We start from the raw sequence: 55,140 nt of genomic DNA, 5'->3' as shown, positions 1-55,140 counted from the left end.
CTCGTTCAGGTGCCCGAGGGCACCTGGCCGCTTATCACGCTGGTGGTGGTGATGGGGCCTATTTCATTCTGGGGCAACGTCGTGCCCCGCGCCTTTGAGCGCATCGGCGGCACCATTTTAGGCGCCGCGCTTGGGCTGGTGGCCCTCCGGCTTGAACTGTTTTCGTTGCCGCTGATGCTTATCTGGTGCGCGCTGGCGATGTTTCTGTGCGGCTACCTGACCCTTGGCAAACGCCCCTACCAGGCGCTGCTGATAGGCATTACCCTTTCTGTGGTGGTGGGTTCGCCGAGCGGCGATATGGAAGTGGCGCTATGGCGAAGCGGCGATGTGATTTTCGGCTCACTGCTGGCGATGCTTTTTACAAGCGTACTGCCGCAGCGCGCCTTTATCCACTGGCGCATCCAGATGGCGAAGCTGATAGGCGACTTTAACCGCATTTACCAGGCGGGTTTTTCGCCTAATCTGGTGGAGCGGCCGCGGCTCGACAAACCGTTGCAGAAAGTGCTTAGCGACGTGGTGAAGATGCGCGCGCTTATCACGCCCGCCAGCAAAGAGACGCATATTCAAAAAGCGATTTACGAGGCCATCCAGACCACCAGCCGCAATATGGTCTGCACGCTTGAGATGCAAATCAACGCCTACTGGGCCTCGCGCGAAAGCCATTTCCTGATGATTAACGCCCGCACGCTGCGCGACGTGCAGTTGATGACGCAGCGCACCTTTGAGGCCTTGTCGCAGGCGCTGCACGAAGGCAACCCTTCGCCCGCGCTGGCCAATAACGAAAAGCTGGCGGAAATTGTGCAGGAGCTGCGTACGCTGATGCGCGACGAACAGTACGGCGAGCTGGTGGAAACTTCCATTCACGGCTATGTCTGGTTGAGCATGGAGCTGGCGCGCCAGCTTGAGCGGCTCTCGCAGCTTATCTGCCGGGCGTTGCGCAAATAAGAATCAGACAACGCGGGCGCGCAGGCAGGTTGTTTCGATTCAGCCGCGTTTAAGGTTATGATACCGGCAGGGTATTTATCCGGCGTAAGCCATTGTCATCCGCAGCCCTGAAAGGCTATGTTTAACCAGGTCGCGGTTGTTTAACGAATCCGAGTCTCAAAATTAGCAGGGGTGTAAAAATGGAAAACAGCAAACCTTCATTCCAGGACGTGCTTGAGTTTGTCCGCTTGTTCCGTCGTAAAAACAAACTTCAGCGCGAAATTCAGGACGTTGAGAAAAAGATCCGTGACAACCAGAAGCGCGTGCTGCTGCTCGACAACCTGAGCGACTACATCAAGCCTGGCATGAGCGTAGAGGCCATTCAGGGCATCATCGCCAGCATGAAAAGCGACTATGAAGACCGCGTGGATGATTACATCATCAAGAATGCGGAAATCTCCAAAGAGCGCCGTGAGATCTCCAAAAAGCTTAAAGCGATGGGCGAACTGAAAGCCCACGAGCCGAAAGGCGAATAAGCGATAAACCGCCTCCGGGCGGTTTTTTTACGCCCGCATCCCGCAAAAGGGCGTTCAGGCGGTGCGCGTTCGTTGCGCTTCCCGCTGCCCGAAACAGGCTGCCCCGTGCCTGTGCTAAAATTTATCCTGTCCTCGCCAAAAGCCGACTCCTGGTTTTCTGACGTTAACAAAAACATACCGTAGCATGATGGCTTTAACAGACGGCGCGGGTAATGACTTAACTCATCCCCCGGATACAGGAAAACCTATGGCCAGAGTGTTGTTGCTTGCCGCTTTGCTGATGGTCGCCGCCATGCGCGCCGGGCTCGCTGTCACCTGGTTGCTGCCGTCGGAGGGCAGCCGTCTGGTCGGCAATACGTTTAGCGTGGTGGTGCCGCAGGGCAATACCGAGCCGTTAGAATCTTTCGCCGCGACTTACAGCCAGGGGCTGAGCAATATGCTGGAAGCGAATCCAGGCGTCGATCCTTTCCTGCCCGCCGCAGGCACGACACTGGTCATTCCGCAGCAGCTGATCCTGCCTGATACAAAGCGGGAAGGGATTGTCATTAACGTGGCGGAGATGCGGCTTTACTACTATCCGCCCGACACCAATACGGTGGAAGTGCTGCCCATCGGCATCGGCCAGGCGGGCCGTGAGACGCCGCGAAACTGGGTGACACGCGTGGAGCGCAAGCAGGAGGCGCCCGCCTGGGTGCCAACGGCCAATACCCGACGTGAGTATGAAAGCCGCGGTGAGACGCTGCCAGCGATGGTGCCGCCAGGCCCGGAAAACCCCATGGGCCGCTATGCGATTTATATTGGCAGGCTGTATGCCATCCACGGCACGAATGCGCGTTTTGGCATTGGCCTGCGGGTGAGTCAGGGCTGCATTCGTCTGCGTGACGCCGATATTAAATACCTGTTTGATAATGTGCCGGTTGGCACTCGCGTACAGATTATCGACCAGCCGGTGAAGTTCACCACCGAGCCTGACGGCTCGCGCTGGCTGGAAGTGCATGAACCGTTGTCGCGTAACCGGGTGGAGTTTGAATCGAACAAGCGTGTACCGCTGTCGGTGCAGCCGGTATTGCGAAAAGCGATGCAGGAGGGAAGCGTGAACGCGGCGGCGGTAACCGAAGCGATGGAGCGAAGATCGGGAATGCCGGTGCAGATTGGCTTTGCCTCTGCCGGGACAAACGGGCTATAAAAAAAGCCCGCAGTTTAGCGGGCTTTCGAATTTGGCTCCTCTGACTGGACTCGAACCAGTGACATACGGATTAACAGTCCGCCGTTCTACCGACTGAACTACAGAGGAATTGTGGAGGCTAATCTTAGCGTCGCCGCGGAATTTGTCAAACACGATTTCATCGCGTCGCGTTCAGTTGCTCTAAAACCACACAGCGCCCCCTGTTTTTTAGCAATTTACCGGAAAAACTTTGCAGTTGTTTACGAACTAACCCATTATTTGAAATGGGGTTTCAACTTTAAGTGAAGGTTATCTTGAGCTTAGCGACCAGGTTGAACCAGGCGGTGAAAGGCACCCCCTGGTATGTCAGAAGAAAAAGTTATCGGGTACTGTTCTGGCGCGAAATCACGCCGCTCGCCGTACCTATTTTTCTGGAAAATACCTGCGTACTGCTGATGGGCGTGCTGAGCACTTTCCTCGTCAGCTGGCTTGGCAAAGAGGCGATGGCGGGCGTGGGGCTGGCGGACAGCTTCAACATGGTCGTGCTCTCGTTCTTTGCTGCGGTTGACCTCGGCACTACGGTAGTGGTCGCCTTCAGCCTCGGCAAGCGCGACCGACGACGCGCCCGCGCCGCCGCCCGGCAGTCGCTGGTGCTAATGACCATTGTGTCGATACTACTCGCGGCGCTGATTCATCTTTCCGGCAAATACATCATCGATTTCGTGGCGGGCGAGGCCACGCAGCAGGTGAAAGAGCTGGCGCTGACCTACCTTGAACTCACTGCCTGGAGCTACCCTGCCGCCGCCATTGCCCTTATCGGCAGCGGCGCGCTGCGCGGCGCCGGCAATACCAAAATTCCGCTGCTCATTAATGGCGGGATGAATATCCTGAATATCGTCATCAGCAGCTTTCTCATCTACGGGCTTTTCTCCTGGGATGGGATGGGGTTTGTCGGCGCGGGGCTGGGGCTGACCATTTCGCGCTATATCGGCGCCATCGGCATTATTTATGTGCTGATGATTGGCTTTAACCCTGCGCTGCGCATTACGCTGAAAAGCTACTTTTCGCCGCTGAAGCTCAATATTCTCTGGGAAGTGCTGGGCATTGGCCTGCCTGCCAGTATTGAATCGGTGCTGTTTAACGGCGGCAAGCTGCTGACGCAGATGTTTGTGGCTGGCATGGGCACCGATGTAATTGCAGGGAACTTCATCGCGTTTTCCATCGCTTCGCTCATCAACCTGCCGGGCAACGCGCTCGGCTCCGCCTCCACCATCATCACCGGCAAGCGGCTGGGGAAAGGGCAGATAGGCCAGGCCGAGCGGCAACTGCGCCACGTCTTCTGGCTTTCCACCATTATGCTGACCGCCATCGCCTGGCTTAGCGCTCCGTTCGCCGGGCTGCTCGCGTCGTTTTACACCCATGAGGAAGATGTAAAAGAGGTGGTGAAGGTGCTTATCTGGCTGAACGCCGCCTTCATGCCCATCTGGGCGGCCTCCTGGGTGCTGCCCGCCGGGCTGAAGGGCGCGCGCGACGCCCGTTTCGCCATGTGGGTTTCGATGCTCGGCATGTGGGGCTGTCGCGTTATCGCGGGCTATGTGCTGGGGATAATGCTCGGCTGGGGCGTGGTCGGCGTCTGGCTCGGTATGTTCCTCGACTGGGCGGTGCGCGGCGCGCTCTTCTACTGGCGCATGGCCAGCGGCAAATGGCTGCAAAAGTACCCGCGCGTGCGCTCGGAAACCGCCTCCAGGGTTGAAAGCAAAGCTACTGAAGCAGGTTAAGCAGCGCAAACAGGATTAGCAGCGCGCCGCCGCCTGTGTTAATAGCTCGCTTAAGCGCTCGCGTATTGATTTTGCGCGCGGAGGTTATCAGCAGCAGGCTGAGCGCGATAAGCCACAGGGCCATGACTGCCACATGCACCGAGGCGAGGGCTAAGTAATGGCCCACCTCGCCCTGACGGCCAGCAAACTGCGACACCACAGTCAGGTAAAAGAGAATCGCCTTCGGGTTAAGCACGTTGGCAAGCCAGGCATCCTTTAGCGTGATTACCTTCTCGTTTTTACTGAAAGCCAGCTCCTGTGCGCCCAGGCCGCTGCGGATAAGCTGTGCGCCCAGCCAGAGCAGGTAGAACGTACCCGCTATTTTCAGCAGGCCGAACAGGGCGGGGGAGGCCACCAGCAGCGAAGTCACGCCAAGGCCAATCAGCAGCGCATGGGTGTAAATGCCAAGCGCCGTTCCCGTTAACGTGACCAGAAGCCCTTTGCGGCCCTGCGCCAGCGCGCTGTTCATCGCAAGCGTAAAGCTCGCCCCCGGCGAGAGCGCCACCGGCAGCAGCGCCGGAATAAAACCCACGATGTCGATATCCATTCAGGTAACCGCAACCCGCTGTTTTTTCAGCAGCGCGCTCAGTTCGGCATCCAGTTCCCCGTCCACTACCAGCGTGCTGGCAAGCGAGAGCGGGCCGATGGCGAAGGCGGAGGCGGAATTGAGTTTTTCCTGCGAGGCCATGACGACTGTTTCCGCCGCGCGCGCGGACAGCGCCCGCTTAACGGAGGCCTCTTCATAATCGCCCGTCGTGAAGCCCGCGTTTTTGTGTACGCCGGTCACCCCCATAAAAAAGAGATCGGCATTGATGCGGTTAATGGATTCCAGCATCGAAGCGCCCACGGTAACAACGGAATGCTTGTAAAGCCTGCCGCCGATAAGAATAACGTCGACCCGGGGAAAATCGACCAGCCCGACCGCGATGCCGGGACTGTGGGTCACTGCCGTAAAAGGGAGATCGGCGGGCAGCTGTTTGATCATCTCTGTGGTTGTGGTGCCGCCGTCGATAATCACCACCTGGCCTGGCTGAATCAGCGCGGCGGCTTTGCGTGAAACTGCACGCTTTGAATCTATTTGCACGTTTTTTCTTGTTTCGAACGGGGCGAGGGCGGCGGAAACCGGCAGCGCGCCGCCGTGCACCCGCTGCAATAAGCCTTCTGCCGCTAACTCTCGTAGATCCCGACGTATGGAGTCTTCCGAAACGCCGAAGCGCTGGCTTAATTCCCCGGAAAGCACCTGCTTCTCGGCGGCTAAAATATCCAGAATACGTTTTTTTCGCTGGCTGGCGAGCATGCGTTTTTGTTCCTGTTTGTGCTTGACTATGCACGATTATCCATGCCAGAGTCTTTTTTGTCACGACGGGAGGGTAAAAAATGCTTCTGGAATCGCAAAAAGTGCGCAACGTTCATGAAACGTTGCTCTCGGATAACTGGTACACGCTGAAAAAATATCGCTTCGAACTGCTGCGCCGCGACGGCAACTGGCAGCAGCAGGAGCGCGAAGCCTACGACCGCGGCAACGGCGCGGCGATCCTGCTTTACAACAAAGCCAAAAAAACGGTGGTGTTGACCCGCCAGTTTCGCTTCCCCGTTTATCTTAACGATCGCCACGGCATGCTGATTGAAGCCGCCGCCGGCCTGCTCGACAACCTTTCACCGCAAGAGCGCATCAAAGCGGAAGCGCAGGAAGAGACTGGCTTTCGCGTTAGCCATGTTGAAAAAGTCTTTGAGGCTTATATGAGTCCGGGGTCAGTCACGGAAAAACTCTATTTTTTCATTGCCGAATACTCGGAGCGGGACCGCAGCAGCAACGGCGGCGGGGTGGCAGAAGAAGGGGAAGATATCGAAGTGCTGGAATGGCCCTTCGCCCGCGCCCTGGAAGCCATCAGAACCGGGGAAATTGAAGATGGGAAAACTATCATGCTGCTCCAGCATCTTGCCTTAAACGCCATCTTTGAGGAGAGGTTATGAAAAGCATGCAGATCCTGATTGCCGGCCCGGTAAGAAGCGGCACAAACGATCGCCCTGAACTTATCGACGCCAACCTGAAGCGGATGCAACAGGCCGCCCTGGAAGTCTGGCGGAAAGGTCACGTGCCGGTTATCGGCGAGTGGCTGGCCTTACCGCTGGCACAGGCCGCGGGTTCAACACGCATTGGCGATGAAATCAGCGAAGCGTATTTATACCCGGTGGCGCACCGGCTCATTGGCCACTGCGACGCGATTTTGCGGCTGGAAGGCGCTTCCCGCGGCGCCGATAACGACGTGCGCATCGGCCAGTCGCTGGGGCTTACTCTCTACACAAACCTCGACCAGGTGCCGCAGAGCGGTGTTTAGCAATAAGCGTTTGATACACAAAGCGAAGCCTGCGTTCGGCGGGCTTTTTTAATCGGGCGAACGCCTTGCTCGGTCAATTAATTTGACGCTGTATGTTAAACAAATGGCATTTATTCGTATCAGGGAACGCGTAAAGTAGACCTCACTCAAGGCAGACCCTCAGGCGCATTCCATTACGTAGTGTGAGAAACGCGCCGCCTGCCGATTATTTCCCTGAAGATAAGGTAAAAGGTCATGAAAAAGATCGGATTTTTGTCATTTGGTCACTGGACGCCTTCGCCGCAGTCCGGAACGCGTACGGCCGCTGACGCGTTGTTGCAATCCATCGATCTGGCCGTCGCGGCTGAAGAGCTGGGCGCGGACGGCGCTTATTTCAGGGTTCACCATTTTGCCCGTCAGCTCGCGTCGCCTTTCCCGCTGCTGGCGGCGATTGGCGCTAAGACCCGCAATATTGAAATCGGTACCGGCGTTATCGATATGCGCTATGAAAACCCGCTCTACATGGCGGAGAGCGCAAGCGCTGCGGATTTAATCTCCGGCGGACGGTTGCAGCTTGGCATCAGCCGCGGTTCGCCGGAGCAGGTGATCGACGGCTGGCGCTACTTTGGCTATCAGCCTGCGGAAGGGGAAAACGAGTCTGATATGGCGCGCCGCCACACGGAGGTGCTGCTGGATGTGCTGCGCGGCGAAGGGTTTGCGAAACCCAACCCGCAGCCGATGTTCCCGAACCCGCCGGGACTTTTGCGCCCGGAACCTTACTCGGAAGGCCTGCGTGAGCGCATCTGGTGGGGCGCGGGCTCGAATGCGACGGCGGTATGGGCAGCAAAACTCGGCATGAACCTGCAAAGCTCCACCCTGAAAGATGATGAAACCGGCGAGCCGTTCCACATTCAGCAGGCGAAGCAGATTCGCGCTTACCGTGAAGCCTGGGCGCAGGCGGGGCATACCCGAACGCCGCGCGTCTCCGTCAGCCGCAGCATTTTCGCCCTGATGGATGGCCGCGACCGCGCTTATTTCGGCGCCAGCCGTGACGAAAGCGACAAGGTTGGCTACCTGGATGAAAAAACCCGCGCTATCTTCGGGCGCAGCTACGCCGCTGAGCCAGATAAGTTAATCGAACAGTTGAAGCAGGACGAAGCGATAGCCGAAGCCGATACGCTGTTGCTGACCGTGCCGAACCAGCTGGGCGTGGACTACAACGTACACGTGATTGAGTCCATTCTTAAGCACGTCGCTCCGGCGATGGGCTGGCGTGAATAGCCTGATAAGGCCAGTCTGAAGTAAAAAAGCCCCGCATTGTAGAAGATGCGGGGCTTTTGATTTTGGGTGAGTCAGGGCGGGGCTACCGCAAGCAGATACGCCTGCCTTTATTTCTTCTTATTAAGCATCGACTTTAAATCGGCAAAGGGGTTATAGGTTGCCGCAGCCACATCTTTTTGCGCGTCTTCGCCCGCCACAACGGTTGTGCCGTACTGGTCCGCTTCCGTGTACTTCGAGTGTTCGTGGTCATGGCAATAAAGACACAATAACTCCCAGTTACTGCCATCTTCCGGGTTATTGGTATGGTCATGATCAATATGGTGGACCGTTAATTCACGCAGGTTAGAGTAAACAAATTCACGCGAGCAGCGCCCACATACCCACGGGTAGAGTTTTAAAGCTTTCTCACGGTAGCCGCTTTCCAGCCGTGAGTAGTTTTTTGGGATCAGAGCCATGCCGATGTTACCTGTTACAAGGAGATAATTTACATGTGGTTTGAGCAGGCTAGCCTGCCTGGCAGGACACTGCAAGCGTCATTCACCATCCGCCCCGCGCTCTGTAAAGAGAGGGCTTCTTTTAAGATTAGCTCTCTCCTGGGCTCCTCAGTTGCTGGAATACGTTTATTTTACTCACTCGCTGCTCGCGCCTCTGTTTTCTTCACGCCGTGTCGCCACGCGCCAGCATGCGCGCTTAAAAATCATTGAGCGAAGCGCAGCCTCAGGCAGACGAGTGCTTCCGTGTTGCGCCTGTTGGCGGCCAAAGTTGATAAACGCCTCAAAAATACCCTTAAAATTATCATGGCTTAACCCACCTACCATAATTAGTAGGGTTGAGCCAACAGAGGAAAATACTATGAAGGGGTTATCAGAGGTAAATATCGACGAGTTCAAAAAGCAGTTCACGGGGCAGGTGATTCTTCCTGAAGATGCAGGTTATGACGAGGTGCGCCAGATCTGGAACGCCATGATCGACCGTAAACCTGCGTTGATTGTCCGCTGCACGACGCCTGAGGATATCGTCCAGGCCATCGAATTTGGGCGCACGCAAAATCTCCTCATTTCCATCCGCGGGGGTGGGCATAACATCGCGGGCAATGCCGTGTGCGACGATGGCCTGATGATCGACCTGTCGTTGATGAAGGGCGTGGAAGTGGACCCGAACACCCGCAGGGCCAGCGTGGAGCCAGGCTGCACCCTTGCCGACTTCGATGCGGCGGCGCAGGCCTGGGGCCTTGCCACGCCCCTCGGCATCAATTCGACCACCGGCGTAGCTGGCCTGACGCTTGGCGGCGGGTTCGGCTGGCTGAGCCGCAAGTATGGCATGACGATAGACAATTTACTCTCCGTGGAGGTTATTACGGCAGATGGCAGGCAACTGCACGCCAGCGAAACAGAAAACGCCGATCTCTTTTGGGGAGTGCGGGGCGGCGGCGGCAACTTCGGTGTGATTACTCGCTTCGAATTCCAGCTTCATCCCGTCGGGCCGAACGTACTGAGTGGGCTCATCGTCTTTCCGTTTGAGCAGGCGAAGTCCGTTATCTCACAGTTCGCCCGTTTCACCGAGACGATGCCGGAAGCGCTCAATGTCTGGATGGTGACGCGCAAAGCGCCTCCGCTGCCTTTCCTGCCAGAAAACGTTCACGGGAAAGAGATGGTTGCGCTCGCGCTGTGCTATGCGGGCGACCCACAAGAAGGCGAGAAGCTCATCGAGCCGCTGCGCGGGTTCGGCACTGTGCTTGGCGAACACATCGGCGTACAGCCCTATACGGCCTGGCAGCAGGCGTTCGATCCGCTCTTAACAAAAGGGGCGCGCAACTACTGGAAGTCGCATAACTTCTCGCAAATCAGCGAAGGCGTTATCGATGCCATCGTTGAATATGCGGCCAGATTGCCGTCGCCGCATTGTGAGATATTTATCGGCACAATTGGCGGCAAGACGACCAGCGTACCGCCCGAGGCCATGGCTTACTCAAGCCGGGACGCCAGATATGTGATGAATGTGCACGGGCGTTGGGAGACCGCCGCCGAGGATGAGCGCTGTATCGCCTGGGCGCGTGAATTCTTCGCTAAATCACAGCCATTTGCCAGCGGCGGTGCCTACATCAACTTCCTCACCCACGACGAGACCGACCGCATCGTCTTCGCTTACGGTACGACCTGGAAGCGGCTGGTGGAGCTTAAAAATAAATACGACCCGATGAACCTCTTCCGGATGAATCAGAACATCAAGCCGGCATGAGACCAGGGATGCGCCTGACGACAGGGTCTGCACGCACACCGCAGATGCTCAACGTCAGGCGCAATCACGGCGCGCTTTATTGATATCACTCGGCATTTGTACAGGGCGAAGAGGGCGCTTGCGCCGCCGCCTGTAAACGCCAGGCTAGCGCGTTTACGGTTTTTTACTCCTCTACTTTATCGCTCCTTGAGCATCCAGACGTAAACTAAAGACGTAGTCTGCGCGGACATTGTGCTTTACACTGCGCGCTGCAAAAACTGAGTAGATAACGATTAAGCAGGCGATAATGGCGATGAACGGAACAATCACAACCTGGTTCAAAGAAAAAGGGTTTGGGTTTATCAAAGATGAAAACGGCGATAACCGTTATTTTCATGTAATTAAGGTCGCCAATCCGGAACTGATTAAAAAAGATGCCGCGGTGACATTCGAACCCACCACCAATAATAAAGGGTTGTCAGCTTATGCGGTGAAAGTCGTACCGGAGAGCAAATACATTTATATCGCGGGCGAGCGCCTGAAGCTCACGTCTATCAAATCTTACGTGGTTTTCAGCGAAGAGGTGCCTGTCAGCACGCGCATCGATAAAGAAAATGCGGTGCTCTCTGTCGGAACGTTAATGAGCAGCATCAGGCCGAAATCCGCCGCTAAGCCTGGTGAAATGCGCTCGCTGAAAAAGCTGGCTATCACTACTTTCCAGGGAACCACATTAATCTTTTCGGAAGATGAGATTGATGTGGATGCCACGGTGAAACTGCTTAAAGTTTGATATGACTTGCGCCGGGTTCCGGACAGATTATACGCCGAAAGGCTACCGCACCCGGGCCTCGCTGCCTGAATACAACCTCACCCATGACTGGCGGGTTATAGAAACGAAGATGACAAAACTTACCTTACAAGAGCAGATGCTAAAGGCTGGCTTAGTGACCAGCAAAAAAATGGCTAAAGTGCAAAGAACGGCGAAAAAATCACGGGTTCAGGCCCGTGAGGCGAGAGAAGCCGTGGAAGAGAATAAAAAAGCGCAGCTTGAGCGCGATAAGCAGCTAAGCGAACAGCAAAAACAGGCGGCTTTATCAAAAGAGTATAAAGCTCAGGTTAAGCAACTCATTGAAATGAACAGAATTACCATTTCAAAAGGCAACATCGATTTTAACTTCACCGATAATAACGTCATCAAAAAAGTTGTTGTGGATAAGCCCACCCAGACGCAGCTGATAAACGGCCGTCTCGCCATTGCGCGTTTAGTGGTTGATGGCAAGGGAGAGTGTGAGTACGCCATTATCCCGGCGAGCGTCGCCGATAAAATCGCGCAGCGAGATGCGAGCAGCATTGTCGTCAATCACGTGCTGAGCCAGGAAGCGCAGGATGAGGACGACCCGTATGCTGATTTCAAAGTCCCTGATGATTTGATGTGGTAATGAGCCGGTATTGCGTGGAGAGACTACGGCGTTGGGTGCTTGCTGATGCCAGCGGGAACGCTTTCTTGAGCGCTCGGCTTGCACGGATGACAGAAATCAGCAGGGAAGCATGATATTTCCATGCCTGCCGCGGCAGGCGATAACCTACTACAGACGTTAACCCAGGGGGCTGCTTATGAGCGCTGAAATACCACTTAAATATTATGATATCGCGGATGAGTACTCGACAGAATGCGCGGAGCCGGTAAAGGAGTCAGAACGCGAACCCCTGGCGCGCTATTTCCAGCTGCTGATCACCCGGTTAATGAACAACGAGGAAATTAGCGAAGAGGCGCAGCGAGAGATGGCCAGTGAAGCCGGTATTGACGAAGAACGTATCGATGAGATAGCGACGTTTCTGAATCAGTGGGGCAACGAGTAACGCCATTTTCAAAGGGCGCAAAGCAAGCAGGGTTGCGTCCTTTTATCTGTTTAGCGCTCTGAACCAGCAAAGCAAAAAGCCCGCTTAAGTTTCCTTAAGCGGGCTTTTTTGAATGTGGCTCCTCTGACTGGACTCGAACCAGTGACATACGGATTAACAGTCCGCCGTTCTACCGACTGAACTACAGAGGAATCGTGTGAACGGGGCGCATAGTAACGAGATGCCCCTGGGTTGTCAAAAGCTCTTTTAAAAAAACGCGCCGTTTGCCGATTAATTCCGCAAGCTGCGCTTTTTTTGACACTTTTCTGGGCTGAAAGGCCGCATAGCGGGCGCGCCAGTCAAAAGAAAACGCCGCCGCGAAGGGGATACGCGGCGGCGTTTTTTCAGCAGGGGGATCAGCGGAACGGCGGTTCGTTGAAGGTGCGCAGCTTACGGGAGTGTAAGCGCTCGCCCTCGGCGCGCAACAGGTCGATAGCGCGAATGCCAATCTGCAAATGCTCTGAAATGGCCCCTTCATAAAAGCGGTTCGCCTGACCGGGCAGCTTAATCTCTCCGTGCAGCGGCTTGTCGGAAACGCACAGCAGCGTGCCGTAAGGGACGCGGAATCGATAACCCTGGGCGGCGATGGTAGCGCTCTCCATATCAATCGCCACCGCGCGGCTTAAGTTGAAGCGCAGCGCGGAGGCGGAGTAGCGCAGCTCCCAGTTGCGATCGTCGGTGGTGACAACGGTGCCCGTACGCAGCCGTTGCTTAACTTCTTCGCCCGGCATGTCGCTCACCAGTTTGGTGGCGTCATACAGCGCGCGCTGCACTTCCGCGATACTCGGGATAGGGATATCCGGCGGCAGTACGGCATCCAGCACGTGGTCGTCGCGCAAATATGCGTGCGCCAGCACATAGTCGCCAATCGCCTGGCTTTCACGCAGCCCGCCGCAATGACCAATCATCAACCAGACATCCGGACGCAGCACGGCGAGATGATCGCAGATGGTTTTCGCGTTCGACGGCCCGACGCCGATATTGATAAGCGTAATGCCCTGACCGTCAGCGGTAATCAGATGCCAGGCGGGCATCTGGTGCTTTTTCCAGGCGAGATCGGAAATGACCTCTTCCGGCCCTTCGGTATCCGCGGTGATCCAGACGCCGCCCGCACAAGAGAGCGCCACGTAAGGGCTTTCCGGATCGAGGATCTGGCTGCAACCCCAGCGCACAAACTCATCCACGTAACGCGTGTAGTTAGTGAACAGCACGAACGGCTGGAAATGCTCGGCGGGCGTGCCGGTGTAGTGCCGCAGGCGCGCCAGCGAAAAATCCACGCGGCGGGCGTCGAAATGCGAGAGCGGGTAAAACTCGGTCGGATGGAAGATGCCGTCGGCGGTCTCATCGCCAATCTGCGCAAGCTCAGTGGTCGGGAAATGGCGGGCGAGACCGGCGCTCATCGAGCGGTCCAGCGTCAGCGTGGAGCCGTCTATTACATAAGGGTAGGGGATCTCATGCTGAGAAGGCGAAACCTCGATCGTCGCGCCGTAATCTTCGTACAGCAGCGTCAGCTGTTCCGCCAGATAAGGCCGAAACAGCGAAGGGCGGGTGATGGTGGTGGTATAGCAGCCCGGGTGAGTAAAGCGGGCGTAGGCGCGAGTTTTCTTCGGGTTGCGGGCGTTGCCGTCCCAGCTTACCCGCAACTGCGGGTAGACGAATAACCCTTGCGAACGGCGAGCCTCTTGCGGCGTTTCGCCGTTTTCAATAAAGGCGGCGATGGCTTCGCGCAGGGCGTTAACCGCTGCGTCGTACATGGCGTCGAGTTTATCAAGCGCTTGTTCTGGCGTCAGGTGAGTTCCGGCTTCGTTATGCATATTTTCTCCTTATCCCGCACGACAGGCGGGTGTTAGCCATGCCGTTAGTATGTCACAGGATAAGGAAAGCGCAGTGAAGGAAAGATGAAACGCGGAAAAGCAAAAAGCCCGCTTAAGTTTCCTTAAGCGGGCTTCTCTGAATTTGGCTCCTCTGACTGGACTCGAACCAGTGACATACGGATTAACAGTCCGCCGTTCTACCGACTGAACTACAGAGGAATCGTGTGAACGGGGCGCATACTAACGGCGCAGGCCGGGATTGTCAAAGGGCGAATTGACGTTAACGATTCGTTTGCCGACAAATTAGCCATCCCGCGCGCAGACCCTTCATAAAACCCCCTCTCGCACCGTTCTGGTGCAACCGTCGTTCGAAACGGGGCATCACAAAAACGCTGTTTCAATAATGGTTCAAGGCGTTGTGATTGGTTTCTCTTATTATCCAGCCGTTTAGCGTCTCTGGTCGGAGCAATCTGAAAACTGGCAAGCATATTGCAACGCATCCTGCGACTATCTTGCTGGCTTTACTACCGGCGTTCCGTACAGGAGGCAAAATGAACTTAAGACGACTGAAGTATTTCGTAAAAATCGTCGACATCGGGAGCCTGACGCAGGCCGCTGAAGTGTTGCACATTGCGCAACCCGCCCTTAGCCAACAGGTGGCAACCCTGGAAGGGGAGATGAATCAACAGCTGTTGATTCGCACCAAGCGGGGCGTAACGCCGACGGAAGCCGGAAAAATACTCTATGCTCATGCGCGCACCATTTTACGCCAGTGCGAGCAGGCGCAGCTGGCGGTGAACAATGTCGGCCAGACGCTGAGCGGCCATGTCTCTATCGGCCTTGCGCCGGGAACGGCGGCCTCTTCTATTACCATGCCGCTGCTGCAGGCCGTGCGCGCGGAACTGCCGGACGTGCTGGTCTATCTGCATGAAAACAGCGGGTCGGTGTTAAACGAGAAAGTGCTCAACGGCCAGCTCGACATGGCGGTGCTCTATGACCGTTCGGCGACCGCCGGGCTCACCAGTCAGCCGCTGCTGAAAGAAGATCTTTACCTGGTCGGCACCCGCGACTGCCCGGGCCAGAGCATCGATCTCGCCGCCGTTGCGGAAATGAACCTGTTTCTCCCTCGCGATTACAGCGCGGTGCGCAAGCGCGTGGATGAGGCTTTCTCGCTGCGTCGCCTGACGGCCAAAATCATCGGCGAAATTGAGTCTATCGCTACGCTGACGGCGGCTATCGCCAGCGGCATGGGGGTAACGGTATTACCGGAATCAGCGGCGCGATCCCTTGCGGGTTCCGCGAACGGCTGGATGGCCCGCATTACGGCGCCGTCCATGAACCTGCCGCTGTCGCTAAATCTCTCCTCAACGCTGCCGCTTTCCCCGCAAGCGCAGGCGGTGAAAGAAATTTTGCTGTCGCTGGTGACGCGTCCGGCGCTCGAAAGCCGTGAGTTGATGCTGGTGGGCTAGCTTATATTCCATCCAGGAATATATTGCTGGTTTTTATTATTTGTTCTGTCCATCGGGTGACTTTAACAATAGCGTCATGTTGAATGTCTCCCGGGGGCGATGTGAATTTCCAGCAGCTTAAAATTATCCGCGAAGCGGCAAGGCGGGATTACAACCTGACCGACGTCGCTAATATGCTCTACACCTCTCAGTCTGGCGTCAGCCGTCATATTCGCGAGCTGGAGGAGGAACTGGGCATTGAGATTTTCATCCGCCGCGGCAAGCGCCTGCTTGGCATGACGGAGCCGGGCAAAGCGTTGCTGGTTATCGCCGAGCGTATTCTCGATGAAGCCAGCAATGTGCGCCGTCTTGCCGACCTTTTCACCAACGACGCCTCCGGCGTGCTGACTATCGCCACCACGCATACCCAGGCGCGTTACAGCCTGCCTTCGGTTATTAAAGAATTTCGCGCGCTTTTTCCTGAGGTGCGTCTGGAATTAATTCAGGGCACGCCGCAGGAGATAGATTCCCTGCTGCAAAGCGGCACGGCGGATATCGGCATCGCCAGCGAACGGCTTAGCACAGACCCGACGCTTGTGGCTTATCCCTGGTTTCGTTGGTATCACAATCTGCTGGTGCCGCAGGATCACCCGCTGTTACAGGCGAACCCGCTGACGCTGGAAGATATCAGCCGCTGGCCGCTTATTACCTATCGTCAGGGCATTACCGGGCGCTCGCGTATTGATGAAGCCTTTGCGCGTAAGGGGCTGGCGGCAGACATAGTATTGAGCGCGCAGGACTCGGACGTTATCAAAACCTACGTTGAGCTGGGGCTTGGCATTGGCCTGGTGGCGGAGCAGGCGAGCGGTGAAGCGGGGCAACTGGTGCGCCTTGATACGCGCCATCTTTTTGACGCCAATACCGTCTGGCTGGGGTTAAAGCGCGGACAGCTGCAGCGTAACTACGTCTGGCGCTTTATCGAGCTTTGCAATCCGGGTCTTTCGGTTGATGAAATCAAACGTCAGGCGCTGGAAGCCGCCGAACCGGTGATCGATTTCCAAATCTGAGGGTGAGAAAAACAAGAAGCCCGCATTAAGCGGGCTTTGTTGAATTTGGCACCTCACCCTGAGCTCATTACGCATAAATCAAAAGAAGTGTCTTCTTCAGAGAATCAATAAAAATGTTAATCATCATTTATTCTCTTTTTATTGTTCCATCCGATAGTTGAATATATTCCTTATTGCCGATATAGATAAATGTTTTCTTAGTTACGTCACCCATAATTGACATAAGCTCATTTTTCTTAACGCAATTACTTTCGCTTTTGATTGAATCAAAACATAGATAATCGTCTTGTGAAATGCCAGATATAAAATCTTCTGAAGGCAGTTTTTCGTAACCTTTTCCAAAGTCCATAACAGATAACGAAAAATAACCTTGATGTGGTATCAGGGCATGATCTTTTTCTAAAAGCTGCCTGTTTTCTTTCCACCATTGCAGCCTGAGTTTGTCAGACGAAGGGAGATCTTTTACTAATACTACGCCATCTCCTGTACGTTTTATTTCTGTTTTATAAAAAGGCGGCCAAAAATAATACAGTGCGATAATGATCACGGCTGCTATTATAGTTAAAAATACTACTGGCTTACGCATTATTCTCTCCAGTAATAGTGATGCGGGCTTCCATATTGGTAAAAAAAGGCTTGTAGGCCAGTTTCTCAAAGCGCTGAATAACGAACCATATACCAAATAGCTTCCAATATTTGAACAGGGTTTTAGTCATATCTTCGATATCCAGTCCAAAGTGATCCTGCCCTTTGAAATGTAATACTGCAGTATATCGGTTATTATCAAAGTTGAGAGATTCAAGAGTGATTTTAGTGCTGTTGATTTCGTGGATGCTAATGCCTAAACCATTTATGCGGTCGGAAAATCTATCAAATTTAGGAAGGTGAGATTTACTTATTTCACTAGCAAAGTGCCTTGTTTGTAACCCGGAATCCCAGTCTGAAAAGGTATGTAGCGTTCGTTTTATCCTGTTAATGGCACTTCCCGAAGAGTTATCACCTTCAATCATTTTCTTATAGGCCTGATTCATCTGCACATCGTAAAAATCTTTCCCATTGCAATACTGCATATGAGTAAACAGTCTGCGGATAATGCCAGTATACGGCCCCCAGAACGCAAATCTTCCGGCTTCGAACCGAAGCTGATCGAAGAGGATTGCGGCGACCTGTTCCTTGTTCAGTTTAGGCATGTTGCCATAGGCCGGAATGGTAATTTTCTGGAAGGCATAGCAATCTACCCGTTCAGAAACCTGGAAAAGGCCGAAGCGCTCTTTAAGCGTTTTTTCAGTCAAATCGCCATACTTCATGTCATCTGCGCAACGATCGTTGAAGGGCTTGCGGCTGTTAAAAATTATCAAAGGTTGGTCGATACCGCGCATGTTAAGCACATCCTTTGGCTATGCGGTTTAACGATACGCTAATTATACAGATACGCTCGTCTGGCAAAATAGCGGACGTTGTATCAGAGCGACGCGTTGTCAGGTAACAGGGGATGGGGGCGCAATAACGCATGGGATATTGAAAAGCAAAAAGCCCGCTTAAGTTTCCTTAAGCGGGCTTCTCTGAATTTGGCTCCTCTGACTGGACTCGAACCAGTGACATACGGATTAACAGTCCGCCGTTCTACCGACTGAACTACAGAGGAATCGTGTGAACGGGACGCATAGTAATGGCGCCCATTTCAGGTGTCAATGCTAAATTTAACGCATTGATTCAACTGGCTATTTATAAGACAGTTTGCTGGTTTAATGCACCTGTCGCTGAACGTGGCCGCTGCCTGTATCAGAAAGCCGCAGCCGGCGCAGCGGGTCCTGGCCATAGAACTGCGTAAAACGCTGCCAGAGCGATGGGAAGCGCGGCGCAAACAGCTCCGGCGCGCTAAAGAAATATTCCGACAGCACGGCGAAGCACTCTGCCGGGTCCGTTGCCGCGTAGGCGTCAATACTGGCCGCATTCTCACCCACCAGATCGATCTCGTCCTGAATATTGTTCATGGCGGCATGCAGATCGTGCTCCCAACCTGCCACTTCACGCAGCGGAATGAACGGAATGCCGCTAGCCCGGTCACCGTTACGCGTATCGAGTTTATGCGCGACTTCATGGATAACCAGATTAAAACCGGAGGCGTCGAAAGAATCCTGAATATCCAGCCAGTTAAGCACTACCGGCCCTTGTTGCCAGCTCTGGCCGGCATGCACGACGCGCTGGCTGTGGACGAGACCAATATCATCTTCCCACTCGTCATCGACGATAAAGGGCGCCGGGTAGATAAGCACTTCGTGAAAACCATCGAGCCAGTCGAGTCCCAGCTCCATCACCGGCAGACAGAAGAGCAGGGCGATACGGGCGGTCTTGAGGGAATCAAGCTCAAAGCCCTGTAACGGAACCAGGCGTTTTTGTTGAATGAAGCGTTCGGCGAGACGCACCAGCTTGTTCTGTTCATCCGCGGATAAACCCGCCAGCAGAGGGATAGCGAGCGCCTTTTCCCAGGGCATCGGGTCATCGTGCGCGTCGTCGTTTGCTTTCCAGGGCCACTTAATCATCTTATCTGCTCGCAAAGTCGTCACTTGAACAAAATCGAAGGGGCAGGGTCTGTTAAAATGCCAAATTACCTGGCATCATGGCAACCACCAATACGGAGAGATGCCGGAGCGGCTGAACGGACCGGTCTCGAAAACCGGAGTAGGGGCAACTCTACCGGGGGTTCAAATCCCCCTCTCTCCGCCACTATTCAAACACTTACCGCTTTCATTTTCAGTGATAAAACTCTCGTTGAGAAAAAGTGCAGAAATCCGCTAAACGGCCATTCTCGCCTTTTTTCATACTGCTATCTTATTCCCTGCTTGTATTCTCTTCCATCATTCAGATTTATGTTTTATCGCTACGCGCTTCCTTCTGCTGACCGGCCATGTGTGCATGCCTTGCTGTCACCGCCTTTCGGCACTCGTTTTTTGGTTAAATCTGGTACTTAAGTACCAGTGGGTGTATTATTTTGGACAGAAAATGGTGCTGACGACACCGCTTATACGCTTTTAGTTTTCGCTGAAATAGTTGCGCAGGGAAATAAATATCGCGTTACAGCTGATTTGGCGGCTATATAAATAAGCGTCTTAGAGATGCACCGTATAGATTATTTTTGGCGCGGCCAAAACGTGCTCTTTTAAATAAAATGTGAATATCATTAAAAATGAAAAGTGGCCTGGTAAAATTAAAGAAATGGATTACGCATAATTCCATTCATGCCGCACAGGGCGTCCTATTATGAATGGTCTGGTTGATATTTTTGCGGCCTATCTTTATGGCTTAAAGTTTATCGCCATCGGGCTGGCTTTAATGATGCTTATTAGTGGTCTGGACGATCTCTTCATTGATATAGTCTATTGGGTAAGAAGAGCAAAGCGCGCCGTCACTGTTTACCGGCGGCATAAGCCTATGGATTACCAGGAACTTTATAAGCCGGATGAAAAACCTTTAGCCATCATGGTGCCAGCCTGGAATGAAACTGGCGTCATCGGTAATATGGCAGAGCTTGCCGCTACCACGCTGGATTATGAAAACTACCATATTTTTGTTGGTACTTATCCAAACGATCCTGATACCCAGCGCGATGTAGATGAAGTCTGCGCGCGTTTCCCGAACGTACATAAAGTGGTGTGCGCTCGACCCGGACCCACCAGCAAAGCGGATTGTCTTAATAATATTCTTGATGCCATCACACAATTTGAGCGTAGCGCTAAATTCGCCTTTTCAGGCTTTATTTTGCATGATGCTGAAGACGTTATTTCACCGCTGGAGTTGCGCCTTTTTAATTATCTTGTCGAGCGCAAAGATTTAATTCAAATTCCTGTTTATCCCTTTGAGCGGGAATGGAACCATTTCACCAGCATGTCTTATATCGATGAGTTTGCCGAACTTCATGGTAAAGATGTGCCGGTGCGTGAAGCCATTGCCGGCCAGGTGCCAAGCGCAGGCGTCGGCACTTGCTTTAGCCGCCGAGCCGTAATGGCGCTTCTGGCCGACGGGGACGGCATTGCCTTCGACGTGCAAAGCCTTACAGAAGACTACGATATTGGCTTTCGTCTTAAGGCTAAAGGAATGACGGAAATTTTTGTTCGCTTTCCGGTAGTGAACGAGTCAGAGGACAATCAGCCGCGCCGTTTTCTCCAGCGGGCCCGCTCATCCAATGTTATCTGCGTACGCGAATATTTCCCTGATACCTTTTCTACCGCAGTGCGACAGAAGTCGCGTTGGATAATCGGCATTGTCTTTCAGGGCCTCAAAACGCATAAATGGAGCGCCAGCCCGACGCTGAATTACTTCCTCTGGCGTGACAGGAAAGGAGCCATAAGCAATTTTTTAAGCTTTACGGCAATGATCATCATGATTCAACTGGTGGCGCTCTGGCTCTACCAACACCTTTGGCCGGATGCGTGGCAATTTCTCTCTATCTTTACCGGTGGCCCGTGGCTGATAACGCTACTGTGGGTGAATTTCGGCCTGATGACTAACCGTATTCTTCAGCGCGTTATTTTCGTAACGGTCTACTACGGGCTCGGACAGGGTTTACTTTCTATTATCCGCCTTTTCTGGGGCAACCTGGTTAACTTCATGGCCAACTGGCGCGCCATCAGACAAGTTATTCAACATGGCGATCCCAGACGAGTGGCATGGGATAAAACCACGCATGATTTTCCAAGCGTAACCGGCGAGACTCGCGCCCTGCGACCGTTGGGTCAAATCCTTTTCGCCCATCAGATAATTACTGAAGCGCAACTTGAGCAGGCGTTAATGAACCGAATACCGGGTTTGCATTTGGGCGGCTCGCTTATGTTGCAGGGTGTTATTACATCAACCCAACTGGCGCAAGCGCTGGCAGAACAAAATGGCGTACGCACAGAGTCTATTGACGCCTGGGAAATTCCTGTCGCGCTGATTGCTAAAGTGCCCGCTTCCATTGCGTTGCGTTATGCCATACTGCCGCTGCGAATAGCGCGGGGCGTCATGGTGCTTGCCAGTGAAAATGGTATCGATCCGGTCTCCCTGGCAGCGCTTTCCCGTAAGCTTAATTGCGAAGTGGAATATGTCATCGTGCCCCGGGGACAGGTTGTCACAGGCCTGAGGCACTGGTACGCGCGCTATCGCGGCCAGGACGATCGCAGCCTTTTGCAGACGGCGGTGAAAGAAGGGTGGATAAGCGAAGCGCAGTCAGAGGCTATCTGGCATCGTTTTGTGCCTCATCAGTTCCTTTTCGCCGAAGTACTGACTACGTTAGGGCATATCAATAACTCAGCGATTAACGCATTGCTATTGCGCCATGAGCGCAGCCATTTACCGTTGGGTGAGTTTCTGGTGAAGGAGGGGGTTATTAGCCAGGAGACGCTCAGCCGGGTGTTGTCGCGGCAACAGGAGTTGCAATTGTCAATGCAGACATTGCTGAGTGAAGCGGGTCTGACGACGCAGCAGATGGCAGCGCTGGAGCAGGCGGCATGATAAAGCGTATCCATTCTCACCGCCTGTTAACGTTTTTAATTGCTTCACTTCTCAGCGGCGGCGTACTGGCGCAGGAGGACACCACCGAAACCAGCGCCGCAGCGCTTGGGCTGAGCGATTATCGCTATTTCATCATCTATCCTCACCTGGAAAAGGCTTTAAGGGCGCAAAAGCATAATGATGAAAAAACCGCGCTGCGTGAATTTGAAGAGATACGCCGGCGTGAACCCAATAATGTTCAGTTAACGCTTTATCAGGCAGAAGCGCTTCGCCATTTTGGCCACAATAAGCAAGCATCCAGGCTGCTTTCGCAGCAATTAAAACAGCACCCCGACAATAAACAACTGGCGCAAAGCCTGGCGGCGATACCTGTTGAACCCGTGTCGGTAACATCTGTGCCGGAGTTGCTGGCGCAACAGCAACGATGCGATGAAGAACCTTCTGTTCGCTGTCGCAGCGAGACAGGACAAAATGCGTTGCGGCTAGGTGAGATGCAGATTGCCCGTCAGCAGCTTCGCGATCCGGTGTTTGCCGCGCATTCGCTGGGTGAGGCGCTGCGTAATGACACGCTGCAACGGGCAATTTACCTGAAAAAATGGGACATAGCTGACACGCTTTTCTCTGAACGCTTTCAGCAGCAACGCCTGAGCGCCGCAGAGCAAGAACAATGGTTTACTGTATTACTTGCCGCGCGTCAGGATGAAAACCTACAAGCCCGGCAATCGCAGGGGCTTTTCAACAGCCCTGAAAATCATCTCGCTTATGCGACAACGCTTGTGCAACGGGGCGAGACAGCGCTTCTGCAGCGCTTCCTCGCGCAGCGACGACCTGCTTTCCATACGGCTGAACAGGAAAAACGGTGGCTTTATTTACTGTCACGTTTCAGTGTTCATCCGCAAGAGACGCTGGCGAACTATAACGCGCAGTTTAGTGAAAATCGGTCATACATAGCGGGTGCGACGCTGCCAGGGCTGCTGAAGTCTGGTCATTATGCCGCTGCGCGCCAAATGTTGGCCGAATTGCCCCAGGATGAGTTTCTGCAAACGCGTTATGAATTGAGCATAGCAAGTCATAACAGCCATGAAACGCTGCAACTGGCTCAACGTCTCTATGCGCGCTACCCGCATGATTTGCAGCGTCTGGATGCGCTCAGCTGGCAATTGATCAAGGCAGGGCAATCGCAGGAGGCGGCGCAAATTTTACTGCAACGCTATCCATTCCGCGGTGACGAAACCATAACGCTCAGGCTCTTGATGCGGCTCGTTGAGTTATTGCATGAGCATCCCCAATGGGCATCTGACGCGCAGAAAACAGAACTCTCGAAGCCGCTTGGCGCTTCCGTTCAACGGCAATTGCAAAGCCAGTTGCCGTGGCTCGTGGACAACTGCTCAGCCCTGATTAGCCTGCTTGGTGATATGTCTCCAGCCTATGACGCGGCGTCGTGGAGCAGGTTGGCGGCCTGTTATCGCGAAACGTTACCCGGCGTGGCGCTCTATGCCTTTCAGCAAGCGGCAGCCCATTCGTCCGATGTCTGGCACCACCGGGCGGTGGCGTATCAAGCCTACCAGGTTCAGGATTATGCTGCTGCTATGCGCGCCTGGAGGAAAATACCTGTTAATGAGATGAGTAATGCCGATCTGGTTGCGGCGGCAAATACTGCTCAGGCGGCGCAAGAGCGGGATATACTCTATCGCTTGTTGGGGGAAGAGAAACAGCGAGGGTTGGATAACAGCGCGCATTACTGGTGGCTTCATGCACAACGCTATCTGCCAGGAGAGCCTGAAAAAGCGTTAGCTGATTTCAATCGCGCGTTGGCAATCGGGCCTTCGGCGCAAGTTTATGTTTCCCGAGCCACTATTTACCGTCTGCAGGGCAACACCCGCGCGGCGATCGGTGATTTACGCCAGGCGCTGACAATGGAGCCGCAAAACGCATCGCTTCAGGCAGCTTTGGGATATGCGTTATGGCAGGACGGTAACGCGGTTCAGTCGCGTGTTTTGCTTGAGCAGGCTCATAAGGCGATGCCGGACGATCCCGCGCTTATCAAGCAACTCGCTTATGTGAATCAGCGGCTACAGAACGTGTCGGCGGCGCAATATTATGCCCGCCAGGTTATTGATGAGATTAATGACGACGCGGAACTCGCACCGCCGACAGCTGAACAAAAGCAGCAGCGTTTTGCTTTCAGACGACTGCATGAAGACATTGCGCGACGCTGGAGTTTTAATTATGACAGTTCCGTTGGCCTGCGCTCTGGCACTATTAATTCAGTGAATAATAAGCCTAACGACGCATCGCCAGGGAAAAACTACCGTAGCTATGGCCAGCTTGAAGCGGAATATCGTGTCGGCCGAAACCAGTTGCTGGAAGGTGACTTGCTGTCAGTATATAGCCGCCTGTTTGCCGATACGGCAAGATCAGGCGTGGCGATGCCGGTAAAAAACCCCATGATTGGCACCGGCCTGCGCTGGAAACCGCTGCGGGAATCGGTTTTCTTTCTCGCCATCGAGCACCAGGCGCCGCTTGATAGCCATCACGGTGAATCGGATGTCATGCTTCGCGCCAGCGCCTCGTTTTTCAATAATGGTCGTTTCAGTGACGAGTGGCATCCGACCGGGTCTGGCTGGTTTGCGAACAATCTTTATCTTGATGCTGCACATTATGTACGGCAAGACATTCAGGCATGGACCGCTGATTATCGCGTCAGCTGGCATGAAAAAATAACCGATGGTCAGACGCTGGAGCCCTATGCGCATTTGCAGACCAACGGTTACCGTAATGGTGAAACGCGGGGGGCGCAGACTGGCGGCGCGGGCGTACGATGGAATATCTGGACCGGCGAAACCCAATACGATGCCTGGCCGCATAAAGTAAGCCTGGGCCTTGAGTATCAACATATTCTGAACAGCGTTAATCAACGCTCGGGCGAGCGCAACAACGTCTTTGTTACTCTTGGAGTTCACTGGTAAATGAGTAAGTCTCTCTTTTTGTTAATTCTTTTACTGGTGAACGCGCCGTCATTCGCAATGACAGGCATTTTCTGGCAACCGCAATTGCGAGATAACCTTGCAAGCGACACGAGCTGGCATTCATTGATGCAAACGCTGCATCATCAAGGATTTGATACGCTGGTAATACAGTGGACGCGCTATGGCGAGGCGTTTGCTAACGAAACCGAACGCGCTCTTCTGTTAAAGAAAGCGCAGGCGGCGCGCCAGGCAGGATTGAAGGTTATCATAGGCTTAAATGCCGACCCCGATTTCTTTACGCGTCAGAAGCAGCCGCTTGCTGCGCAGGCTAACTACTTAAATCGCTTACTCGTTCAGGATCGTCGCCAGGCGAGGTTATGGGCCAAAACCATGGGGTTTCAGCCGGATGGTTGGTACATCAGCGCGGAAATAGACGACAGTAACTGGCGTGATAAAGCGGCGCGGGGGCAGATGACCAAATGGTTGAGCGACACGCGTCGCCAGTTGGTAGCCGTTGCGCAAAAGCCCGTTTATATCAGCAGTTTTTTTTCCGGCAATATGTCGCCGGAGGGCTATCGTCAACTGGTCGCAGATATAGAAGAGGCGGGGGTAAAAGTTCTTATTCAGGATGGCGGCGGCGTAGGCAAACTTAACACAGTTCAGCGCGAACTTTATTTGCAGGCCAGCGCTGGGTGCGAAGTAAATACACCAGGCAGCGGCATCGTTTATGAAATCTTTACAGCAAATCCTGGCAAGGTTTTTAGCGCGCAACCCCAATCGCCAGCAAAAATTCAGCAATTGCTGGAAAGAGGTTCTTTGTGTGGGAAAAACAGACTTTATTTCTCGCTACGGTATTTGCCAGCCGCAAGAAATGTTCTCCGTAATGATTAACGCGTCGTCAAAAATCCCCTGTTAAAAAGCTCGCTAAACGCTGGCAATAAAAAAGCCCGCACGGCGGCGGGCTTTAGCGTCAGCAGAGTGGTCAGAACTGGTAAACCATACCTACAGCCAGGATGTCATCGGTGGCGATGCCATTGTTGCGGTAGAAGTTATCGTCTTCGTCCAGCAGGTTAATTTTGTAATCAACATAGGTGAGGAAGTTTTTATTCAGGTACCAGGATGCGCCAACATCGGCGTATTTGACCAAATCTTTATTGAAATATTGGCCATCATACCAGACGTCTTTGCCTTTTGATTGCAGGAAAGCCAGCGACGGACGCAAGCCAAAGTCGAACTGGTATTGCGCTACCACTTCAATGTTCTGGGTTCTGTCTGCGATACCGCCGCCAAGACGGCTGCCGCTGCTGCCATACGGGGTCATGTTGCGTGTTTCAGCAAAGGTTGCGGCCAGATAAATGTTATTCGCGTCATATTTCAAACCGGCTGCCCATGCGTCCGCACGCTCGCCGCCAGCATAAGCGCTCTTTCCACGGCCAGCATTAGCCTGAGCGGTAGTGCGGTCGGCGGAAGAGTAAGCGGCTGAGGCGGCAAAACCCATGCCGAAATCATAAGTGGTCGATATGCCGAAGCCGTCGCCGTTCTGGCTGGCAAGGCTGTTGTGACCGACACCTGCGCCTTCGTTGCCTTCACCTTCGCCTTCGTTGTTGCCCTGATACTGCAGCGCGAAGTCCCAGCCTTCCACCAGGCCAAAGAAGTCGGTATTGCGATAAGTCGCCATGCCGTTGCCGCGCCCTATCATGTAGTTATCGTGATAGGTGTAAGAATCGCCGCCAAAGACCGGCAGCATATCCGTCCAGGCTTCCACGTCGTAGATAACGCCATAATTACGACCATAGTCGAAGGAGCCGTAGTCGCCATACTTCAGCCCAGCGAAAGCCAGTTTGTTGTAAGTCGTGTTGTCGCTTTCAACGTTGTTGGCCATGATCTTATAGTTCCACATGCCATAGCCGGTAAGATCGTTGGAAATTTGCGTTTCGCCTTTAAAACCAAACTCCATGTAGGTGCCGTCGCCATCGTCTCCTGGGTTGTCGGAGAAGGTGTGCCGCGCGTCGACTTTACCAAAGAGGTCTAATTTATTGCCGTTTTTATTATATATTTCTGCAGCGTGAACCGTACCCACCGCTAATAAAGCAGGGACAAGCAATGCCAGAACTTTTCTCTTCATTATCAATATCCTTATAATCATAAATACCATGAATGGCACTTTGCATTTAATGCCGGGCAAGATTCTATCCTTAATTCTTATAATTTCCGAAAGAGAATATGTGAGCAGAAAGATTGAAAGGAATAATTAGGAAAAAGTTAAGGGGTTATTTGGGTAATAAATGATTGCGCTGCTATTATTCGTTTCAGACATTGGAAATGAAATTAAGACCTGGTGATTTGTTAGTCTGGCATAGATATCAATAAGTTGAATTTGATAAGGGTCTCCTGCGCGAATGCTTTTTTGTCAGATAAAAATGCCCATCCAACGCTTTTTTTGCCCTTATTTGTTCCTTAAATCGATACGGATGTGCAAAAGGCAGGGTTGCCAATAAACGGTAGATAAAATAACCGGTGCGTTTTAACCGCTTTTCTGAATAACGTTTTTGTAACAAAACGCTTTTATCCTCAGTGATGCCGGATGACGTGTACGTGAGCGTGTACGCCCTGTTTGATCAGCAGCATTCGCGTCAATAATGGTGATGTATGAAGCCGTCGCGCGTACTACGTCTTGATAAATTAGTGATCTGCGTTACAAATAATAAACGGGCCCGCAGCGCAATCAGGAGTACCTATGACCCTATCCCACTGGCAAGAGCGTTTCGAGGTCTGGTTCAACCAGAGCTGGTTGCAGGATGATAAAGCGCATGACGTGGCGCACTTCAGGCGCGTATGGAAAACCGCGCAGCAAATTATGCAGGGCACGGAAGCCGACCGTCTGGTGGTGCTGGCCGCCTGCTATTTTCACGATGTCGTTAACCTGCCTAAAAATCACCCCGAGCGGCATCTGGCTTCCACCCGCGCCGCTCAGGAAACCCTGAACATTCTGGCCGAACACTTTCCCGATTTCCCGCACAAGCTTTATGACGATGTCGCTCACGCCGTGCAGGCGCACAGTTTCAGCGCCGGCATTGCGCCGCAAACGCTGGAGGCGAAAATCGTCCAGGATGCCGATCGGCTGGAGTCGCTTGGCGCGATAGGCCTCGCCCGCGTCTTTTACACTTCTGGCGCGTTAGGACGAGCGCTGTTCGATAGCGAGGATCCGCTGGCGATGGAGCGCGAACTGGATGACGCCGCCTGGGCGCTGGATCACTTTCAAAAAAAGCTGCTGACACTGCCGGATACCATGCAGACCGAGGCGGGCAGGGCGCTTGCGCATTACAACGCCGACTTCCTTGCGCACTACATGGCGAAGCTGTGCGCTGAACTGAAAGGCGAATATTGCCAGCTTGATGAAGACGTATTGCGCCGCTTCAGCAGGCTGTTGCCCTGAAGACGCGCTAACCGTCGTGGCGGTCCTTTTTGTGTTACTCTGTCAGATATTCGTTCTGTATGGCTAACGCAATGCTGGAAAATCAATTTGTTATTGACGAGGTCGCCTGCTCGCCCGTCGGGCGCTCTCTTTTATCGCGACTGCTGGAAATCTACGACGTGAAAACCCTGGTCGCGCGCCTTAATGAGGCGGGGGATAAAACCTGGAGCCGGGCCATACTGAAACGCGAACTCACCCGCGAAGCGGAGCAAACGCGCCTGACGCCGCGCGAACAGGCGTCGCTAAGCGCGCTGCTGCCTGCGCCGCCGAAACATCATCCCCATTACGCCTTCCGCTTTATCGACCTTTTTGCCGGCATCGGCGGCATTCGCAGCGGTTTTGAAGCCATTGGCGGCCAGTGCGTCTTTACCAGCGAGTGGAACAAACACGCCGTCCGCACCTATAAAGCTAACTGGTATTGCGACCCACAGGCGCACCGCTTTAATGAAGATATTCGCGACGTTACCTTAAGCAACCGCGCCGAAGTGAGCGATGAAGAGGCCGCGGCGCATATTCAGGCGACGTTGCCCGATCACGACGTTCTGCTGGCGGGTTTTCCGTGCCAGCCTTTTTCACTGGCGGGCGTATCGAAGAAAAACGCGCTGGGCCGCGCTCATGGTTTCGCCTGCGAAACGCAGGGCACGCTCTTTTTCGATGTGGCGCGCATCATCGCCGCCAAACGCCCGGCGATTTTCGTGCTCGAAAACGTGAAGAACCTGAAGAGCCACGATAAAGGCAATACGTTCCGCATCATTATGGAAACGCTGGATGAGCTCGGGTATGAAGTGGCGGACGCGAGAGAGATGGGCGCAGGCGACCCGAAAATCATCGATGGCCGACATTTTCTGCCGCAGCACCGCGAGCGTATCGTGCTGGTAGGTTTTCGCCGCGACCTCAACTTACATGCCGGGTTTACGCTGCGCGATTTACCCGCCTTTTATCCCGAACGTCGTCCCGCCTTTGGCGAACTGCTCGACCCAACGGTTGACGCCCGCTATGTGCTGACGCCGACGCTCTGGAAATACCTCTACCGTTACGCGCAGAAGCATCAGGCGAAAGGCAACGGCTTCGGTTTCGGCCTGGTGGACCCGCAAAATCCGCTCAGCGTGGCGCGCACGCTTTCCGCGCGTTATTACAAAGACGGCGCGGAAATCCTGGTCGACCGGGGCTGGAACAAGCCGCTCGGCGAGGAGGATTTTGACCATCCCGATAATCAGCAGCGTCGGCCGCGCCGCTTAACGCCGCGTGAATGCGCGAGGTTAATGGGGTTTGAGCTGCCGCATGAGCACCGCTTTCGCATTCCGGTTTCCGATACCCAGGCATACCGGCAGTTTGGCAACTCCGTCGTGGTGCCTGTGTTTGCTGCGGTGGCGCAACTGCTTCGTCCCCGCATTTTACAGGCAGTAGAACAGCGACAGGAGTAACCCTATGGCGGATGTGCACAGCAAAGCGATACGCAGTAAGAACATGCGCGCCATCGCTACGCGCGACACCGCCATTGAAAAAAGACTGGCCGGGCTGCTTGGCGAAGCGGGCTTCGGCTTTCGCGTGCAGGATGCCGGGCTTGCCGGCAAACCCGACTTCGTGCTCGACGACTACCGCTGCATTATCTTCACGCACGGCTGCTTCTGGCATCACCACGACTGCTATCTTTTCAAAGTACCCGCCACCCGCACCGATTTCTGGCTTGAGAAAATAGGCAAAAACGTTGAGCGGGACCGTCGCGATATTTCGCGTCTGCGGGAGGAAGGCTGGCGGGTGTTAGTGGTCTGGGAGTGCGCCCTGCGGGGCCGGGCGAAGCTTTCTGACGCGGCGCTCAAAGAGCGGCTGGAAGAGTGGATTTGCAGCGGCGGCGCGCAGGCGGAAATCGATACGCTTGGCATCCATGCCACAGAGCGCGAGCGGCCCGCGCCGCCCGCCTGAAACTATTTCTCAACGTCACACGCCACCACTGTCGGTTTTGCCGGCAGCAGATATTTCCCTATCGTTACTAACAGCACGGCGAGAATAATAATCCCCAGCGCCAGCCACTCAATGGCGGAGAGGTTTTCGCCGCCAAGCCCGGTGCCAAGCAGTACCGCTACTACGGGGTTAACGTAGGCGTAACTGGTGGCGATCGCAGGCGAAACGTTGCGAATAAGGTACATGTAGGCGTTAATGGCGATAACCGAGCCGAAGAGCGCCAGGTAGCCTACGGCGAGGAAACCAGAGAGGTCCGGCATCGTCGTTAGCTTTTCGCCCGTCAGGAAAGAGGCTGCCATTAGCACCACGCCTGCACAAAGCATCTCAACGGCCCCCGCCATCATGCCGGAAGGCAGTTCGATGCGCGAACCGTATACCGAGCCAAACGCCCAGCTCAGGGAACCGATTAAAATCAGCAGCGCGCCCCAGGGGTTGCCGTTCAGGTTGCCGCCGCTGTTCAGCAACACGATGCCCACCAGACCGATAGCGATGCCGAACCATTCGAGCTTGCGCGTCGGCAGGCCAAAGCAGCGGCTGAAGATAAGCGTAAACAGCGGCACGGTGGCGACCATGACGGCGGCAATGCCGGAAGGCACATGCATATGCTCCGCCACGGTGACAAAGCCGTTGCCCACCGCCAGCAGCAGCACGCCTATCAGCGCGGCGTTCAGCAGCGGACGGCGAGCGGGCAGCTTGTGGCCGGTCAGCAACAGAAAAGCCATAAGCAATAGCCCGGCAGACAAAAAGCGAACCCCGGCCATCATAAACGGCGGCCAGCTTTTTACGCCGATGGCGATAGCAAAGTAGGTGGAACCCCAGATGATATAGAGCGCAAAAAGCGCCCCAAGCAGCGGCAGAACTTTAGCGAAACGCATACTCCCTCACGACATTAATAAAGAACGCTTATAGTGAACGACAAAAATATTGCCGAGGCGAGGTTTTTAATTGTTTATTTCTGATGAATTTTTTGTTGATTTTATGGAGAATTTTCCGTGCTAAGGCTTTTGTTCCATAATTACCTTTCCGATCACAAAACAAAGGATGAATATTTTGGCTGGAAGTAGTCTTTTAACGCTGCTGGATGATATCGCCACGCTGCTGGATGACATTTCGATGATGGGCAAACTGGCGGCAAAGAAGACCGCAGGCGTGCTGGGGGACGATCTTTCACTGAACGCGCAGCAGGTAAGCGGGGTGCGCGCCAACCGCGAGTTGCCCGTGGTCTGGGGCGTGGCGAAGGGGTCGTTTGTTAATAAGCTTATTCTGGTGCCGCTGGCGCTTATCATCAGCGCGTTCGCGCCCTGGGCTATCACGCCGCTGCTGATGATAGGCGGGGCGTTCCTGTGCTATGAGGGCGTGGAAAAAGTGTTGCACAGCATTGAAGCGCGCAAGCACAAAGAAACGCCTGAGGAGCGTCGTCAGCGGCTGGAAGCCATTGCGCAGCAAGACCCGAAAGTTTTCGAGCGTGACAAAGTCAAAGGGGCCATTCGTACCGACTTTATCCTGTCGGCGGAAATCGTCGCCATCACGCTTGGCATTGTGGCGGAAGCCCCGCTGTTAACGCAGGTAATGATTCTTGCAGGCATCGCCATTCTGGTGACTATCGGCGTGTACGGGCTGGTGGGCGTTATTGTGAAGCTTGACGATCTCGGTTACTGGCTTGCCGATAAAACCTCGACGCTGGCGCAGGCCGTGGGCAAAGGGCTGCTGGTGACGGCGCCGTGGCTGATGAAAGCGCTGTCGGTGCTCGGCACGCTGGCGATGTTTCTGGTAGGCGGCGGTATTGTGGTTCACGGCCTTACGCCCGTGCATCATGCTATCGAACACTGGGCGGAGCAGGGCGGCCATATCGCGCAGGCGGTGGTGCCGACGCTGATGAACCTGGTGCTCGGCTTTATCGTCGGCGCGGTCGTGCTTGCCGTTGTAAAAGGTATAAACCGCCTGCGCGGCAAAGAGGCACACTGAGAATTTTCTGGTTTACACGCTGTAAGCCCGGCAATAGTCGCGTTCTTTTACTATCTTGTAAAAGTTTTCACCCCTGAGAAGGAGGCAGATATGGTCTTTTTAGTCAGCGATGAAGTAAAGCGTAAAAACGGCGGCCCGAGCATGGTGGTTACGGGGTATTCCAGCGGCATGGTCGAGTGCCGTTGGTACGACGGCTATGGGGTGCAGCGAGAAGCTTTCCGGGAAGAAGAACTGATCCCGGGTGAAAAGCAGGCGCGTGAAGAACGCCGTTAACGATAACGCCCGGTTTGAACCGGGCGTTTTTGCAGGCTGTTCGGACAACAGGCTAGGCAGCGCGCAATGTGGGCCGATAAAGTAGACAGATAAGTAAAACCGGGAATAGCCTGTTGATGCAGGGAGCCTGCTGGTGCCTAAGAGAATTTTAAATCCAACCCGCTTTCGCCATCCAGGTCGGGTCGTCAATCTTTGCTTTGCGATAGTTTTACTTTGCTCCACGCTGCTGACCTGGCGTGAAGTGGTTGTGCTGGAAAACGCCTACCTCGCCGGGCAGCGCAACAGCCTCGATACTATCGCCACTGCGCTGGACAGACATTTGCAGTATGGCGTCGACAGGTTGCTTTTTTATCGCTCCGCCATGGAAGAGGCGCTGGAAGCGCCCGTCATACCGCCTTCTCAGGAGGCGCTGGCAGCATTCTTCGCCCAGCGCGACAGCGAGGGCTGGCTGCTCGACGTAAACGATAAACGCGGCGTCCCCTTGCGCGGCGTTTCAGATAATTATGTCGAGCAGAACCCTTACCTTAACCGGGAAGAGGAGCGGCTTAACCGGGAGCTGACCGCCGCTTCTGAATTCAGTTATCTGATGAAAAGCGCGAGCGCAGACCCGGCGCTGCAGCGCAATATGTTTTATACCTCCCGCGCCGGTTTTTATTTAAGCCCTGGGGCGCAGGAGCAGGAAGAGGCGCGCATTCGCGCCCATTACCACCGGCTGGTCAACCATCCCTATTTTTCCGCCCATTCGAAACGCAGCAATCCTACGCGCGGCGTACGCTGGACGCACAGTCAGTCTCCGGTTTATCAGGCTGACCGCTCCCTTACCGCCAGCGTACCGCTGGATCATGAGCAACGCTGGTACGGCGTGCTGGCGCTGGATTTTAGAGTGGATGCGGTGACGCAGTTTTTGCTGGAGTCGCTGGAAGAGGATCATGAAGCCGATATCGTGCTTTATGACAGCCACTTTCAGGTCATAGCCGCTACGCAATCGACATCCCACCGCGGACGCCTGCTCACTGCCGAACAGAAAGCGAGGCTTGCCCAAATGATGAAAAAGGCTACCGAAGGGGATTACCGCCTGGGAGCGCGATTTATCAGCTGGGCGCGACTGAGCTATTTTGACGGCGTACTGGTGCGGGTGGATACACTGGCGCAGAGCGCCAGCGGCGAGTTTGGCAAAATTACGCTGGTGCTGGCGCTGTTGTGGCTGCTCTTTACCAGCATGCTGATTTTCTCCTGGGTGGTGATCCGCAGGATGGTGCACGACATGTACCAGATGCAACATCATCTTCAGTGGCGCGCCTGGTACGATACGCTGACCCGGCTTTATAACCGCGGCGCCTTTTTTGACCGGGCCAAAAACGCAGCGGCGCGCTGTCGCGAGCAAAACCAACCCTGCGCCGTTATCCAGCTCGATCTGGACCACTTTAAAAGCATCAACGACCGTTTCGGCCACCAGGCGGGCGATCGGGTGCTCTCCCATGCGGCGGGGCTGGTGAGCCAGACGCTGCGGGCGGAAGATATTGCCGGCAGGGTTGGAGGTGAAGAGTTTTGCATATTGCTGCCCGGCGCAACGCGCGACGAGGCGGAGCGCGTGGCCGAACGCATTCGCACAAGGCTGAATGCCCGGGAAATCCTGATAACGCAGAACACGACGCTGCGCATCAGCGGTTCGCTGGGCGTCAGCGGCGCGCAGGAAGAGGGCACCTATGATTTCGAACAGCTGCAGTTAGTCGCGGACCGCAGGCTCTATCTGGCGAAGCAGAGCGGGCGAAACGGCGTGCGCGCCCGGGATTAACGCTTCGCGAGGAAGTGCTCAAGCCCTTCGCTCCAGCCTTCAGGCCCAGCAAGCTGCGTGCGATAAACCCGCTGCGGGTCCTCGTTTTGCAGAATAACGCCATGGCGGCTAAGCCCCTTGACCACGACCGCGTAATCGACATTATCCAACAGCAGGGCGTCGTTGGGGCCGTCGCCCAGCCCAATCGTGGCGCGCAGTTTGCCTTCGCGTTGCTGGTATTGCGCCTTCAACCAGTTAACCGCCTCGCCTTTGCCGCATTGCGCGTCTAAAACATGCCAGAAGCGTCCGCCTTCCTGAAGCACCAGCCCAGCCTCGTTGAGCTGTTTTTCAAACGCCGCCAGCCGTTCATCGGTATCGCGCCAGATAAGGGTCTGGGAGGCTTCAAGCAGTCGGGCCATCGCAGCGAGCTTCGGGCTGAGCCCGGTCCACTCGGCAATGGTTTTATCGTCTACATCATCAAAGCTAAAGAGTTTATAGGCGTGCTGCTGACGAAGCTTTTCAATCACGGCGAGGATGGTCTCGTGGTCCGCGCCGCAGCGCAGGCGAGGAAAGTCCGGATGATCGCTCCAGCTTTCATCAAGCTGGATCACCGCGCCGTTTTCAGCGATAAACGGCAATCCCTGCAGCCCCATCTCCTTTTGCAGGGTAATGATCTCCGCAGAAGTCTTGCTGCTGGAGAGCACCACCGGCACCTGATTGTCCACAAGGCGGGTCAACCAGCCCTGCGCCGCCTCCCAGGCATGCGTATTCGGGTCGAGCAGCGTGCCGTCGAGATCGGTGACAATCAGCAGGCTGTCGTTAAGCGGTAGTTGCGGCATGTCGGCTCCTTGTCTTGCGGGTAAACGCAAACGTTGCAGAAAAGTGATTGACCAGGAATAGTCTCAAAATATTCAGGCCTATAAACGGGCAGTGTTGGGATCGTTTCCAGCCAACAGGCTTCGGCCAAGGCCTGGCGTAATAATCACTGTTTTTAATATTCGAAATAAACTATTCATCGGCTAAATATATTCTTGTCATGCAAAAAAATTGCCTATATGTTGATTGCCGACATCAGATTTCCTGGTGTAACGAATTTTACGTGCTTCTTGCATTCGCAAGCTTATCCCGGCCCCCCAGGCCGGGATTTTTTATTTCAGCGGTTGATCTCGCTAATCCTGAAATCCTGGATATCCAGTTCGAACGCGTCGGCAAGTTCGGTATAAGTGTGGTAATCGCGCCCATCCACGCTTACCCGTTGCGGGTCGTCGCTGCCGTCCACCCGCTTTACTTCGCTTTCGCTGATTTCATTGATGGCAGCCAGCAGCGCATCCACATCCACTTCGGCGTCGCGATGCGCGCTGTCGCTGTCTGGCTTCATCGTTTTCATCACCGTCACCCTCCGGTTGTGTATCCTGATAAGTATAGACGCTCGCAGGCGGCGCTAAATATCGCACCGGCAGCGAGTTTTGTTCTAAACTGGCACGAAGAATCTCTGGAGGAACGGTTATGAATATCAACGATCGGGTTACTGTCAAAACGGACGGGGGTCCGCGTCGCCCGGGTGTCGTGCTGGCGATTGAAGAATTTAACGAAGGAACAATGTATCTGGTCTCGCTGGAAGATTACCCTTTGGGAATTTGGTTCTTTAACGAGAAGGGACATCCGGACGGTGTCTTTGTGGAAAAAGCCGAATAACTAACGCTGCCCTCATTTGAGGGCGGTTTGCTGTTGGGGCTGAGCCAACGCAAGCGGATAGCGTTTTTGTTGTCTGCCGTGAGACGGCGCTGCGGGCAATGAGCAGAGTGTAGGTGTAGTAGGGTACAGAGTCAGGCGTCAGCGCATATTAACGAAAATGCCGTTGGTGACATTATCCGTCAGGCGGACCACATGATAAATAACTTGCTTATTATGGGTTTTTATTTTGCGTTTGATATTGCCTTTATGCGAGGAAACCGTCTTCGCTTTGATATTCATCTGGTCCGAAATCTGAATCGTTCCTTGCCCCGACATCCACATTCGTAACATGCTTGATTCAGTGCGGCTTAACGAAAGTGTAGGCAAATTAATATGACTGATGCATTGCATATCTTTTGCCAGATATTCGCCAAGAATAGTGTCCAGCGATTCGGGCTTAATTGATTTGGAGCTGATGAGTAGGTTTTTGCGCACCCGCAGATATTCATCAAAATGGATATTCGCGATAGCCATAAAAACGATAAATAAGGTGCCGGGGTGCTGATTGATGACCTGCTTTATTTGTAAGCTGCTTGGCGCGTCGTGAATAAAGCAGTCTTCGTTAATAAATACCACATGAGGTTCTTTGCTCTGGCACGCTTCTTCCAGCGCTTCGACCGTTTCGACGTGGCAGATTTGCCGCTTTCTGACTCCCCGGCTGGCAAGGTAGCCGGTTAGCCCAAGCCGCGTATAGCTGCATAAATCCATAATAATCGTTGACATAGCATACCCTCACTAAACGCGTTATCCGTTAAAGCACAACGATTGCTTCACCACTAGCCTGAGAACGACCGCCGTTCTGCGAAGACCAGCAATAGCAAGCTAAAAAATGCATAAGCAATATTCGGTTAGCAGGTCGGACGACCTGGAACAGCGTCAGGGAAGTCATTCAGGCGGACCCACTATCCCGTAAAGTTAGGTATAATTTGCCAGGAATGTTCTTAAAGTAAAGTAAATGTTGTGAGTTGTGAACGAGGTAAAATCTTTAATTTCCCGCTGTGCTTTAGCTAAGCGGGAGAATATATTTTGTTTTTTAGGATTATCCTCAAAAAACCGTTTTGTTGCGAGGGTTAATTAGCGGTGGGTATTTCGCTGACAATATCAGAAAGCAAATTAAAAATTTCGCTAAATAGGTGTTCGCAAAACGGAGCGATGAGCGGCATTAAGGCAATGATAACCATCATGCCAATTGACAAGGTAACGGGAAAACCTATCACAAATACCGACAGCTGCGGCGCCATGCGGTTTAATAAACCGAGCGCCAGGTTGAGCGTCAGTAAAAGCGTCACCAGCGGCAACGCCAGCATTAAACCGTTGAGAAAAATGAGTCCGCCCGCGCGGGCCAGCGCCATAAACGCGTTGCTGTTTAGCGGCTCGCCGCTAAATGGCAGGGTATGAAAGGTATCCGCCAGGATTGAAATCAGCCACAGGTGGCCGTTAAAGGTTAAAAATAACAGCATCGCCAGCATATCCAGCAGGCGGGCCAGAACAGGCATATTGAGATGGCTGGCCGGGTCAAAAAAGGTCGCGAAGGAAAGTCCCATCTGCAGGCCGATTATCTCGCCTGCGGTACGCACGGCGGCAAAGGCGAACTGCATGGTAAAGCCCAGCGCGATGCCGATAAGAATTTGCTGCAGCGCAAGCCAAAAGCCCTGGGCTGAGAAAATCGGCACCTGCGTCTGCGGCAGCGTCGGCGCGATGACTATCGTAATCAGCAGCGCGAGACCAAGCTTTACCCGGTTGCTGATACTGCGCTCGCTCAAAATAGGCGCTGTAGAAACCAGCGCCAGCACGCGCAAAAGCGGCCAGAAATAAAGGTTCAGGTAATGCAGCCACTGATCGCTGGTGAAATGGAGCACCCGATACTCCGTCAGCCGATGATATACGGCAGGTTAGTGAAAAGCGTGCGCACGTAATCCAGCAGCAGGTTGAGCATCCACGGGCCTGCCACCACCATCGTGACGAACACGGCGAGGATCTTCGGGATAAAAGAGAGCGTCATCTCGTTTATCTGGGTGGCGGCCTGCAAAATACTGATAATCAGGCCCGTCACCAGCGCGACCAGCAGCAGCGGGGCGGCAAGGGCAAGGGCGACTTTCATCGCCTCTGTGCCCATCATCATGACCGATTCTGGCGTCATGGCATCCTCTCCTAACTGTAGAAGCTCTGAGCGAGCGAGCCGACCAGCAACTGCCAGCCATCCACCAGCACAAATAACATAAGCTTAAAGGGCAGGGCGATGGTCGCGGGCGGCACCATCATCATGCCGAGCGCCATCAGCACGCTCGCCACCACCAGGTCGATGATGAGGAACGGAATAAAAACGGTAAAGCCAATCTGGAAAGCGGTTTTCAATTCGCTGGTGACATAGGCGGGCAGCAAAATGCGCATCGGCACGGCTTCCGGCCCGGCCATCTCCGGCGTTTTCGCCAGTCGGGCGAAGAGGGCGAGATCCGCCTCGCGGGTCTGGCGCAGCATAAATTCGCGAAGCGGCTGCGCGCCTTTTTCCAGCGCCACTTCCATGGAGATTTTGTTTTCGCTGAACGGCTGATAAGCGTCGGTATAAATCTTATCAAGCACCGGCGACATGATAAAAAAGGACAAAAACAGCGCAAGGCCCAGCAGCACCTGGTTCGGCGGCGCGGAAGGGGTGCCAAGCGCGTTGCGCAGCAGGCCGAAGACGATGATGATGCGCGTAAAGCTCGTCATCATCAGCAGCACGGCAGGCAGGAAGGTGAGCGAGGTGATAAACACCAGCGTCTGCACCGGCAGCGACCAGCTCTGGCCGCCGCCCGCCAGCGGCTGGCTTACCAGCCCCGGCAGTTGCGCCATAGCAGGCGCGGCGAAGAGGCTGAGCGCGCCCAACGAGAGATAAACCCAACGACGCATTACTTTCTCCCGTTGCGCTTAAGCAACGTTTTCATCAGTTGTTGAAAATCCGCGCCCGGAACCGGGGCGGCTGCTTCTTCCGCTACCGCTTTCGGCGGCAGGGTATGAAGGTGCGTAATCTGGCTTGCCGTTACGCCCAGCACCAGCCGGGCGTCTTCGACATCGACAATCACCACTTTTTCGCGGTTGCCGAGGCTTACGCTGCTGCTGATTTTCAGCTCGCGGTTGCCGCCATGCTTCGGCGCGAAGCCAACGCGTTTGGCGACCCACGCCGCCAGTAAAATTACCAGAATGATAAGCGTTAGCGCGCCGCTCACCTGGATAAGCGATGAGCCAGCGGAGGGCAGAGGCTGGCTAACCGTGGAGGTGGTTTTCATTACCGGCTCAGACGACGCATACGTTCAGACGGAGTGATGATGTCGGTGATACGCACGCCGTATTTATCGGCGACCACCACCACTTCACCCTGGGCAATCAGATAACCGTTGATCAGAATATCCAGCGGCTCGCCGGCCAGGCCATCGAGCGCCACCACGGAACCCTGCGTCAGGCGCAGCAGTTCTTTGATAGTCATCCGGGTGCGGCCCAGCTCCACGGTGAGCTTCACCGGGATATCCATAATCAGATTGATATCCTGCAGCGCGCCGGTGACGTCGCCGCCTTCCAGTGCGCGAAACACGCTGTCGGCCGCGCTTTTTCCGGCGGTTTTTTGCTCGCTCAGCGCATCGGCCCAGAGATCGTCTGCTGAGCCGCCTGCGCTTTTTTGTTCGTTCAATGCGTCAGCCCACAGATCGTCCATGCCTGCGTTGTCGTCGGACGGTTTGTTGATGTCACTCATTTGGGCTGTTCCTCATTCAGCGAATTCAAAATAGGGTTGATCAAATGTTCAACGCGCAGCGCGTACTGTCCCTGCACGGTGCCGTACTGGCTGGTTAGTACCGGTACGCCGTCGACATGCGCCAGAATGCGATCCGGTTTATCAATGGGCAACACATCGCCCGGTTTAAGCTTCAGAATTTTCGACAACCGCAGCGGGATTTCAGCGAAGTTCGCTATCAGCTCCAGTTCGGAGTGCTGCACCTGGCGCACCAGGGTGTCGCGCCAGTGCTGGTCTTCCTGACGGGAGTTCTCCAGCGGCGGGTTAACCAGCAGCTCGCGCAGCGGTTCAATCATGCTGAACGGCAAACAGATATTGAACTCGCCGGTCAGGTTGCCAATTTCTACATGGAACGGCGTGTTAACCACGATGTCGTTCGGCGACGTGGTGATATTGGTAAATTTCACCTGCATTTCCGAACGCACATACTCTACGTCCAGCGGGTTAATCGCTTTCCACGCGTCGCTGTACGACTCCAGCGCCAGCTTCAGCATGCGCATAATCACGCGCTGTTCGGTATGGGTGAATTCACGCCCTTCCACCTTGGTGGGGAAGCGGCCGTCGCCGCCGAACAGGTTATCCACCGCGATAAACACCAGGCTTGGGGAGAAGACCACAAGTCCGGTGCCGCGCAGCGGTTTTAAATGGATAAGGTTAAGGTTCGTCGGCACCGGCAGGTTGCGGGCAAACTCGTGGTAAGGCTGAATGCGAATCGCCCCCACGGTGATATCCGGGCTGCGGCGCAGCAGGTTAAACAGCCCCATACGGAACTGGCGGGCGAAACGCTCGTTAATAATCTCCAGCGCCTGCAGGCGCTCGCGCACAACGCGACGCTGGGTATTGGGATCGTAAGGACGAACGTCGCCATCGCTCGCCGATACCTTCTGTTCGGCGCTTTGTTCGCTGTCGCCGTTTAACAGCGCGTCGATTTCGGCCTGGGAAAGAATGCTATCGCCCATGGGGTTACCGCAGAATAAAGGCAGTGTAAAGCACGTCGGTCACCACCTGCTTCGGCTGGCCGGTCACTAGCGGCGGCGACAGCGTCTCTTTAATGGCGGCTACCAGCTTCTGCTTGCCTTCATCCGTGGCAAGCACGTTGGCATCCTGACGGGAGAAAAGCAGCAGCAGACGGCTGCGCACTTCCGGCAGGTAATCATTAATGCGCTGGCGCGTCGCTTCGTCTTGCAGACGCAGCGTAACGCCAATATAAAGCACGCGGTCAGCGTCGCCCAGGTTCACCGTAAAGGTGTCGAGCGCAAAGAAGACCGGGGCCGGCGGCGGCTCCGGCTCCGCTTTCGCCGCGCTGGCAGGCTGCTGCTGCATGCGCCAGTAGCTGTAACCCGCCGTCGCACAGGCGGCGAGAGTGATAAGAACCAGCAACGGGATCCAGATGGAGCGTTTGCGGCTTTTGGTGATAGCGCTGTCAGTCATCAGACTCAGGTTTCCTGTATCGGTACGGCTTATGAGCTAATTATCCTGACCTTGCCTAAAGTCAAAGCCAGGAAAAGACGTGTTTATTCCCGCTACCTTTTGCGTTAGGCAAAGATATCGACCGCATTGTTGCCGCGCGCGGCGGATTGCAGGCTAACGGGCGCCGCGACGGCGTCCTCTTCCGCGCCGCTAAAGCTAAAGCCGCCGCGGGAGCCGGAACCCTGCTGTTGCTGCTGGTTCGCCTGCTGTTGACCGGCGGCGGAACTGTCGCTGCTAATGCTGCTCTGGCCAAGCTGAATGCCGTTTTCCGCCAGCTGCGCGCGCAGGGTCGGCAACGCCGCTTCCAGCGCCGCGCGGACATGGCTGTGCGGCGAAACCATCTGCAGCTGCGCCGTATTGTCGTCAATCTTCAGGCTGATTTGCACCGCGCCCAGATCTTCAGGATGCAGGCGCAGCTCGGCGCTCTGCTGGCCCTGACGGGTAAAGAGCGTTACATGCTGGCTTACCGACTGCTCCCAGGCGGGCGTGCCGAGCGGTGCGGTGACCTGCGGGGCCGAGCTGGCGGTCGCTGCGCCTGGTGTCTGGGTCGCGCTGTTCAGCGCGACGGCGGAAGCGTGGCTAAGCGCGGTAAGCGCATGCGTGCTGTTGCCGTCGTTAACGCTTTTTTCACTGTTCTGTACAGGCGCTACGGCATTCGCCGTCGCCGTTTTTACCGCGTCGGCGCTGGCGGCGCTCAGGTTCAGCGGGTCGATGCGCGCATCGCGGTTGCCGTCAGCTTTAGCGGTATCCGCTTTTACCTCGGCCTTAGCATTGCTGTTCGCAGGCGTAGCGGCAGGCAGCGTGAGCTGCGCGGCGTTGAGCGCGGCGGCGTTAAGGGTAATGGCGTTATCCTGCGCTTCGGTTGAGGCTTTCGCCGCCTGCTGGAGCGCCGGCGTTTGCGGCAGCATGGCGAACAGGGCGCTCAGCGCGCTGAGATCGGCATCGCTGAGCGGCTTTGCGACATCGTTTTCGCCGCTTTTCTGAAGCGCGCTCAGGGTTTTGCCTTCGGTCAACGCGGCGGTCTCGTCGGTTGCGCCGCCGGGCAGAAGCTTCGCCATCAGGCTTTCCAGGCTCACATCCGCAGGCTGCGTCGAGGCGTCGAGACCCGCTGCAAGCGGCGTTTTCGCCTGCGCAGTCAGCTGCGCAAGCGTAAGGGTTTTGCCGTCGGCAAGCGGCAGCTCACCGCTCAGACGCTCCCCTAACAACGCCAGAAAATCCTGTGCGGCGTCGCCGCCTTTCGCGCCGGATGCCGCAGTGGCCGCGTCGGCGTCGCCAGTAAGTGCAACGGTGGGCAACGTAATCATTCGCCTTTCCTCATTGATGCCCGCTGGGCAAATTCATCCATCTTTTTTTGATCAAGGCGGTTTTCCGCCAGCAACGCGGCGCTGCTCTGCCGCGCCTGCAGGGTTTCCCACGCCTGAAGCCGCTGTTTTTTCTCGCGCCAGAAGTTCAGCGCTTGCTCGACTTTACTGTTCCACTGGTTGAGCTGTTGGCGGTGCTGCTCAATGGCTTTCTCCAGCGTCAGAATAAACTGTTGGTAGTTCTGCCAGCGGTTGCTGGCGATGCCCTGGCTCATGTTCTGGTTCAGGCTGTTGCTGTACTCAAGCTGGTAGTTCATCAGCATGGTGAGCTGATCTTCCGCCTGCTTGCAGCCGCGCCGCATCTCGCCAAGGCGCAGCGCCGCGTTTTCTACCTCTTTTTCCGCCAGTTCCTTAAGCGTGTTGAGCGCTCCGTTTTGTTTCATTACCGTCTCCCTTGTTCATCATACCGTCGGGAAAATCAGCTCCAGCGCCTGCAGGGCGTCTTCCACGCCTGAGCGTTCATAAATGCCCTGCTGCAGGAAAGCTTCGAGCTGCGGCCAGAGCGCAATCGCGCGGTCAAGCTGTGGGTCGCTGCCTTTGGCGTAGGCGCCCACGCTCACCAGGTCGCGGTTGCGCTGGAAGCTGGAAAGCAATTGTTTAAACGTGCGAACCCGCGCGTAATGCTGCTCGGTAATCAGCGCGGTCATGGCGCGACTGATGGAGGCCTCGATGTCGATAGCCGGGTAGTGGCCCGCTTCGGCGAGGCGGCGCGACAGCACGATGTGGCCATCCAGGATGGCGCGCGCCGAGTCGGCGATCGGATCCTGCTGGTCGTCGCCTTCGGTCAGCACGGTATAAAACGCGGTAATGGAGCCGCCGCCGGAAATACCGTTGCCGGCGCGCTCAACCAGCGCGGGCAGCTTGGCGAACACCGAAGGCGGATAGCCTTTGGTCGCAGGCGGCTCGCCGATGGCCAGCGCAATCTCACGCTGCGCCATGGCGTAGCGGGTAAGGGAGTCCATAATCAGCAGCACATGCTGGCCGCGATCGCGAAAATCCTCTGCGATGCGCGTGGCGTAAGCCGCGCCCTGCATACGCAGCAGCGGGGAAACGTCCGCTGGCGCGGCAATCACCACCGAGCGGGCGCGCCCTTCGGCGCCGAGAATATTCTCAATAAAATCTTTTACTTCGCGGCCGCGCTCGCCTATCAGCCCAACGACAATCACATCCGCCTGGGTGTAGCGCGCCATCATGCCAAGCAGCACCGATTTACCCACGCCGGAACCGGCGAACAGGCCCATACGCTGGCCGCGGCCTACGGTCAGCAGGGCGTTGATGGGGCGTACCCCGACATCAAGCACATCTTCAATCGGCGTGCGCTGCAGCGGGTTGAAGTGCGGCGTGATAAGCGCGCCCGTGGCGTCGGTGTCCGGGGAGGGGAGGCCGTCGAGCGGTTTGCCCGCACCATCCAGCACGCGCCCCAGCAGCGCCGGGCCGAGCGGCAGCTGCTTGCCGCTTTGCAGGCCGTCGCCGTTACCGGTGCGGGCGTAAACGCGCGCGCCGGGTAAAATGCCTTCCACTTCTTCCAGCGGCATAAGAAAAAGACGTTGACCGTTAAAGCCAACGACTTCGCTTTCCACTTCCTGCAGCTGGCTGCCATCCTGTCGTTCGATGATGCAGGTGGCGCCGAGCGGAAGTTGCAGCCCGGTCGCTTCCAGCACCAACCCGGTGGCGCGGGTGAGGCGGCCATAGCGGCGCACCGGCGGCAGTTGCGCCATGCGCGCCTCAAAGTTATCGAGGGCGTTGAGCCAGCGGGTGAGGCGGGCGGTCATCAGAGCACCCCAGGCGCGGCGAGACGGCAAAGCTCCTGCCAGCGCGTCGCCACGCTGGCGTCGAGATCGCCTTCGTCAGCCGACACTTTGCAGCCGCCGGGATGCAGCGTCGGATCGCCGCGCAGCCGCCAGCCGTGCAGGCTGAGGGTCGCGCCCAGCATCTCTTCGACGCGCTGTAAATCATCCGGGTGCACGCGCAGCTGCGGCTTGCCGCTGAACAGCGGCTCCTGCTGCAGCAGCGTCTGGATCTGCTTGATGAGCGCATTATTATCTACGCTGGCCGTATGACCGATAACCTGACGAGCGGCTTCCAGCGCCATCTGCATCAGACGCGAGGCGATAACGCTATCAAGCGCGTCCAGCGTGTACTGGAATTCGCTGACCAACTGCTGCATGCGGGCATGGTGAGGCGCCTGCTGCTGGCGCGCCTCCTGAAGGCCCTGTTCCATCCCTTTGGCGTATCCTTCCTGGCGGCCCTGCTCAAAGCCCTGCTGACGGCCTTCGGCGAGGCCCGCGTTGTAGCCTTGCTCATGCGCTTGCATCTGCACCGCTGCCAGCGCCTGCTGACGCTGCTGCTCCTGCATAAGCTCGTTGTCGACGGCAGACGTCTCGTCGGCTTCAGCGAAGCTCGTCAACTCCCTCATACTGGCGGGAGGCAGCAGATCGTCCGGCATCCACAGTTTCCAGGGAAGCTGATTAGACATAGGTGTCCTCGCCGCTGCCAATGACCATCTCGCCGGTTTCCGCCAGGCGACGGACAATAAGCAGAATGGCTTTCTGTTCGTTTTCTACCTGCGACAGACGTACCGGGCCACGGTTGGCGAGGTCGTCGCGCAGAATGTCGGCCGCACGCTGCGACATGTTGCGCAGGAATTTTTCGCGCAGCGGCTGCTCGGCGCCTTTGAGGGCGATAAGCAGAGATTCCGACTCCACTTCCTGCAGCAGGCGCTGGATGGAGCGGTCGTCCACTTCCACCAGGTTTTCGAACAGGAACATCTCGTCGATAATTTTCTGCGCCAGTTCGCCGTCGAATTCGCGCACCGCCGTAATAACCGCCTCTTCCTGCTGGGTTTTCATCAGGTTGATAATTTCCGCCGCGGTTCTCACGCCGCCCATCTTGCTGCGCTTGAGGTTCTGACCGTCGAGCAGGTTGTTGAGCACTTCGGTAAGCTCCGCCAGCGCCGCAGGCTGTACGCCGCCGAAGGTGGCGATACGCAGCATCACGTCGTGGCGCAGACGTTCGTCGAACAGCGCGAGAATATCCGCCGCCTGCGAACGCTTGAGGTGCACAAGAATGGTGGCGATGATCTGCGGGTGCTCGTCGCGAATAAGGTCGGCGGCGCTCTGCGGCTCCATAAAGTTGAGCGTTTCGATACCGCTGGTGGTCTCTTTGGTATCGAGGATATCTTCGAGCAGGCTCGCCGCGCGCTCTTCGCCCAGCGCTTTGACCAGGACCGAGCGCAGGTAGTCGTTGGCGTTGACGCTGAGCGCGGCGAACTGCTCCGCCTCTTGCTCAAACTCCGCCAGCACTTCCGTTAACTGCTTGTTGGAGATCTGCGATAAGTTCGCCATCGCCGCGCTGAGGTGCTGCACTTCGCGCGGGGCGAGGTGCTTGAACACTTCCGCCGCGCGGTCTTCGCCAATGGTCATCAGCAGAATGGCGCTTTTTTCGGTTCCGGTCAGGTTACTCATAGTTCGTTACTCATCCATTGGCGGATAACCAGCGCCACTACGCGCGGATCGTTATCGGACATTTCGCGGATGCGCTGGCTCATTACCTCGGCGCTCAGACGCTGGTTAGCGCGGCGTTGCTGGCTCTGCTCGTCTTTGCTGAGATGAACTTCCACCGCTTCTTCCATCTCTTTACGCTGCTGCTCCATCTCCTGTACCGCTTTGGCCGCTTCGGCGCGGCGCTGGATTTGCGGACGCACCGCTTTGCGCCACAGCAGCCAGGCGACAATCAGGACCAGCAGCCAGCGACCTGCGGACAGCATCTGGTCGATAAACGCTTGCTGTTGCCAGAACGGCAGCTCGCCACCCGTTTCATCCGTTGCGGTAAACGGCGAGTTAACCACGTTGAGGGTGTCGCCACGCTTCTCAGAGAAGCCCATCGCTTCGCGCGTCAGGTCTTCAATCTGCTTAAGCTGGTCGGCCGTCAACGGCAGCGGTTTGCCATCCGCCAACTGACGGTAGTTCACCACTACGGCGACAGAGAGACGCTGGATGTCGCCCACATTCATTTTGGTGTGGCGGATCGTGCGGTCCACTTCATAGTTAGTGGTTTCGTCATGCTGGCTACTGCGCGGGCCGCTATTTGCCGCGCTGGTCGTCTGCGTGCGCTGCTGATTGTTCTGGCCGTTCGCCTGCGCGTTGTTCTGCTGTTGCGGCGCATCAATCGGCGCGTTATTCGCCGGAGCAGGCTGGTTAGAGAGCGCCCCCGGCACGCCGCCCGGGTAGGCGCCACCAATCTGCTCGCTGGTATTGAGCTGGCGAGAGCGTACGGCCGCCTGCGACGGATCGCCGTTCGGGTGGTATTGCTCTTCGGTCTGCTCTTTATTGGCGAAATCGAGCTGGGCGGTAACCTGGGCATGCACGTTGCCGTTGCCGACAATCGGTCCGAGGATAGCTTCGATACGGCGCTGGATACGGCTTTCAACGTCGTTTGCAAACTTAAGCTGCGCGTCGTTGAGGTCGCGACCGGCGGTGTTGGACTGGGTCAGCAGATGCCCGCCCTGATCCACAAGCGTGACGTTGCCCGGCGGCAGTCCGGCTACCGCGCTGGAAACCATATGCACTACGGCGCTTATCTGTCCCTCGTCAAGCGCGCGGCCTGGTTCCAGGGTCAGGGTAACGGAAGCGGAAGGCGCTTTTTGTTCGCGTACAAAAAGCGAAGGTTTAGGCATGGCGAGGTGCACGCGGGCGCTCTTTACCGGGCCTAAGGTTTCGATAGTGCGGGCGAGTTCGCCTTCCAGCGCGCGCTGGTAATTGACCTGCTCGCTGAACTGGCTGATGCCGAATTTTTCCTGATCGAGCAGCTCAAAGCCCACGGCGCCGCCTTTCGGCAGGCCCTGTTGGGCAAGACGCAGGCGCAGTTCGTGAACGTTTTCAGCCGGCACCATAATAGCGCTACCGTTATCAGAGAAACGGTAGGGGACATTCATCTGGGTCAACTGAGTGACGATGGCGCCGCCATCCTGGTCGCTCAGGTTACTGTAAAGCACACGGTAGTCAGGGCTTTTCGCCCACAGCACCATGGCGACGATAATCGCCACTGCAGCGGCGGCAGCCACCATCAACGGGATTTTAGGGTTAGCGCGTAAGCGGTTCAGCCATTCGCCGGCTTTATTTTGTGGCGTTTGAGCGGTGTCAGCAGTCATTGCTCACCTCGCGGCTCAGCGTTAACAGAATAAGACGTGTAATGAAGCAAAACGGACTCCCGGGTCGGCAAGCACGACAAAAGTTCCACAATGATGGCGATGTCATTATTTGCGTTTACAGAATTTTCTATGGGCCAATTAGCCGGGTTTTTTGCAGCTATTTAGCGCCTTTATCTTATTGACAAAGTGTTACGCTTGCCGGCATTCAGATAAATCCTATGGGGAAGACGATGGCCATTCAGGGCATTGAAGGCGTGCTCCAGCAGTTGCAGGCAACCGCGCTGACCGCACACAACGAAGCGACGCAAGGCCCGCAGGGCGTAAGCTTTGCCGGCGAACTTCAGGCGGCGCTCGGCCGCATCAGCGAAACGCAAAGCGCGGCGCGCACGCAGGCGGAAAATTTCGCCTTAGGCAAACCGGGCGTGGCGCTCAATGACGTGATGGTGGATTTGCAGAAATCGTCCGTGTCGCTGCAGATGGGAATTCAGGTGCGCAACAAGCTGGTCGCAGCGTACCAGGATATTATGAACATGCAGGTTTAGCGGCAATAAGTTTCTGAAATATATTACCTAATCTACTCAGATCCTATTGCATGGGGCATCGGTGGGGCATAGTCAGATAATTTCTGGTTCAGCATTGCCACCTGCTCCGTATTGTTCTCAGCCATCCAGGATCCATAAACCTGATAGACCATCTGGGCATTTGCATGTCCCATCTGGCTGGCGATAAAATTAGGGTTAGCTCCAGCAGCCAACGACCAGCAAGCATAGGTATGTCGTGACTGGTAAGCTTTTTTGTCATGCAGCCAGCGCGGCGCCTCTTCCGCAGAAGTATCCTCGTCTTAAGCCACTGCGCAAGCAAGTTTGCTTTCTCCCGACACTGGAAAGACGTTACGAGCAATGGCGCACCGTGTTAGCAGTAATGTTCATCAGCAGATTGCCGATATCCGCTCTATTAATTATTTATAATGTGAGTTGCACATTTTAAGGTGACCAGCTTCTGATTCGCTGGCCACCTTTTTTATCTAAAATTCGTAGGCGCCGCTATAAAATTCTCGTTGGCGTTTTAAATAAAAACTTAGCTAATATGCTTGAGATCCGCATGGATGGGTTATCTACTGCTTTAAAAATTAAGTTTGCTACAGCATAGATAGTGACTATCGAAAGAATCGATGCTGTTATTGCACTTTCGTGATAGCTATAGCCTGCGTTATATATAGCATTAAATATTCCTGTAGCTATTATCAGGAAAAAGGGTAAATGGAAAAGGTAGACGCTAAAAGAGACTTTTCCCATATAAACAAACGGTTTTTTAGCGAAGAACATTTTCAACGAGTTGTTGGTTAGTATTGCTAATGTGATCAGAACGCCAGAAATAAAATTATATAATATATAAGCGTTTGACTCTTCGCCGTTTATATAAAATCTTGTGTAGTAGATTGCATAAATATAAGGCCTGGAACCATAATGCACCCCACCTAAATACAACCCGGCTAGCATCAATATCAGCGCCACTCCTTTCCTGAGGTTTAATCCTGAAAAGTGAATAAAGGACCCTAATAGAAAGGCAATGTACCCATATTTTTCTTTTTGAGGCAGGCTTGAAAAAAAGAACATTATGCAGAACAATAAAATTATCAAGCCCTTATTGGGTGCTCTTATAAGGACTAAACAAATAAAATAAGTTAAGAAAGAACCCAGTAGTTCAATCTTCATTGTCCATAGCACAGGATTATAAGCAGAGCCATCTCCAAAAAAAGCGCTAACAGCCCCAGAATAAAGTGCGTTTAAAAAAGAGGGAGACGCTACTGTATATGATTGAATCCATGCTGAAAGCAACTCCCTGCCGGGAGTTGCGTTTGATAGCACTAACCAGCAAAAAATACACGATGCCGTGGCGGGGATTGCTAATCTAAAATAACGTTTTGTCGTCATGGTGGTAGCATTATTCAGTATATCGCCACTACTAAGAAAAGCATGAGTTAAAATATACCCGCTGAGAGTAAAAAATATATATACAGCGGCTGTTCCTGAGTAAATAAACGACAGAGGGCTATTGAATATAAAGTTGATGATACTGTTATTATTGATCAGCGTAGGATCATGTAACCCTGGATAAAATATCAAAGCGAGGTGTGATAATACTACCATCAGGCAGGCTACTCCTCTTAGCCCGTCGACATGTAGTAACTTCCGTGGGGGAGTATTAGATTGCGCGCTATTCATTTTCTTTTTTTTCAGGTGATTGTGGTCTGTTACTTATAATATCACGCTTCGTTATAAATCATAGTATGTAAGACTTATCGCTTTGCTGACACTAATGCGATGTGGGTTGGTAATTTATTGTTTTTATTTGATTTTTTGTGTGGTTGACTGGGTTCTTTGTTTAGCACCAGATTAGGTATCAGACAGAACGCAAGATTTATATGTTTTCATGAATGAATTAACTGCGCGGGACTGCCTTGAATCGACCTGACATAGTCCCGGTAACGATTCATGAAGAGGTGGGACAGGAATACTGGATTGCTGAATGACTCTGGCTTTTAATAAAAACCAGCCAAAATGGTAAAGTAAAGCCGAAAAAACGGGCAGAGTGTAATGCCAAAGGATGCATTTTCCTGCTTACAGGCAATATTGCACACGTAGTGCCGAAGCTAAAACAAACGTAACATGCGAGAAGGAACCGGGCGGTAGAGCAACTCTAAGAAAGGCTATGCCTGAGTTGCTCAAAGAGGATGACAACCTGCGCAGCGAATAAAAGCAGCGCAATCAAAAGGCATTCGCGCCAACTTCTGCAAACATATTATTAATGGGTTTTATCAACCGGCTCCACCAGCTCCGGTCCCTGGTTTTTCACATTTCCTACCGCCCGGGTGACAGGGTGCCAGGCGAAAGCGTCGGCGGGCAGCGCGCCTTCGTGCGCCAGCTCATCCGCGCGGTTTGCCGATGTATCCGGGTGCAGCCAGGCGAGCGCCGCCTGCGGCGTTAACACCAGCGGACGGCGGTCGTGGATATCCACCAGCCCTTCATCCGCGGCTGCGGTGACGATGACAAACCCTTCGGCTTCATTCCCGGCATCAAAGGGCGTCTTGCCTATGGCAGCCAGACAGAGCGGGGTTTTATCTTCACGATAAATAAAATAAGGCTGCTTTTTATCGCCCACCCGCTGCCATTCATACCAGCCGTCGGCGAAGACGATGGCCCGGCCATGCTGCCACAGCGGCTTAAACATGCGGCTTTGGGCGGCCGTTTCCACTCGCGCGTTGATAAGCGGCGCTTTATGCCACCATTCAGGCGCGTAGCCCCATATCACCGGGTCCAGGTGCAGGGTGTCCTCTTCATCCATGCTGAGCAGCAGCACGCGGCTGCCCGGCGCTACGTTGTAGTGGGCAAGCGGCTCCGGGTCCCAGGGGATGGCTCGCTCGAAGCCGTCGCCTAACGTCGCCAGATAATCTTCACGGCTTTGCGCCTGCGCGAATCGTCCACACATACTCTACCCCTTAACACCTTAATAAAGAGTAAGTATAGGGCACAAACGCGCGGCCCTGCGGGAAGCAGGGCCGGCGGGTTAACGCTGAATCAGGTAGCGGATGGTGGGGCCGTCCTGCTGGATATCCAGCACGGTATAGCCATGGTTGCGGGCGTCTAACGGAATGTTGTTAATAGATTGCGGACAGTCGCTCACGACCTCGAGGATTTCCCCTTTTTTCAATTGCGGCATCGCCTCAAGGGTGGCGACAGCCGGGTAGGGGCAGGGCTCGCCGACCATATCCAGGCGGTAATCAGGCACGAGGGTTTTCATACGCGCTCCTTAACGGCTTGAGAAACAGCAGGGCGGCTGGCGCGAAAAAAGCGTTTTTCCCAGCCGATAACGAACAGCAGCGCGGCGAGCAGCAGCAGGTAGGTGACCAGCAGGCCGCCGAGCGGGCCAAAGGCGGCGAGCAGGTTTATTTTGTCCCAACTGGTGGCGAGCGCGGGGGAGAGGTCGTCCCAGAAGTACGCCAGAATCGTCGAGCCGATAACGTTGCCAAGCCCCACCCACCAGTAATGCACCTGGCCTTCCACCGCGCGGTACATCCAGCCGGTTTCGCACCCTCCCGCCAGCACGATGCCAAAGCCGAACAGCAGGCCGCCGATAACCGCGTTCGGCCCGGCCCACATGATTTTCGGCTCGGCGCCGAGCTGCACATAGCTAAAGATGCCGATGGCGCTCGCCGCCATACCGAAGATTATCGCCTTCGCCATATGGGTGCGCCCGGTTATCCACATATCGCGGAAAGCGGAAGTAAAACAAATTTGCGCGCGTTCAATCAGCAGCCCAAAACCAACGCCAAAAAGCATGGCGAGCCCAAGCTTCGGCATCTCCATGGCGGTAAGCAGCGCCCAGCCCACTGCGCCGATAAACACCAGCATGCCGAGGCGAAAGCGACGGCGCGCCTGAGCAAGGTTTTGGGTAAGCGGCGAGGCGCTGGAGACTTTTTGCAGCTTCACCGGAATGCGAAACAGCGGCAGCAGCGTAAAGCGCGCCCCGGCCCAGGAGCCGATGGCTGTCGCAATAGCGAAAAACCAGGCGTGAAGAGAGAACTGCGGAATACCGGTGAAAAAGGCCGCCAGGTTGCAGCCCATAGCCAGCCGCGCGCCGAAGCCTGCGATAATGCCGCCCGCCACCGCCTGGATAATGCGGATGCGGTGCTGCGGCAGGCGCAGCTTCACGTTGTTCGCCCACAGCGCGGCGGCGAAGCAGCCGGCGAACATGCCGATGATCATCCGGCCATCGATGCGGGTAAGCGGGGTGCCTTCAAGGTGAATAAGTTTGAAGTAGCCCCATTCTTGCGCCTGCACGCCCATTAGCTGCAGCAGTTGGCCGCCCCAGCGGGTAAATTCGCCGGTAACCGCCCAGAAGGTGCCGGTGAGGCCAAAGTAGTAAGTAGAGAGAATGCCTGCGGCAATAACCGCCGGAAAAGGGGACCAAAACGTAATCAGATAGTGTTGTTTGAAATGTTGCCAGGACATGAAATTTTAGCCTCTGAACTCAGACGGAACTAAAACGCGCCGGTAGGCGCACGGAGTCGAGATAGTACTCCGCGCCGCGGCAATGCCCAGCGAAAAAATAACAAAACCTCGTTTCGATCAATTTTTGCCGCCTGAGGGGGAAAGGCTGGCGGGCTTAACGCTTTAATGCCACACTCTTTTTTCTTCGCAGGGAGGAAATCGAATGAAAAAAACGATGCTGTTAATCGCGTGGCTTGGTTTGAGCGGCTGCGCGCAAGTGAATGATTATAATGCCGTTGTGAAAACGCCTGCGCCATCCGGTCTGGCGGGTTACTGGCAAAGCAAAGGGCCGCAGAGCGAGCTGGTCAGCCCTGAGGCGATAGCGAGCCTGGTGGTGACGGCGCAGGGCGATACGCTCGATTGCCGCCAGTGGCAGCGGGTGATTGCGCTGCCGGGCAAACTGATGCAGCGCGGCGGCGATATCTACAACGTGACGGTGAAAAAAGAGGTCTACGACATCGAGCGTGAAGGCGAAACGCTGGAATACGCGGGCATGACGCTTGAACGCGTGGCCCGTCCGAGCGCCGAATGCGCTGATTTCCTTGCGAAGAACCCGCTGCCAACACCCCTGCCTTAACCGTCCTGACGGCTCCTTGCCTGGCAGGCGAGAGGCTTGCGCGTGGTGTTGTGGGTTCTTAAAAGGGCGGCAGGCGCTTCGCTTGCCCGCCCTGGGCCATGCGAATGACACGAAGCGCGGGACGAAGGGTTTTACCGGCTTGCCGCCTCTTCATCCGCAATCACCCAGATACTGACGCTGCCGCCGTTGCAGGTAAAGGCAGCGGCGCCGGCTTCATCCGTAATGACGCGCTCTTGCCGGTTGCCTAAAAAATCGCGCCAGATTTTGTTGCCGTAATTCTCACCGAGGGTAAGTCTTTTCTTGCCGGCATCGCCGTTGGACAACACCACCACGCAACCGGGGGCTTCGCCGGTGCCGCTGCGGCTGAAAGCGATGCAGTTGGGATTATCGAACCAGAGAGTCTGCACGCCATGGGCGAAGCGCTGGCGCGCCAGGATAATCTGGTCGAGCTTGTCCACGACCGCCATGTCAATATGGTAGGTTCCGCCATCGAGGCCGGTATCGTCATAGCTTGCGCCATACATATCCGGATAGAAAACAGAGGGCACGCCGTTCTCACGCAGCAGGATCAGCGCGTAAGCGAGCGGCTTAAACCAGGGCTCCACCGGCGCCTCCAGCGCCTGTAGCGGCTGGGTATCGTGGTTCGCCACGAGCGTCACGGCGTGGAAGGGATCGGCTTCTACCAGCGTACCGGTGAAAATCTGGCGCATGTCATAGCTGCTGCCCTGCAGCGACGCGTCGTGGAAATTCTTCAGCAGCGGCGCGTCGAACAGCATGGTTTTCCCTGCAACCTGGTCAATATACTGCCGTAGCTTCTCTACGTCGTATGACCAGTATTCCGCGACGATAAAAAGCGGCTTCGACGCGACCTCCTGCACATGTTCAATCCATTCTTTATAAAACCAGGCGGGGATATGTTTTACCGCGTCGAGGCGAAAGCCGTCGCACTGCGTTTGCTCCATCACCCAGCGCGCCCAGTATTTAATCTCTTCCGCTACCGCGCGGTTGCGGTAATCAATGTTGCAGCCCATCAGGTAGTCGTAATTGCCGTTTTCGTCATCAACCTGATCGGTCCAGCCCTCTTCGGTATAGTCATTAACGATTTTGAAAATGCCGTTTTCGTCTGGGTTCTCGATATGGTCGACGCCGTTAAAACATTTATGATCCCAGATGAAGCGGGAATGGATGCCGCGGCGGGCGGGAAACGTAAAACGGGTCCAGGCTTCGCATTCAATCGCTTCGTCGGCTATGTCGTTGCGATTATCCTGATTGACCCGGTTGACGTGGAGCCTCTCTTTCTCATCCGCGCCCATTTTATGGTTCACCACCACATCCAGCAGCGTCAGGATGCCGTTTTCCTGTAGCGCGTTGATAGCCGTAAGGAGTTGCGCCTTATCGCCATATTTGGTCGCCACCGATCCTTTTTGAGAGAACTCGCCGAGATCGAAAAGATCGTAGGCGTCGTAACCAACCGAGGCCGCGCCGTCCGCGCCTTTATAAGCGGGCGGCAGCCAGACCATATTGATGCCCAGCGCATTAAAGCCAGGCGCGCGCTCAACCAGCTCCGGCCAAAGTTTGCCGCCTTCAGGGTAGTACCAGTGGAAACATTGCAGAAGGGTGGGGTTCTTCATTTTATCC

Annotated in this window: 55 protein-coding genes, 5 tRNA genes and 1 pseudogene (1 of these 61 only partly in view); 26 read left to right on the top strand and 35 right to left on the bottom strand. The window is 55.1% G+C overall.

What is annotated here, in order from left to right; all coding sequences use genetic code 11:
- From ACU4F7_RS14560 to ldtA, 3 genes are all read left to right on the top strand, one after another.
- Positions 1–945, top strand: the 3' portion of a protein-coding gene (locus tag ACU4F7_RS14560) for an FUSC family protein (RefSeq protein ID WP_481637207.1). Its footprint begins 114 nt before the window's first position; the window shows 945 of its 1,059 coding nt (coding positions 115–1,059); its start codon lies beyond the left edge, outside the window; it ends in the stop codon at positions 943–945.
- 179 nt (positions 946–1,124) lie between these two features.
- Positions 1,125–1,460, top strand: a complete 336-nt coding sequence (locus ACU4F7_RS14555; protein ID WP_024552600.1) for a DUF496 family protein — start codon at positions 1,125–1,127, stop codon at positions 1,458–1,460.
- Between the two features lie 280 nt (positions 1,461–1,740).
- On the top strand, positions 1,741–2,646 hold the full coding sequence (gene ldtA, locus ACU4F7_RS14550) for a L,D-transpeptidase (RefSeq protein WP_481638740.1): 906 nt from the start codon (positions 1,741–1,743) through the stop codon (positions 2,644–2,646).
- A 32-nt stretch (positions 2,647–2,678) separates the two neighbouring features.
- Here ldtA and ACU4F7_RS14545 read toward each other — a convergent pair.
- Positions 2,679–2,754, bottom strand: a tRNA-Asn gene (locus tag ACU4F7_RS14545).
- A 185-nt stretch (positions 2,755–2,939) separates the two neighbouring features.
- Between ACU4F7_RS14545 and ACU4F7_RS14540 the strand changes: the two genes are divergently transcribed.
- Positions 2,940–4,403 carry an EmmdR/YeeO family multidrug/toxin efflux MATE transporter gene (locus ACU4F7_RS14540; protein WP_481637206.1) on the top strand — a complete coding sequence of 488 codons (1,464 nt, stop codon included), beginning with the start codon at positions 2,940–2,942 and terminating at the stop codon, positions 4,401–4,403.
- On the opposite strand, the gene ACU4F7_RS14535 is transcribed toward ACU4F7_RS14540, so the two are convergent.
- Both ACU4F7_RS14535 and ACU4F7_RS14530 read right to left on the bottom strand, forming a co-directional pair.
- A complete protein-coding gene (locus tag ACU4F7_RS14535; RefSeq protein ID WP_481637205.1) occupies positions 4,387–4,989 on the bottom strand; it encodes a LysE family translocator in 603 nt (200 codons plus the stop codon). The two genes, ACU4F7_RS14540 and ACU4F7_RS14535, sit on opposite strands and share 17 nt — an antisense overlap.
- Entirely contained in the window at positions 4,990–5,739 is a 750-nt protein-coding gene (locus ACU4F7_RS14530) for a DeoR/GlpR family DNA-binding transcription regulator (protein ID WP_481637204.1), read from the bottom strand. It abuts the gene before it with no gap.
- 80 nt (positions 5,740–5,819) lie between these two features.
- On the opposite strand from ACU4F7_RS14530, the gene ACU4F7_RS14525 reads away from it, so the two are divergent.
- The 3 genes from ACU4F7_RS14525 to ACU4F7_RS14515 all read left to right on the top strand — a co-directional run bounded on the left by ACU4F7_RS14525 (position 5,820) and on the right by ACU4F7_RS14515 (position 8,041).
- Positions 5,820–6,416: a GDP-mannose pyrophosphatase gene (locus ACU4F7_RS14525; RefSeq protein ID WP_481637203.1), complete on the top strand. Its 597-nt coding sequence runs from the start codon at positions 5,820–5,822 to the stop codon at positions 6,414–6,416.
- Positions 6,413–6,781, top strand: a complete 369-nt coding sequence (locus tag ACU4F7_RS14520; RefSeq protein ID WP_481637202.1) for an NUDIX hydrolase — start codon at positions 6,413–6,415, stop codon at positions 6,779–6,781. Before ACU4F7_RS14525 ends, ACU4F7_RS14520 begins: the two co-directional genes overlap by 4 nt.
- Before the next feature lie 234 nt (positions 6,782–7,015).
- Entirely contained in the window at positions 7,016–8,041 is a 1,026-nt protein-coding gene (locus ACU4F7_RS14515) for an LLM class flavin-dependent oxidoreductase (RefSeq protein ID WP_481637201.1), read from the top strand.
- A gap of 107 nt (positions 8,042–8,148) precedes the next feature.
- Here ACU4F7_RS14515 and yajD read toward each other — a convergent pair whose 3' ends face one another.
- A complete protein-coding gene (gene yajD / locus ACU4F7_RS14510) occupies positions 8,149–8,496 on the bottom strand; it encodes an HNH nuclease YajD (RefSeq protein WP_024558618.1) in 348 nt (115 codons plus the stop codon).
- Between the two features lie 397 nt (positions 8,497–8,893).
- On the opposite strand from yajD, the gene ACU4F7_RS14505 reads away from it, so the two are divergent.
- From ACU4F7_RS14505 to ACU4F7_RS14490, 4 genes are all read left to right on the top strand, one after another.
- Positions 8,894–10,279 carry an FAD-binding oxidoreductase gene (locus tag ACU4F7_RS14505; RefSeq protein WP_481637200.1) on the top strand — a complete coding sequence of 462 codons (1,386 nt, stop codon included), beginning with the start codon at positions 8,894–8,896 and terminating at the stop codon, positions 10,277–10,279.
- A gap of 286 nt (positions 10,280–10,565) precedes the next feature.
- The gene (locus ACU4F7_RS14500) at positions 10,566–11,048 is read left to right on the top strand and encodes a cold-shock protein (RefSeq protein WP_029593247.1); all 483 of its coding nucleotides are present in this window, start codon (positions 10,566–10,568) and stop codon (positions 11,046–11,048) included.
- Between the two features lie 109 nt (positions 11,049–11,157).
- Entirely contained in the window at positions 11,158–11,697 is a 540-nt protein-coding gene (locus ACU4F7_RS14495) for a DUF2058 domain-containing protein (RefSeq protein WP_029593246.1), read from the top strand.
- 175 nt (positions 11,698–11,872) lie between these two features.
- Positions 11,873–12,118 carry a YmjA family protein gene (locus ACU4F7_RS14490; protein WP_029593245.1) on the top strand — a complete coding sequence of 82 codons (246 nt, stop codon included), beginning with the start codon at positions 11,873–11,875 and terminating at the stop codon, positions 12,116–12,118.
- Positions 12,119–12,233: 115 nt separating this feature from the next.
- Here the strand turns inward: ACU4F7_RS14490 and ACU4F7_RS14485 are convergent.
- From ACU4F7_RS14485 to ACU4F7_RS14475, 3 genes are all read right to left on the bottom strand, one after another.
- A tRNA-Asn gene (locus tag ACU4F7_RS14485) sits at positions 12,234–12,309 on the bottom strand.
- 204 nt (positions 12,310–12,513) lie between these two features.
- Positions 12,514–13,971, bottom strand: a complete 1,458-nt coding sequence (locus ACU4F7_RS14480) for an AMP nucleosidase (protein WP_481637199.1) — start codon at positions 13,969–13,971, stop codon at positions 12,514–12,516.
- Between the two features lie 143 nt (positions 13,972–14,114).
- Positions 14,115–14,190: transfer RNA gene (locus ACU4F7_RS14475), tRNA-Asn, on the bottom strand.
- A gap of 332 nt (positions 14,191–14,522) precedes the next feature.
- On the opposite strand from ACU4F7_RS14475, the gene nac reads away from it, so the two are divergent.
- Together nac and cbl are read left to right on the top strand one after the other, a co-directional pair.
- Positions 14,523–15,440 carry a nitrogen assimilation transcriptional regulator NAC gene (gene nac / locus ACU4F7_RS14470; RefSeq protein WP_029593243.1) on the top strand — a complete coding sequence of 306 codons (918 nt, stop codon included), beginning with the start codon at positions 14,523–14,525 and terminating at the stop codon, positions 15,438–15,440.
- Positions 15,441–15,541: 101 nt separating this feature from the next.
- Positions 15,542–16,486: an HTH-type transcriptional regulator Cbl gene (gene cbl, locus ACU4F7_RS14465; RefSeq protein ID WP_024558628.1), complete on the top strand. Its 945-nt coding sequence runs from the start codon at positions 15,542–15,544 to the stop codon at positions 16,484–16,486.
- A gap of 127 nt (positions 16,487–16,613) precedes the next feature.
- Here the strand turns inward: cbl and ACU4F7_RS14460 are convergent, their stop codons facing one another.
- The 4 genes from ACU4F7_RS14460 to mtfA form a co-directional block, all read right to left on the bottom strand.
- On the bottom strand, positions 16,614–17,072 hold the full coding sequence (locus ACU4F7_RS14460; protein WP_029593241.1) for a DUF943 family protein: 459 nt from the start codon (positions 17,070–17,072) through the stop codon (positions 16,614–16,616).
- The gene (locus tag ACU4F7_RS14455; RefSeq protein WP_481637198.1) at positions 17,065–17,865 is read right to left on the bottom strand and encodes a DUF3289 family protein; all 801 of its coding nucleotides are present in this window, start codon (positions 17,863–17,865) and stop codon (positions 17,065–17,067) included. Before ACU4F7_RS14455 ends, ACU4F7_RS14460 begins: the two co-directional genes overlap by 8 nt.
- Positions 17,866–18,055: 190 nt before the next feature.
- Positions 18,056–18,131, bottom strand: a tRNA-Asn gene (locus ACU4F7_RS14450).
- 100 nt (positions 18,132–18,231) lie between these two features.
- Positions 18,232–19,029 carry a DgsA anti-repressor MtfA gene (mtfA, locus tag ACU4F7_RS14445; protein ID WP_024558631.1) on the bottom strand — a complete coding sequence of 266 codons (798 nt, stop codon included), beginning with the start codon at positions 19,027–19,029 and terminating at the stop codon, positions 18,232–18,234.
- A 94-nt stretch (positions 19,030–19,123) separates the two neighbouring features.
- Here mtfA and ACU4F7_RS14440 point away from each other — a divergent pair.
- The 4 genes from ACU4F7_RS14440 to ACU4F7_RS14425 all read left to right on the top strand — a co-directional run bounded on the left by ACU4F7_RS14440 (position 19,124) and on the right by ACU4F7_RS14425 (position 25,836).
- Positions 19,124–19,213: transfer RNA gene (locus ACU4F7_RS14440), tRNA-Ser, on the top strand.
- Positions 19,214–19,747: 534 nt separating this feature from the next.
- Positions 19,748–21,976 carry a cyclic di-3',5'-guanylate-activated glycosyltransferase NfrB gene (gene nfrB / locus ACU4F7_RS14435; protein WP_481637197.1) on the top strand — a complete coding sequence of 743 codons (2,229 nt, stop codon included), beginning with the start codon at positions 19,748–19,750 and terminating at the stop codon, positions 21,974–21,976.
- Positions 21,973–24,945, top strand: a complete 2,973-nt coding sequence (locus tag ACU4F7_RS14430) for a phage receptor (protein WP_481637196.1) — start codon at positions 21,973–21,975, stop codon at positions 24,943–24,945. Before nfrB ends, ACU4F7_RS14430 begins: the two co-directional genes overlap by 4 nt.
- On the top strand, positions 24,946–25,836 hold the full coding sequence (locus tag ACU4F7_RS14425; protein WP_029593235.1) for a DUF4434 family protein: 891 nt from the start codon (positions 24,946–24,948) through the stop codon (positions 25,834–25,836).
- Between the two features lie 91 nt (positions 25,837–25,927).
- Here ACU4F7_RS14425 and ompC read toward each other — a convergent pair whose 3' ends face one another.
- Positions 25,928–27,070 carry a porin OmpC gene (gene ompC / locus ACU4F7_RS14420; RefSeq protein WP_481637195.1) on the bottom strand — a complete coding sequence of 381 codons (1,143 nt, stop codon included), beginning with the start codon at positions 27,068–27,070 and terminating at the stop codon, positions 25,928–25,930.
- Between the two features lie 612 nt (positions 27,071–27,682).
- Between ompC and ACU4F7_RS14415 the strand changes: the two genes are divergently transcribed.
- The 3 genes from ACU4F7_RS14415 to ACU4F7_RS14405 all read left to right on the top strand — a co-directional run bounded on the left by ACU4F7_RS14415 (position 27,683) and on the right by ACU4F7_RS14405 (position 30,343).
- Positions 27,683–28,381, top strand: coding sequence for a phosphohydrolase (locus tag ACU4F7_RS14415; RefSeq protein ID WP_029593232.1), 699 nt, complete (start codon positions 27,683–27,685; stop codon positions 28,379–28,381).
- Positions 28,382–28,452: 71 nt separating this feature from the next.
- Positions 28,453–29,844 (top strand): DNA cytosine methyltransferase, encoded by a 1,392-nt coding sequence (locus ACU4F7_RS14410; RefSeq protein WP_029593231.1) that lies wholly within the window; start codon positions 28,453–28,455, stop codon positions 29,842–29,844.
- A gap of 4 nt (positions 29,845–29,848) precedes the next feature.
- Positions 29,849–30,343, top strand: a complete 495-nt coding sequence (locus ACU4F7_RS14405) for a very short patch repair endonuclease (protein WP_029593229.1) — start codon at positions 29,849–29,851, stop codon at positions 30,341–30,343.
- Positions 30,344–30,345: 2 nt separating this feature from the next.
- Here the strand turns inward: ACU4F7_RS14405 and yedA are convergent, their stop codons facing one another.
- Positions 30,346–31,257, bottom strand: coding sequence for a drug/metabolite exporter YedA (gene yedA / locus ACU4F7_RS14400; protein WP_481637194.1), 912 nt, complete (start codon positions 31,255–31,257; stop codon positions 30,346–30,348).
- Between the two features lie 175 nt (positions 31,258–31,432).
- Between yedA and ACU4F7_RS14395 the strand changes: the two genes are divergently transcribed.
- The 3 genes from ACU4F7_RS14395 to dgcQ all read left to right on the top strand — a co-directional run bounded on the left by ACU4F7_RS14395 (position 31,433) and on the right by dgcQ (position 34,415).
- On the top strand, positions 31,433–32,347 hold the full coding sequence (locus ACU4F7_RS14395) for a DUF808 domain-containing protein (RefSeq protein WP_481637193.1): 915 nt from the start codon (positions 31,433–31,435) through the stop codon (positions 32,345–32,347).
- A gap of 90 nt (positions 32,348–32,437) precedes the next feature.
- Positions 32,438–32,620 carry a YodC family protein gene (locus ACU4F7_RS14390; protein ID WP_024558640.1) on the top strand — a complete coding sequence of 61 codons (183 nt, stop codon included), beginning with the start codon at positions 32,438–32,440 and terminating at the stop codon, positions 32,618–32,620.
- Positions 32,621–32,753: 133 nt separating this feature from the next.
- Positions 32,754–34,415, top strand: coding sequence for a cellulose biosynthesis regulator diguanylate cyclase DgcQ (gene dgcQ / locus ACU4F7_RS14385; protein ID WP_481637192.1), 1,662 nt, complete (start codon positions 32,754–32,756; stop codon positions 34,413–34,415).
- On the opposite strand, the gene ACU4F7_RS14380 is transcribed toward dgcQ, so the two are convergent.
- Together ACU4F7_RS14380 and yodD are read right to left on the bottom strand one after the other, a co-directional pair.
- A complete protein-coding gene (locus ACU4F7_RS14380; RefSeq protein WP_029593224.1) occupies positions 34,412–35,233 on the bottom strand; it encodes a mannosyl-3-phosphoglycerate phosphatase-related protein in 822 nt (273 codons plus the stop codon). The genes dgcQ and ACU4F7_RS14380 overlap by 4 nt on opposite strands.
- 314 nt (positions 35,234–35,547) lie before the next feature.
- Positions 35,548–35,781: a YodD family peroxide/acid resistance protein gene (gene yodD / locus ACU4F7_RS14375; RefSeq protein ID WP_029593223.1), complete on the bottom strand. Its 234-nt coding sequence runs from the start codon at positions 35,779–35,781 to the stop codon at positions 35,548–35,550.
- A 119-nt stretch (positions 35,782–35,900) separates the two neighbouring features.
- On the opposite strand from yodD, the gene dsrB reads away from it, so the two are divergent.
- Positions 35,901–36,089: a protein DsrB gene (gene dsrB / locus ACU4F7_RS14370; RefSeq protein ID WP_029593222.1), complete on the top strand. Its 189-nt coding sequence runs from the start codon at positions 35,901–35,903 to the stop codon at positions 36,087–36,089.
- A 138-nt stretch (positions 36,090–36,227) separates the two neighbouring features.
- On the opposite strand, the gene rcsA is transcribed toward dsrB, so the two are convergent.
- From rcsA to fliF, 14 genes are all read right to left on the bottom strand, one after another.
- Positions 36,228–36,851: a transcriptional regulator RcsA gene (rcsA, locus tag ACU4F7_RS14365; protein ID WP_029593221.1), complete on the bottom strand. Its 624-nt coding sequence runs from the start codon at positions 36,849–36,851 to the stop codon at positions 36,228–36,230.
- A 347-nt stretch (positions 36,852–37,198) separates the two neighbouring features.
- Positions 37,199–37,987 (bottom strand): flagellar biosynthetic protein FliR, encoded by a 789-nt coding sequence (fliR, locus tag ACU4F7_RS14360; protein ID WP_481637191.1) that lies wholly within the window; start codon positions 37,985–37,987, stop codon positions 37,199–37,201.
- An 11-nt stretch (positions 37,988–37,998) separates the two neighbouring features.
- Positions 37,999–38,268 carry a flagellar biosynthesis protein FliQ gene (gene fliQ / locus ACU4F7_RS14355; protein WP_029593219.1) on the bottom strand — a complete coding sequence of 90 codons (270 nt, stop codon included), beginning with the start codon at positions 38,266–38,268 and terminating at the stop codon, positions 37,999–38,001.
- Positions 38,269–38,279: 11 nt separating this feature from the next.
- Positions 38,280–39,017: a flagellar type III secretion system pore protein FliP gene (gene fliP / locus ACU4F7_RS14350; RefSeq protein ID WP_024560636.1), complete on the bottom strand. Its 738-nt coding sequence runs from the start codon at positions 39,015–39,017 to the stop codon at positions 38,280–38,282.
- Positions 39,017–39,394 carry a flagellar biosynthetic protein FliO gene (gene fliO / locus ACU4F7_RS14345; protein WP_029593218.1) on the bottom strand — a complete coding sequence of 126 codons (378 nt, stop codon included), beginning with the start codon at positions 39,392–39,394 and terminating at the stop codon, positions 39,017–39,019. The genes fliP and fliO overlap by 1 nt, the downstream gene beginning before the upstream one ends.
- Positions 39,394–39,855 (bottom strand): flagellar motor switch protein FliN, encoded by a 462-nt coding sequence (gene fliN, locus ACU4F7_RS14340; protein ID WP_024558650.1) that lies wholly within the window; start codon positions 39,853–39,855, stop codon positions 39,394–39,396. The genes fliO and fliN overlap by 1 nt, the downstream gene beginning before the upstream one ends.
- On the bottom strand, positions 39,852–40,853 hold the full coding sequence (fliM, locus tag ACU4F7_RS14335) for a flagellar motor switch protein FliM (protein ID WP_024558651.1): 1,002 nt from the start codon (positions 40,851–40,853) through the stop codon (positions 39,852–39,854). The genes fliN and fliM overlap by 4 nt, the downstream gene beginning before the upstream one ends.
- A gap of 4 nt (positions 40,854–40,857) precedes the next feature.
- Positions 40,858–41,325 carry a flagellar basal body-associated protein FliL gene (fliL, locus tag ACU4F7_RS14330; RefSeq protein WP_024560474.1) on the bottom strand — a complete coding sequence of 156 codons (468 nt, stop codon included), beginning with the start codon at positions 41,323–41,325 and terminating at the stop codon, positions 40,858–40,860.
- 104 nt (positions 41,326–41,429) lie between these two features.
- Positions 41,430–42,668 (bottom strand): flagellar hook-length control protein FliK, encoded by a 1,239-nt coding sequence (locus tag ACU4F7_RS14325; protein ID WP_481637190.1) that lies wholly within the window; start codon positions 42,666–42,668, stop codon positions 41,430–41,432.
- Entirely contained in the window at positions 42,665–43,108 is a 444-nt protein-coding gene (gene fliJ, locus ACU4F7_RS14320) for a flagellar export protein FliJ (RefSeq protein WP_024558654.1), read from the bottom strand. Before fliJ ends, ACU4F7_RS14325 begins: the two co-directional genes overlap by 4 nt.
- A gap of 18 nt (positions 43,109–43,126) precedes the next feature.
- Positions 43,127–44,497, bottom strand: coding sequence for a flagellar protein export ATPase FliI (gene fliI / locus ACU4F7_RS14315; RefSeq protein WP_029593214.1), 1,371 nt, complete (start codon positions 44,495–44,497; stop codon positions 43,127–43,129).
- The gene (fliH, locus tag ACU4F7_RS14310) at positions 44,497–45,141 is read right to left on the bottom strand and encodes a flagellar assembly protein FliH (protein ID WP_414842491.1); all 645 of its coding nucleotides are present in this window, start codon (positions 45,139–45,141) and stop codon (positions 44,497–44,499) included. The genes fliI and fliH overlap by 1 nt, the downstream gene beginning before the upstream one ends.
- A 52-nt stretch (positions 45,142–45,193) precedes the next feature.
- Positions 45,194–46,189 carry a flagellar motor switch protein FliG gene (gene fliG, locus ACU4F7_RS14305; RefSeq protein ID WP_024558657.1) on the bottom strand — a complete coding sequence of 332 codons (996 nt, stop codon included), beginning with the start codon at positions 46,187–46,189 and terminating at the stop codon, positions 45,194–45,196.
- A complete protein-coding gene (fliF, locus tag ACU4F7_RS14300) occupies positions 46,186–47,874 on the bottom strand; it encodes a flagellar basal-body MS-ring/collar protein FliF (RefSeq protein WP_481637189.1) in 1,689 nt (562 codons plus the stop codon). Before fliF ends, fliG begins: the two co-directional genes overlap by 4 nt.
- Before the next feature lie 230 nt (positions 47,875–48,104).
- Between fliF and fliE the strand changes: the two genes are divergently transcribed.
- On the top strand, positions 48,105–48,416 hold the full coding sequence (fliE, locus tag ACU4F7_RS14295; RefSeq protein ID WP_481638739.1) for a flagellar hook-basal body complex protein FliE: 312 nt from the start codon (positions 48,105–48,107) through the stop codon (positions 48,414–48,416).
- A gap of 32 nt (positions 48,417–48,448) precedes the next feature.
- Here the strand turns inward: fliE and ACU4F7_RS14290 are convergent.
- The 5 genes and pseudogenes from ACU4F7_RS14290 to yedE form a co-directional block, all read right to left on the bottom strand.
- Positions 48,449–48,670 (bottom strand): annotated as a pseudogene (locus ACU4F7_RS14290) (integrase); the annotation flags it as partial.
- Between the two features lie 247 nt (positions 48,671–48,917).
- The gene (locus ACU4F7_RS14285; RefSeq protein ID WP_481637188.1) at positions 48,918–50,024 is read right to left on the bottom strand and encodes an acyltransferase family protein; all 1,107 of its coding nucleotides are present in this window, start codon (positions 50,022–50,024) and stop codon (positions 48,918–48,920) included.
- A gap of 655 nt (positions 50,025–50,679) precedes the next feature.
- On the bottom strand, positions 50,680–51,363 hold the full coding sequence (locus ACU4F7_RS14280; protein ID WP_481637187.1) for an SOS response-associated peptidase family protein: 684 nt from the start codon (positions 51,361–51,363) through the stop codon (positions 50,680–50,682).
- 78 nt (positions 51,364–51,441) lie between these two features.
- Positions 51,442–51,675 carry a sulfurtransferase-like selenium metabolism protein YedF gene (gene yedF / locus ACU4F7_RS14275; protein ID WP_024555925.1) on the bottom strand — a complete coding sequence of 78 codons (234 nt, stop codon included), beginning with the start codon at positions 51,673–51,675 and terminating at the stop codon, positions 51,442–51,444.
- Complete coding sequence (gene yedE / locus ACU4F7_RS14270; RefSeq protein WP_481637186.1) at positions 51,672–52,886, bottom strand: selenium metabolism membrane protein YedE/FdhT; 1,215 nt, start codon at positions 52,884–52,886, stop codon at positions 51,672–51,674. The genes yedF and yedE overlap by 4 nt, the downstream gene beginning before the upstream one ends.
- Positions 52,887–53,088: 202 nt before the next feature.
- Here yedE and yedD point away from each other — a divergent pair, with 202 nt between their 5' ends.
- A complete protein-coding gene (gene yedD, locus ACU4F7_RS14265; RefSeq protein WP_481637185.1) occupies positions 53,089–53,502 on the top strand; it encodes a lipoprotein YedD in 414 nt (137 codons plus the stop codon).
- 131 nt (positions 53,503–53,633) lie between these two features.
- Here yedD and amyA read toward each other — a convergent pair whose 3' ends face one another.
- A complete protein-coding gene (amyA, locus tag ACU4F7_RS14260; protein ID WP_481637184.1) occupies positions 53,634–55,133 on the bottom strand; it encodes an alpha-amylase in 1,500 nt (499 codons plus the stop codon).
- Positions 55,134–55,140 lie beyond the last annotated feature (7 nt).

The organism is Franconibacter pulveris, assembly GCF_056780215.1.
The sequence above is the reverse complement of the archived record's forward strand: the minus strand, read 5'-3'. Positions and strand labels throughout refer to the sequence as shown.

Excerpts from the sequence above, each read along its gene's own strand:
- ACU4F7_RS14555 (WP_024552600.1), top strand. The coding sequence starts at position 1,125 with ATGGAAAACAGCAAACCTTCATTCCAGGACGTGCTTGAGTTTGTCCGC.
- ldtA (WP_481638740.1), top strand. The coding sequence starts at position 1,741 with ATGGTCGCCGCCATGCGCGCCGGGCTCGCTGTCACCTGGTTGCTGCCG.
- ACU4F7_RS14535 (WP_481637205.1), bottom strand. The coding sequence starts at position 4,989 with ATGGATATCGACATCGTGGGTTTTATTCCGGCGCTGCTGCCGGTGGCG.
- ACU4F7_RS14530 (WP_481637204.1), bottom strand. The coding sequence starts at position 5,739 with ATGCTCGCCAGCCAGCGAAAAAAACGTATTCTGGATATTTTAGCCGCC.
- ACU4F7_RS14525 (WP_481637203.1), top strand. The coding sequence starts at position 5,820 with ATGCTTCTGGAATCGCAAAAAGTGCGCAACGTTCATGAAACGTTGCTC.
- ACU4F7_RS14520 (WP_481637202.1), top strand. The coding sequence starts at position 6,413 with ATGAAAAGCATGCAGATCCTGATTGCCGGCCCGGTAAGAAGCGGCACA.
- ACU4F7_RS14515 (WP_481637201.1), top strand. The coding sequence starts at position 7,016 with ATGAAAAAGATCGGATTTTTGTCATTTGGTCACTGGACGCCTTCGCCG.
- yajD (WP_024558618.1), bottom strand. The coding sequence starts at position 8,496 with ATGGCTCTGATCCCAAAAAACTACTCACGGCTGGAAAGCGGCTACCGT.
- ACU4F7_RS14505 (WP_481637200.1), top strand. The coding sequence starts at position 8,894 with ATGAAGGGGTTATCAGAGGTAAATATCGACGAGTTCAAAAAGCAGTTC.
- ACU4F7_RS14500 (WP_029593247.1), top strand. The coding sequence starts at position 10,566 with ATGGCGATGAACGGAACAATCACAACCTGGTTCAAAGAAAAAGGGTTT.
- ACU4F7_RS14495 (WP_029593246.1), top strand. The coding sequence starts at position 11,158 with ATGACAAAACTTACCTTACAAGAGCAGATGCTAAAGGCTGGCTTAGTG.
- ACU4F7_RS14490 (WP_029593245.1), top strand. The coding sequence starts at position 11,873 with ATGAGCGCTGAAATACCACTTAAATATTATGATATCGCGGATGAGTAC.
- ACU4F7_RS14480 (WP_481637199.1), bottom strand. The coding sequence starts at position 13,971 with ATGCATAACGAAGCCGGAACTCACCTGACGCCAGAACAAGCGCTTGAT.
- nac (WP_029593243.1), top strand. The coding sequence starts at position 14,523 with ATGAACTTAAGACGACTGAAGTATTTCGTAAAAATCGTCGACATCGGG.
- ACU4F7_RS14460 (WP_029593241.1), bottom strand. The coding sequence starts at position 17,072 with ATGCGTAAGCCAGTAGTATTTTTAACTATAATAGCAGCCGTGATCATT.
- ACU4F7_RS14455 (WP_481637198.1), bottom strand. The coding sequence starts at position 17,865 with ATGCGCGGTATCGACCAACCTTTGATAATTTTTAACAGCCGCAAGCCC.
- mtfA (WP_024558631.1), bottom strand. The coding sequence starts at position 19,029 with ATGATTAAGTGGCCCTGGAAAGCAAACGACGACGCGCACGATGACCCG.
- nfrB (WP_481637197.1), top strand. The coding sequence starts at position 19,748 with ATGAATGGTCTGGTTGATATTTTTGCGGCCTATCTTTATGGCTTAAAG.
- ACU4F7_RS14430 (WP_481637196.1), top strand. The coding sequence starts at position 21,973 with ATGATAAAGCGTATCCATTCTCACCGCCTGTTAACGTTTTTAATTGCT.
- ACU4F7_RS14425 (WP_029593235.1), top strand. The coding sequence starts at position 24,946 with ATGAGTAAGTCTCTCTTTTTGTTAATTCTTTTACTGGTGAACGCGCCG.
- ompC (WP_481637195.1), bottom strand. The coding sequence starts at position 27,070 with ATGAAGAGAAAAGTTCTGGCATTGCTTGTCCCTGCTTTATTAGCGGTG.
- ACU4F7_RS14415 (WP_029593232.1), top strand. The coding sequence starts at position 27,683 with ATGACCCTATCCCACTGGCAAGAGCGTTTCGAGGTCTGGTTCAACCAG.
- ACU4F7_RS14410 (WP_029593231.1), top strand. The coding sequence starts at position 28,453 with ATGCTGGAAAATCAATTTGTTATTGACGAGGTCGCCTGCTCGCCCGTC.
- ACU4F7_RS14405 (WP_029593229.1), top strand. The coding sequence starts at position 29,849 with ATGGCGGATGTGCACAGCAAAGCGATACGCAGTAAGAACATGCGCGCC.
- yedA (WP_481637194.1), bottom strand. The coding sequence starts at position 31,257 with ATGCGTTTCGCTAAAGTTCTGCCGCTGCTTGGGGCGCTTTTTGCGCTC.
- ACU4F7_RS14390 (WP_024558640.1), top strand. The coding sequence starts at position 32,438 with ATGGTCTTTTTAGTCAGCGATGAAGTAAAGCGTAAAAACGGCGGCCCG.
- ACU4F7_RS14380 (WP_029593224.1), bottom strand. The coding sequence starts at position 35,233 with ATGCCGCAACTACCGCTTAACGACAGCCTGCTGATTGTCACCGATCTC.
- yodD (WP_029593223.1), bottom strand. The coding sequence starts at position 35,781 with ATGAAAACGATGAAGCCAGACAGCGACAGCGCGCATCGCGACGCCGAA.
- dsrB (WP_029593222.1), top strand. The coding sequence starts at position 35,901 with ATGAATATCAACGATCGGGTTACTGTCAAAACGGACGGGGGTCCGCGT.
- rcsA (WP_029593221.1), bottom strand. The coding sequence starts at position 36,851 with ATGTCAACGATTATTATGGATTTATGCAGCTATACGCGGCTTGGGCTA.
- fliQ (WP_029593219.1), bottom strand. The coding sequence starts at position 38,268 with ATGACGCCAGAATCGGTCATGATGATGGGCACAGAGGCGATGAAAGTC.
- fliP (WP_024560636.1), bottom strand. The coding sequence starts at position 39,017 with ATGCGTCGTTGGGTTTATCTCTCGTTGGGCGCGCTCAGCCTCTTCGCC.
- fliO (WP_029593218.1), bottom strand. The coding sequence starts at position 39,394 with ATGAAAACCACCTCCACGGTTAGCCAGCCTCTGCCCTCCGCTGGCTCA.
- fliN (WP_024558650.1), bottom strand. The coding sequence starts at position 39,855 with ATGAGTGACATCAACAAACCGTCCGACGACAACGCAGGCATGGACGAT.
- fliM (WP_024558651.1), bottom strand. The coding sequence starts at position 40,853 with ATGGGCGATAGCATTCTTTCCCAGGCCGAAATCGACGCGCTGTTAAAC.
- fliL (WP_024560474.1), bottom strand. The coding sequence starts at position 41,325 with ATGACTGACAGCGCTATCACCAAAAGCCGCAAACGCTCCATCTGGATC.
- ACU4F7_RS14325 (WP_481637190.1), bottom strand. The coding sequence starts at position 42,668 with ATGATTACGTTGCCCACCGTTGCACTTACTGGCGACGCCGACGCGGCC.
- fliJ (WP_024558654.1), bottom strand. The coding sequence starts at position 43,108 with ATGAAACAAAACGGAGCGCTCAACACGCTTAAGGAACTGGCGGAAAAA.
- fliI (WP_029593214.1), bottom strand. The coding sequence starts at position 44,497 with ATGACCGCCCGCCTCACCCGCTGGCTCAACGCCCTCGATAACTTTGAG.
- fliH (WP_414842491.1), bottom strand. The coding sequence starts at position 45,141 with ATGAGGGAGTTGACGAGCTTCGCTGAAGCCGACGAGACGTCTGCCGTC.
- fliG (WP_024558657.1), bottom strand. The coding sequence starts at position 46,189 with ATGAGTAACCTGACCGGAACCGAAAAAAGCGCCATTCTGCTGATGACC.
- fliF (WP_481637189.1), bottom strand. The coding sequence starts at position 47,874 with ATGACTGCTGACACCGCTCAAACGCCACAAAATAAAGCCGGCGAATGG.
- fliE (WP_481638739.1), top strand. The coding sequence starts at position 48,105 with ATGGCCATTCAGGGCATTGAAGGCGTGCTCCAGCAGTTGCAGGCAACC.
- ACU4F7_RS14285 (WP_481637188.1), bottom strand. The coding sequence starts at position 50,024 with ATGGTAGTATTATCACACCTCGCTTTGATATTTTATCCAGGGTTACAT.
- ACU4F7_RS14280 (WP_481637187.1), bottom strand. The coding sequence starts at position 51,363 with ATGTGTGGACGATTCGCGCAGGCGCAAAGCCGTGAAGATTATCTGGCG.
- yedF (WP_024555925.1), bottom strand. The coding sequence starts at position 51,675 with ATGAAAACCCTCGTGCCTGATTACCGCCTGGATATGGTCGGCGAGCCC.
- yedE (WP_481637186.1), bottom strand. The coding sequence starts at position 52,886 with ATGTCCTGGCAACATTTCAAACAACACTATCTGATTACGTTTTGGTCC.
- yedD (WP_481637185.1), top strand. The coding sequence starts at position 53,089 with ATGAAAAAAACGATGCTGTTAATCGCGTGGCTTGGTTTGAGCGGCTGC.
- amyA (WP_481637184.1), bottom strand. The coding sequence starts at position 55,133 with ATGAAGAACCCCACCCTTCTGCAATGTTTCCACTGGTACTACCCTGAA.